Origin of the sequence: Acetobacter indonesiensis (genome assembly GCF_000963945.1) — a bacterium.
Lineage (GTDB): Bacteria > Pseudomonadota > Alphaproteobacteria > Acetobacterales > Acetobacteraceae > Acetobacter > Acetobacter indonesiensis.
Genome location: NZ_BAMW01000006.1, coordinates 230685 through 288355, shown reverse-complemented (window position 1 = coordinate 288355; position 57671 = coordinate 230685). Strand labels below are relative to the sequence as shown.

The 57671-nt window shown below is 55.4% G+C and carries 59 protein-coding genes (2 of these 59 cut by a window edge); 17 read left to right on the top strand and 42 right to left on the bottom strand.

Annotated elements, in window-relative coordinates; all coding sequences use genetic code 11:
* Window positions 1-565: the 3' end of a DUF3772 domain-containing protein gene (locus Abin_RS02560; protein ID WP_052948147.1), read on the top strand. 1883 nt of this gene lie to the left of the window's left edge; only the last 565 of its 2448 coding nucleotides appear in the window; its start codon lies beyond the left edge, outside the window; its stop codon occupies window positions 563-565.
* 135 nt (window positions 566-700) lie between these two features.
* On the top strand, window positions 701-2983 hold the full coding sequence (locus tag Abin_RS02555) for a TonB-dependent receptor (RefSeq protein ID WP_048844747.1): 2283 nt from the start codon (window positions 701-703) through the stop codon (window positions 2981-2983).
* Between the two features lie 85 nt (window positions 2984-3068).
* On the opposite strand, the gene Abin_RS02550 is transcribed toward Abin_RS02555, so the two are convergent.
* The 6 genes from Abin_RS02550 to gmk form a co-directional block, all read right to left on the bottom strand.
* The gene (locus tag Abin_RS02550) at window positions 3069-4463 is read right to left on the bottom strand and encodes a sensor histidine kinase (RefSeq protein ID WP_048844746.1); all 1395 of its coding nucleotides are present in this window, start codon (window positions 4461-4463) and stop codon (window positions 3069-3071) included.
* Complete coding sequence (locus tag Abin_RS02545; RefSeq protein ID WP_084593411.1) at window positions 4456-5250, bottom strand: response regulator transcription factor; 795 nt, start codon at window positions 5248-5250, stop codon at window positions 4456-4458. The genes Abin_RS02550 and Abin_RS02545 overlap by 8 nt, the downstream gene beginning before the upstream one ends.
* 71 nt (window positions 5251-5321) lie before the next feature.
* A complete protein-coding gene (locus Abin_RS02540) occupies window positions 5322-6836 on the bottom strand; it encodes a replicative DNA helicase (RefSeq protein ID WP_048844745.1) in 1515 nt (504 codons plus the stop codon).
* A 2-nt stretch (window positions 6837-6838) separates the two neighbouring features.
* Window positions 6839-8071 carry an AGE family epimerase/isomerase gene (locus tag Abin_RS02535; protein ID WP_084593410.1) on the bottom strand — a complete coding sequence of 411 codons (1233 nt, stop codon included), beginning with the start codon at window positions 8069-8071 and terminating at the stop codon, window positions 6839-6841.
* The gene (gene rfaE1 / locus Abin_RS02530; protein WP_048844744.1) at window positions 8071-9504 is read right to left on the bottom strand and encodes a D-glycero-beta-D-manno-heptose-7-phosphate kinase; all 1434 of its coding nucleotides are present in this window, start codon (window positions 9502-9504) and stop codon (window positions 8071-8073) included. Before rfaE1 ends, Abin_RS02535 begins: the two co-directional genes overlap by 1 nt.
* Window positions 9505-9509: 5 nt before the next feature.
* Window positions 9510-10163, bottom strand: coding sequence for a guanylate kinase (gene gmk, locus Abin_RS02525; RefSeq protein WP_048844743.1), 654 nt, complete (start codon window positions 10161-10163; stop codon window positions 9510-9512).
* Between the two features lie 130 nt (window positions 10164-10293).
* Here gmk and Abin_RS02520 point away from each other — a divergent pair, with 130 nt between their 5' ends.
* Together Abin_RS02520 and Abin_RS02515 are read left to right on the top strand one after the other, a co-directional pair.
* Entirely contained in the window at window positions 10294-11112 is an 819-nt protein-coding gene (locus Abin_RS02520) for an SDR family NAD(P)-dependent oxidoreductase (RefSeq protein WP_048844742.1), read from the top strand.
* Window positions 11113-11140: 28 nt separating this feature from the next.
* Window positions 11141-12499 (top strand): purine-cytosine permease family protein, encoded by a 1359-nt coding sequence (locus Abin_RS02515; protein ID WP_048844741.1) that lies wholly within the window; start codon window positions 11141-11143, stop codon window positions 12497-12499.
* Here Abin_RS02515 and rlmB read toward each other — a convergent pair.
* The 4 genes from rlmB to Abin_RS02495 all read right to left on the bottom strand — a co-directional run bounded on the left by rlmB (window position 12433) and on the right by Abin_RS02495 (window position 17796).
* Window positions 12433-13272 carry a 23S rRNA (guanosine(2251)-2'-O)-methyltransferase RlmB gene (gene rlmB, locus Abin_RS02510; RefSeq protein WP_048844740.1) on the bottom strand — a complete coding sequence of 280 codons (840 nt, stop codon included), beginning with the start codon at window positions 13270-13272 and terminating at the stop codon, window positions 12433-12435. The genes Abin_RS02515 and rlmB overlap by 67 nt on opposite strands.
* A gap of 107 nt (window positions 13273-13379) precedes the next feature.
* Window positions 13380-13772 carry an NUDIX hydrolase gene (locus Abin_RS02505; RefSeq protein ID WP_048844852.1) on the bottom strand — a complete coding sequence of 131 codons (393 nt, stop codon included), beginning with the start codon at window positions 13770-13772 and terminating at the stop codon, window positions 13380-13382.
* An 81-nt stretch (window positions 13773-13853) separates the two neighbouring features.
* Entirely contained in the window at window positions 13854-15308 is a 1455-nt protein-coding gene (proP, locus tag Abin_RS02500) for a glycine betaine/L-proline transporter ProP (RefSeq protein ID WP_048844851.1), read from the bottom strand.
* Window positions 15309-15591: 283 nt separating this feature from the next.
* A complete protein-coding gene (locus Abin_RS02495) occupies window positions 15592-17796 on the bottom strand; it encodes a TonB-dependent siderophore receptor (RefSeq protein WP_255319238.1) in 2205 nt (734 codons plus the stop codon).
* A gap of 230 nt (window positions 17797-18026) precedes the next feature.
* Here Abin_RS02495 and Abin_RS02490 point away from each other — a divergent pair, with 230 nt between their 5' ends.
* From Abin_RS02490 to lptB, 5 genes are read left to right on the top strand one after another with little or no spacing between them, the layout of a single operon-like run.
* The gene (locus tag Abin_RS02490; RefSeq protein WP_048844739.1) at window positions 18027-18686 is read left to right on the top strand and encodes a ribonuclease D; all 660 of its coding nucleotides are present in this window, start codon (window positions 18027-18029) and stop codon (window positions 18684-18686) included.
* Window positions 18687-18713: 27 nt separating this feature from the next.
* Window positions 18714-19745, top strand: coding sequence for a KpsF/GutQ family sugar-phosphate isomerase (locus tag Abin_RS02485; protein WP_048844738.1), 1032 nt, complete (start codon window positions 18714-18716; stop codon window positions 19743-19745).
* Window positions 19742-20476, top strand: a complete 735-nt coding sequence (gene lptC, locus Abin_RS02480) for an LPS export ABC transporter periplasmic protein LptC (RefSeq protein ID WP_048844737.1) — start codon at window positions 19742-19744, stop codon at window positions 20474-20476. Before Abin_RS02485 ends, lptC begins: the two co-directional genes overlap by 4 nt.
* A 2-nt stretch (window positions 20477-20478) precedes the next feature.
* On the top strand, window positions 20479-21570 hold the full coding sequence (locus Abin_RS02475; protein WP_048844736.1) for an LptA/OstA family protein: 1092 nt from the start codon (window positions 20479-20481) through the stop codon (window positions 21568-21570).
* A gap of 2 nt (window positions 21571-21572) precedes the next feature.
* Window positions 21573-22388 carry an LPS export ABC transporter ATP-binding protein gene (gene lptB, locus Abin_RS02470; protein ID WP_143216968.1) on the top strand — a complete coding sequence of 272 codons (816 nt, stop codon included), beginning with the start codon at window positions 21573-21575 and terminating at the stop codon, window positions 22386-22388.
* Window positions 22389-22487: 99 nt separating this feature from the next.
* Here lptB and Abin_RS02465 read toward each other — a convergent pair whose 3' ends face one another.
* Window positions 22488-22763, bottom strand: coding sequence for a hypothetical protein (locus tag Abin_RS02465; RefSeq protein WP_146867605.1), 276 nt, complete (start codon window positions 22761-22763; stop codon window positions 22488-22490).
* A 326-nt stretch (window positions 22764-23089) separates the two neighbouring features.
* On the opposite strand from Abin_RS02465, the gene hpf reads away from it, so the two are divergent.
* Window positions 23090-23710 (top strand): ribosome hibernation-promoting factor, HPF/YfiA family, encoded by a 621-nt coding sequence (gene hpf / locus Abin_RS02460; RefSeq protein ID WP_048844734.1) that lies wholly within the window; start codon window positions 23090-23092, stop codon window positions 23708-23710.
* A 95-nt stretch (window positions 23711-23805) separates the two neighbouring features.
* On the opposite strand, the gene Abin_RS02455 is transcribed toward hpf, so the two are convergent.
* On the bottom strand, window positions 23806-24399 hold the full coding sequence (locus Abin_RS02455; protein ID WP_048844733.1) for an NAD(P)H-dependent oxidoreductase: 594 nt from the start codon (window positions 24397-24399) through the stop codon (window positions 23806-23808).
* A gap of 123 nt (window positions 24400-24522) precedes the next feature.
* On the opposite strand from Abin_RS02455, the gene Abin_RS02450 reads away from it, so the two are divergent.
* Window positions 24523-25422 (top strand): LysR family transcriptional regulator, encoded by a 900-nt coding sequence (locus Abin_RS02450; RefSeq protein WP_048844732.1) that lies wholly within the window; start codon window positions 24523-24525, stop codon window positions 25420-25422.
* 72 nt (window positions 25423-25494) lie between these two features.
* Here the strand turns inward: Abin_RS02450 and Abin_RS02445 are convergent, their stop codons facing one another.
* Both Abin_RS02445 and Abin_RS02440 read right to left on the bottom strand, forming a co-directional pair.
* A complete protein-coding gene (locus Abin_RS02445; RefSeq protein WP_048844731.1) occupies window positions 25495-25761 on the bottom strand; it encodes a DUF1150 family protein in 267 nt (88 codons plus the stop codon).
* Window positions 25762-25839: 78 nt separating this feature from the next.
* Window positions 25840-26340 carry an Hsp20 family protein gene (locus Abin_RS02440; RefSeq protein WP_048844730.1) on the bottom strand — a complete coding sequence of 167 codons (501 nt, stop codon included), beginning with the start codon at window positions 26338-26340 and terminating at the stop codon, window positions 25840-25842.
* Window positions 26341-26581: 241 nt separating this feature from the next.
* Here Abin_RS02440 and def point away from each other — a divergent pair, with 241 nt between their 5' ends.
* The 5 genes from def (at window position 26582) to Abin_RS02415 (ending at window position 30241) form a co-directional block, all read left to right on the top strand.
* A complete protein-coding gene (def, locus tag Abin_RS02435; protein ID WP_084593409.1) occupies window positions 26582-27160 on the top strand; it encodes a peptide deformylase in 579 nt (192 codons plus the stop codon).
* A gap of 20 nt (window positions 27161-27180) precedes the next feature.
* Window positions 27181-28137, top strand: coding sequence for a methionyl-tRNA formyltransferase (gene fmt, locus Abin_RS02430; protein ID WP_048844729.1), 957 nt, complete (start codon window positions 27181-27183; stop codon window positions 28135-28137).
* A gap of 71 nt (window positions 28138-28208) precedes the next feature.
* Window positions 28209-29042: a tRNA pseudouridine(38-40) synthase TruA gene (gene truA, locus Abin_RS02425; protein ID WP_084593417.1), complete on the top strand. Its 834-nt coding sequence runs from the start codon at window positions 28209-28211 to the stop codon at window positions 29040-29042.
* Between the two features lie 113 nt (window positions 29043-29155).
* The gene (locus tag Abin_RS02420; protein ID WP_048844728.1) at window positions 29156-29659 is read left to right on the top strand and encodes a YaiI/YqxD family protein; all 504 of its coding nucleotides are present in this window, start codon (window positions 29156-29158) and stop codon (window positions 29657-29659) included.
* A gap of 249 nt (window positions 29660-29908) precedes the next feature.
* A complete protein-coding gene (locus tag Abin_RS02415; RefSeq protein ID WP_048844846.1) occupies window positions 29909-30241 on the top strand; it encodes an acyl-CoA thioesterase in 333 nt (110 codons plus the stop codon).
* A gap of 264 nt (window positions 30242-30505) precedes the next feature.
* Here Abin_RS02415 and Abin_RS02410 read toward each other — a convergent pair whose 3' ends face one another.
* The 8 genes from Abin_RS02410 to rpmH all read right to left on the bottom strand — a co-directional run bounded on the left by Abin_RS02410 (window position 30506) and on the right by rpmH (window position 37460).
* Window positions 30506-31129, bottom strand: a complete 624-nt coding sequence (locus Abin_RS02410; RefSeq protein WP_048844727.1) for a hypothetical protein — start codon at window positions 31127-31129, stop codon at window positions 30506-30508.
* Window positions 31126-32337 (bottom strand): succinyl-diaminopimelate desuccinylase, encoded by a 1212-nt coding sequence (gene dapE, locus Abin_RS02405; protein ID WP_084593408.1) that lies wholly within the window; start codon window positions 32335-32337, stop codon window positions 31126-31128. Before dapE ends, Abin_RS02410 begins: the two co-directional genes overlap by 4 nt.
* Window positions 32338-32356: 19 nt before the next feature.
* Window positions 32357-33205, bottom strand: coding sequence for a 2,3,4,5-tetrahydropyridine-2,6-dicarboxylate N-succinyltransferase (gene dapD, locus Abin_RS02400; RefSeq protein WP_048844726.1), 849 nt, complete (start codon window positions 33203-33205; stop codon window positions 32357-32359).
* A 174-nt stretch (window positions 33206-33379) separates the two neighbouring features.
* Entirely contained in the window at window positions 33380-34285 is a 906-nt protein-coding gene (argB, locus tag Abin_RS02395; RefSeq protein ID WP_048844725.1) for an acetylglutamate kinase, read from the bottom strand.
* A gap of 32 nt (window positions 34286-34317) precedes the next feature.
* Entirely contained in the window at window positions 34318-35001 is a 684-nt protein-coding gene (gene yihA / locus Abin_RS02390; RefSeq protein WP_048844724.1) for a ribosome biogenesis GTP-binding protein YihA/YsxC, read from the bottom strand.
* On the bottom strand, window positions 35001-36743 hold the full coding sequence (yidC, locus tag Abin_RS02385; protein ID WP_048844723.1) for a membrane protein insertase YidC: 1743 nt from the start codon (window positions 36741-36743) through the stop codon (window positions 35001-35003). The genes yihA and yidC overlap by 1 nt, the downstream gene beginning before the upstream one ends.
* Before the next feature lie 151 nt (window positions 36744-36894).
* A complete protein-coding gene (gene rnpA / locus Abin_RS02380) occupies window positions 36895-37302 on the bottom strand; it encodes a ribonuclease P protein component (protein ID WP_048844722.1) in 408 nt (135 codons plus the stop codon).
* Between the two features lie 23 nt (window positions 37303-37325).
* The gene (gene rpmH, locus Abin_RS02375) at window positions 37326-37460 is read right to left on the bottom strand and encodes a 50S ribosomal protein L34 (RefSeq protein ID WP_035378099.1); all 135 of its coding nucleotides are present in this window, start codon (window positions 37458-37460) and stop codon (window positions 37326-37328) included.
* 153 nt (window positions 37461-37613) lie between these two features.
* On the opposite strand from rpmH, the gene Abin_RS02370 reads away from it, so the two are divergent.
* Complete coding sequence (locus Abin_RS02370; RefSeq protein WP_048844721.1) at window positions 37614-38060, top strand: hypothetical protein; 447 nt, start codon at window positions 37614-37616, stop codon at window positions 38058-38060.
* A 38-nt stretch (window positions 38061-38098) separates the two neighbouring features.
* Here Abin_RS02370 and Abin_RS02365 read toward each other — a convergent pair whose 3' ends face one another.
* From Abin_RS02365 to rpoZ, 20 genes are all read right to left on the bottom strand, one after another.
* On the bottom strand, window positions 38099-39331 hold the full coding sequence (locus tag Abin_RS02365) for an MFS transporter (RefSeq protein WP_048844720.1): 1233 nt from the start codon (window positions 39329-39331) through the stop codon (window positions 38099-38101).
* A 194-nt stretch (window positions 39332-39525) separates the two neighbouring features.
* Complete coding sequence (gloA, locus tag Abin_RS02360; RefSeq protein ID WP_048844719.1) at window positions 39526-39918, bottom strand: lactoylglutathione lyase; 393 nt, start codon at window positions 39916-39918, stop codon at window positions 39526-39528.
* 56 nt (window positions 39919-39974) lie between these two features.
* Complete coding sequence (locus tag Abin_RS02355) at window positions 39975-40820, bottom strand: LpxI family protein (RefSeq protein ID WP_048844718.1); 846 nt, start codon at window positions 40818-40820, stop codon at window positions 39975-39977.
* Window positions 40817-41671 (bottom strand): acyl-ACP--UDP-N-acetylglucosamine O-acyltransferase, encoded by an 855-nt coding sequence (gene lpxA / locus Abin_RS02350; protein ID WP_048844844.1) that lies wholly within the window; start codon window positions 41669-41671, stop codon window positions 40817-40819. The genes Abin_RS02355 and lpxA overlap by 4 nt, the downstream gene beginning before the upstream one ends.
* A gap of 136 nt (window positions 41672-41807) precedes the next feature.
* Entirely contained in the window at window positions 41808-42245 is a 438-nt protein-coding gene (fabZ, locus tag Abin_RS02345) for a 3-hydroxyacyl-ACP dehydratase FabZ (protein ID WP_306297630.1), read from the bottom strand.
* A gap of 84 nt (window positions 42246-42329) precedes the next feature.
* Complete coding sequence (gene lpxD, locus Abin_RS02340) at window positions 42330-43418, bottom strand: UDP-3-O-(3-hydroxymyristoyl)glucosamine N-acyltransferase (protein ID WP_048844717.1); 1089 nt, start codon at window positions 43416-43418, stop codon at window positions 42330-42332.
* Between the two features lie 2 nt (window positions 43419-43420).
* Window positions 43421-44305, bottom strand: coding sequence for an OmpH family outer membrane protein (locus tag Abin_RS02335; protein WP_084593416.1), 885 nt, complete (start codon window positions 44303-44305; stop codon window positions 43421-43423).
* 4 nt (window positions 44306-44309) lie between these two features.
* Complete coding sequence (gene bamA / locus Abin_RS02330) at window positions 44310-46745, bottom strand: outer membrane protein assembly factor BamA (RefSeq protein ID WP_048844715.1); 2436 nt, start codon at window positions 46743-46745, stop codon at window positions 44310-44312.
* A 129-nt stretch (window positions 46746-46874) separates the two neighbouring features.
* Window positions 46875-47987 (bottom strand): RIP metalloprotease RseP, encoded by a 1113-nt coding sequence (rseP, locus tag Abin_RS02325; RefSeq protein ID WP_174766811.1) that lies wholly within the window; start codon window positions 47985-47987, stop codon window positions 46875-46877.
* A gap of 31 nt (window positions 47988-48018) precedes the next feature.
* Window positions 48019-49176, bottom strand: coding sequence for a 1-deoxy-D-xylulose-5-phosphate reductoisomerase (gene dxr, locus Abin_RS02320; protein WP_048844714.1), 1158 nt, complete (start codon window positions 49174-49176; stop codon window positions 48019-48021).
* 59 nt (window positions 49177-49235) lie between these two features.
* The gene (locus Abin_RS02315; protein WP_048844713.1) at window positions 49236-50069 is read right to left on the bottom strand and encodes a phosphatidate cytidylyltransferase; all 834 of its coding nucleotides are present in this window, start codon (window positions 50067-50069) and stop codon (window positions 49236-49238) included.
* Window positions 50066-50743: a polyprenyl diphosphate synthase gene (uppS, locus tag Abin_RS02310; RefSeq protein ID WP_244894870.1), complete on the bottom strand. Its 678-nt coding sequence runs from the start codon at window positions 50741-50743 to the stop codon at window positions 50066-50068. Before uppS ends, Abin_RS02315 begins: the two co-directional genes overlap by 4 nt.
* A 113-nt stretch (window positions 50744-50856) precedes the next feature.
* A complete protein-coding gene (frr, locus tag Abin_RS02305; protein WP_048844840.1) occupies window positions 50857-51378 on the bottom strand; it encodes a ribosome recycling factor in 522 nt (173 codons plus the stop codon).
* Window positions 51379-51493: 115 nt separating this feature from the next.
* Window positions 51494-52231, bottom strand: a complete 738-nt coding sequence (gene pyrH, locus Abin_RS02300) for a UMP kinase (RefSeq protein ID WP_048844712.1) — start codon at window positions 52229-52231, stop codon at window positions 51494-51496.
* A gap of 111 nt (window positions 52232-52342) precedes the next feature.
* Complete coding sequence (gene era, locus Abin_RS02295; RefSeq protein WP_048844711.1) at window positions 52343-53242, bottom strand: GTPase Era; 900 nt, start codon at window positions 53240-53242, stop codon at window positions 52343-52345.
* Window positions 53235-53981, bottom strand: a complete 747-nt coding sequence (rnc, locus tag Abin_RS02290) for a ribonuclease III (protein WP_237594464.1) — start codon at window positions 53979-53981, stop codon at window positions 53235-53237. The genes era and rnc overlap by 8 nt, the downstream gene beginning before the upstream one ends.
* On the bottom strand, window positions 53978-54796 hold the full coding sequence (gene lepB, locus Abin_RS02285) for a signal peptidase I (RefSeq protein ID WP_370684388.1): 819 nt from the start codon (window positions 54794-54796) through the stop codon (window positions 53978-53980). The genes rnc and lepB overlap by 4 nt, the downstream gene beginning before the upstream one ends.
* A 64-nt stretch (window positions 54797-54860) precedes the next feature.
* Window positions 54861-55268, bottom strand: coding sequence for a holo-ACP synthase (gene acpS / locus Abin_RS02280; protein ID WP_048844709.1), 408 nt, complete (start codon window positions 55266-55268; stop codon window positions 54861-54863).
* A 34-nt stretch (window positions 55269-55302) separates the two neighbouring features.
* Window positions 55303-57609 (bottom strand): RelA/SpoT family protein, encoded by a 2307-nt coding sequence (locus Abin_RS02275; RefSeq protein WP_371862204.1) that lies wholly within the window; start codon window positions 57607-57609, stop codon window positions 55303-55305.
* Window positions 57610-57663: 54 nt separating this feature from the next.
* A protein-coding gene (rpoZ, locus tag Abin_RS02270) for a DNA-directed RNA polymerase subunit omega (protein WP_048838473.1) crosses the window boundary here: on the bottom strand, window positions 57664-57671 show its final stretch. It continues 364 nt past the right edge of the window; the window shows 8 of its 372 coding nt (coding positions 365-372); its start codon lies off the right edge, out of view; it ends in the stop codon at window positions 57664-57666.

Sequence of the window (57671 nt, the reverse complement as noted above, 5' to 3'; positions counted from 1 at the left end):
GAGCATGACATGGGTGGTCAGTGCCCTGTCCGTGGGTATCGGTTTTGGTCTTCAATCCATTGTGCAGAACTTTGTTTCAGGCATTATTCTCATGGCTGAACGCCCGGTTTCGATAGGCGATGTGGTGGATATTGCCGGTGCACATGGTGAAGTGGCGCGCATTAGCGTGCGCTCAACCAACATCAAACTGGCTGATGGGTCGACCATGATTGTGCCGAACTCACAGTTCATTACCTCTGCCGTGCGCAACGCAACCCGCGCTGAAAAACCCGGTGTTTTCACTATTGTTCTGCAACTTCCTTTTACGTCTGACCTGCACAAAGCCATGGACGTTATGGTCGCCAGCATGGCAGCCACAAAAAATGTTGACCCCAAGCTGACACCCACAGTCAGCATAACGTCTGTAGCTGACGGGTCCGCCTTGTTGACCGGCACGGCCAGAGCACGCACCGGACTGGATACTGCAAGCGTACGAAGCGAAGCGCTGTATGATATGTGGCAGGCGTTTCAGGAGAACAACATTCCTATCTCTGTTCCCAACATGCTTGCCCCACCACAGGCATAACATAACGGCCGGGCTTCAATAGTCCGGCCGTTTTTAAATAAACCCCAATGTTGTTTACTTTACATTGTTCAACACAGATGGGACTGTTAATTCCCTGCAAATGATACTGACTATCATCTGCAAGGTTTGATTATTATGCTACCCCGTCTGCCGTTGCCCCATACTCTTTCTGTTCTCTTGCTCACGGGAACCAGCCTTAGCTTTGCTGGCACAGCAGTAGCAGATACAACCATTGTGCCTGCACAAAACGTGAATGCACCTGCGGCTTCAAAAAAAGCACTCTCCAAAAAGCAATCTTCAAACGCACAAAGAGAGACAACCAAAACCAATCAGGCCAGCACGTCCGAACGCTGGACCGTAACGGCGCAAGGGCGCGCCCGTCTGACGGGTATATCCCCCAACCAGAAATACACCGCGTCTCTGCTTGATACGCCCCGTACGGTTTCCGTCATTACGCAGGCACAGATGAAGCTGGTAAATGCGACATCGTTTGAAGAAGCCATGCGCACCGTGCCGGGAATCAGCTTCCGTGGCGGGGATGCCTACGCCATTCCGGGGGGCAATTACCCCATTATTCGCGGCTTTGGGTCGTATAGTAATATGTTTATTGACGGTATGCGCGATAGTGGCGTGTCGCAGCGTGAAGTCTTTGACGTTGACCAGATGGAAGTTTTGAAAGGCCCTGCTTCGGTTTATGGCGGCCGTGGGGGCTTGGGTGGACAGATCAACATCACCACAAAAAAAGCTCAACAAGGCAACATTACAGCGGCACAGATTGGTTTTGGCACGGCTGACTACAAACGCGGCACGTTTGATATTAACCGGATGATTGGGAACCATACCGCAGTGCGGCTGAATGCCATGGGGTCAGACGGTGTAACTGCGGGGCGTGCGCCAACCGGGAATCATCGTTGGGGTGTTGCACCTTCCGTTTCCTTCGGGCTGGGCACCCCTACACGCCTTACGCTTGGCTATTACCATCTCTATTCTGACGGCATGCCAGATTATTCAACTCCATACAGCAAGATTACGCACGAACCGCTGGATATTCCGCGCCACACAGTGCTTGGTCTCAAAAATCGTGATTTTGAACGTAGCACGACTGACATGGGACAAGTCATTCTTGAACGGGATTTGTGGCGCAATTTTGTGTTCCGCAACACCCTTCAGTGGACAAGCACGCAGTATGATTTTCTGGCGACCAACCCGCAGTGGAAAAACACCAATCCATTAGATGATACCATTCTTCTTGAAGCGAAATCAGGCCAGTTCCACACAGATAATTTTCAGGAACAAGCTATGATTTCCGGAAAGTTTAATACCGGATTCATCAAGCACTCTGTCAATTTCGGCATTGAGGTCTCGCGTGAGCGCTCTACCCGAAATGAACTGTATGTCAGGGATTCTGGTGGCAACAATATGCGAAATGGTGGTCCATGCAGTATCGCGTATAACTGTGTCTCTGCCAGCAATCTGGGAAGCTGGAGTTCATCAAACCCATGGACAGGATCTTATTCCGTGGGTGAGCCCGGTATTGCCCAGTTGAATACCAATGTGAATACTGGCTCCGCTTACGCTTTTGACACCATGAGCATGCTACATGATCATCTTCTTATCAATGGTGGTGTACGCTTTGATCGCTTCATGACATCGGCCGTGCAAGGCAATGTGGGGCTAAGCAACAATCAGAGTTTCATAAATTATCAGGCAGGCATAATTTACAAACCGATAAAGCCAGTCAGCCTTTATTTCTCTTATGCGACTGCATCCAACCCGATTGGGGTGGATGCCGGGGCTGATGGGCAAATTGCACTTTCCAAATCCAACCAGTCTCTGTCACCCCAAAACGGCAAGAATATTGAGGTTGGCGCGAAAGCCGACCTTTTCAAAAACCGACTATCCACAACATTTTCTCTGTTTGACGGCAAAATGACTAACGCACAGGTTTCAGACGGTTATGGCAACATGATTAACGCTGGCACCCAGCGCGTCAGGGGCGCTGAAATCAGCGTTGCGGGTAGCCTGACAAAACGCTGGGAAGTTTTTGGCGGCTGGACTTACCTTGACAGCACCGTCATCAATGGTGGCCCAACACATGCCAACGTGGGCAAACGCTTTCCATACACGCCCGGAAATTCTGTTTCATTCTGGAGCACCTATCGCATTCTCCCCAAGTTCAAAGCGGGTGGTGGCCTGACTTATATGAGCAAACGCTACACCAATGTTAATAACCAGACATGGGTGCCCGAATATGTGCGTATCGATCTTGTCGCCGATTATCAGTTCACCAACTATCTTGACCTGCAAGCCAATTTACAGAATCTGACAAACAAGCGTTATTACGATAAAATCTATACAAACTACTCCCGCATTGCGGCAGGTCGTGCTGTAACATTCCAGCTTAGTCTGAAGCTGTAACTAGAAACGCCTAACGGTATTCTGATTTTCACAGACAGAATACCGTTAGAAAGAGAAACTCTTAATTAAAATAACGAATTTCCACTTATGCTCTTACACCATTTTTTCTGAAAATTGGCAGGGAGAGTGTACATTTCAGCCCCGGAGCATTATCGGACAACACAATCGTGCCGCCATGCAGGCGCACGATCGCCTGCACCAGACTCAACCCCAGCCCATTTCCCTGCTGGTTACGGCTCTGATCAAGCCTGACGAAACGCTCAAACACACGCTTGTAATCATGCGTGGGAATACCAATGCCGTTATCGGCAACAACAACGCAAGTCTGTTGCCCAGACGGAAAAACACTCACTGTGATTATGCTGTTCTTCCCTGAATATGTAATAGCATTTTCAATAAGATTAGCAATCGCCTGCCGCAGAAGAACCCGGTGGCCTGCTATCGGTTTCACCGGAACAATAGAGACACTAAGGGTTTGCGCCTGATCTTCCACAACCGAGTAGTAAGGCTCAAGAACGCCATCAACCAGTTCAGCCATATCCAGCGTTTCAACACTGTCCTTCCATGTTCCCGATTCAAGCTGCGCCAGTTTTAAAAGTGAGGAGAAAATTTCCAGCGCGCTATCAAGATGTTCTATTGAAAGACCAATCTGTGACTTGACCTGTGGCAACGTCATGTCTTTTTCCAGTGTCTGATCAAGGATATTTCTGACCCGCGATAAAGGCCTGCGCATATCATGCGCAATATCATTTGATACCTGATGCAAGCTGTTGATCAGCGCTTCATTCTGAGCAAACAATGCGTTCAGGCTTTGAGAAAGATGATCCAATTCATCACCTGTTCCTCTTAGCGGAATACGGCGCGCCATATTACCACGCATGATACTTCTTGCTGTCAGGCTTATGCTTTCTATCCAGTGCAGAACAACATGACTCAGCAGAAGGCCGCCCGCTACGCCCAGAATACCAAACCCGACTATCCCCCATAAAACAGTCGTCCATAATGCGTGCTTCAGCCTTGCGAGGGGGGATGCGTCGATACCAACAAAATAATAGCCGCCGTCTGTCAGTTTATATCCCACCCCGTAAACACGGCTTTGGTTTTCACTCCGTGGCAATCTGTGCGCCCATGCAAGCCAACGCGGCCCGGCCACAGGGCGCAGATGCAACATATTACCTGCAACAACAGTTTGATTGCGATCTTGCAAAAGATAGAAAAAGCCCGGTTCATGCAGCACAAACCCTTGCACAACTGGCAGCAGGTGGGTCACATCCCTGCCCCCGGCAGACGCAAATGTTTCCTCGCCTTCGTTCTGCACCGTCTGCTCCAGTTGCTGCCTCAACAAACTCTGGCTATGCAACCCTGACAAGCTGGTAACAAGCATCCCTGAAAACACAAAAAAGACTGAAAACAGGGTAACAATGCGAAAAGAAGAACTGGCGACAAGACGCTTGATGCTGCGTTGCCCCGTCTTAGACATTTGGCTGAAATGCCCCTGTATCAGCCGACATAACGTAACCTTGGCCCCGTACGGTATGAATAAGGGCCGGACCATTGCGCCCCAGTTTTTCCCGCAAGCGACTTAGGTGCGTTTCAACAACATTGGTACGCACTGGAAAATCCATGTCCCACACATGCTTTAAGAGCATTTGACGGGAAAGAACCGTATCTGGGTGACGCATAAAATATTCAAGCAACCGCATTTCCTGTGGTTGCAACAGTATTTTTTCGTCACTGCGGGTAACATCGCGCGTCAATAGATTAAATGTGACATCTGCCAGATAAAGATGCGTAACCTGCCACACCGGGCTAAAGCGCTGAAACAGCACCTGTATGCGTGCTAGAAGTTCACGCACAGCGAATGGCTTGACCACATAATCATCCCCACCATGTCGCAAACCGTCAACGCGATTGAACACGCTATCCATGGCGGTCAGAAATATAACCGGGGTTGTTATCCCCTCGGACCGCATTTTTTCCAAAATGGACAACCCATCGTAACCGGGCAACATGCGGTCCAGAACAATGACGTCCCACTTTTCGGCAAAAATACGGGTAAGCCCATCTATGCCATTTTCACTAACAGACAGATCAATCTGGGCGCAGGAAAGCCCGTCACGCACGTAAGAAACCGTATCCGGGTCATCTTCTACCAGCAGCACACGCGGTGCCACCGCGCTACCGTGTGTTTTAAAGGTATCTTGGGCAGGGTGCGGGTTTAACTCTGCCTGATGCCCTTCATATCGCTGTGCCAGAACGCGTGCCATGCTTCCCTACCCCACCGCATCAGAATAACACCGCCTTACACAATACCCTGATTGCCTCTGCCCTGCCCGCGTTAATGTCGCGGGTCTTCATGCACGGTATCGAGGTCAGTAAAGCGTGTGTATTCACCTTCGAAATACAGATGCACTGTTCCGGTTGGTCCGTGTCTCTGTTTTTCCAGAATCAGTTCAGCCTTGTTATGCACAAGCCCCATTTTACGCTGCCAGTCATCAAGCGCTGCCGAGTATTTGTCCATGGAATCAAATGCTGTTTCCTTGGGCATACGCTGTTGCAGATAATATTCATCACGATACACAAACATGACGGCGTCAGCGTCCTGCTCAATCGAGCCGGATTCACGCAGATCTGACAGCATTGGGCGTTTGTCTTCGCGGCTTTCAACCTGACGCGAGAGCTGGGACAGCGCTATGACGGGCACCTCCAACTCTTTCGCAATCGCTTTCAGGCCCTGTGTGATCATGGATATTTCCAGAACGCGACTTTCAGGACGTGTACCGACTGATGGGCGCATCAACTGAAGATAATCGACTACTACAAGGCTAAGCCCTTTGGTCCGCTTCAACCGGCGGCATCGGGTGCGCATAGCAGACAGGGAAATGGCTGGCGTATCATCAATCACCAGTGGCAGACGCGCAAGTTCGCGGCTGACACGCACAAAGCGATCAAACTCTTTCTGCCCGATATCACCACGACGAATACGTTCGCTTGAGACCTCTGACTGCTCGGACAGAATACGGGCGGCAAGCTGTTCAGCCGACATTTCCAGCGAGAAAATTGCAACCGCGCCTTTGGGCTGCACACCCGGGCCTTTGTCTTCTGCATCCTGCATCAAAGCACGGGCGGCAGAAAACGCAATTTTGGTTGCCAGAGCAGTTTTGCCCATGGCAGGACGCCCAGCCAGAATCAGCAAATCGGACGGGTGCAAGCCGCCCGTTTTCTTATCAAAATCACGCAGACCCGATGTCAGACCAGAAACATGACCTTCATTTTTGAAGGCCTGCTCTGCTGTCGCAATGGCGCTGGCCAAGGCACGGTCAAACACCACAAAGCCGCCATCCTGCCCTTTTTCCGTAGCCAGACGGAACAAGGCTTCTTCCCCGGCCGCAATCTGGTCTGGGCCGGAAAGGTCAGACGTTGCACCAAAAGCGTTGTTTACAACGCCTTCCCCAATATCAATCAACTGACGGCGTATCCATGCATCATGAATGGCGCGCCCATAATCGCCCGCATTGATGATACCAACCATGGACGTCAGAAGCTTACCCAGATAGGCCATGCCGCCAACGTCTGACAAAATACCCGAATTTTCGAGTTCTGCCCGCAACGTCACGGGGTCCGCCAACTGACCGTTTTCAATGCGGCGGGCAATAGCGTCGTACAGACGGCCATTCACCTGGCTGGCAAAATGGGCCCCTGCCAGAAAGTCAGACACGCGGTCATACGCACGATTGTTGGTCAGCAATGCGCCAAGAAGGGCCTGCTCGGCTTCAATATTGGCCGGGGGCTGGCGAAGGGAAAGCGACAGAAGCGTTTCGTCTTCCTGTCGGGCGGGGTCGGTTTTGGTCATGTTCACGTCGTTGGTTCTAACAGGTCTTCATGTGGCAGGCTATTTACTGCCTTATCCAGCGCGTCATAGGCTGTGGTGATATGATACAGAGAACTTGTGGGAATTTTATCGACTTTTGGCTCTCCTGCTTCATCGAGCTGGTCTAGCCATGTTCCGGCTGGGCAACCGGCAAAATAACGGGTCAACAAATTGGTTGCCATGCGGGCCGCCAAACCATCTGTATCGCGTGGGTTTTGCGTCAGCACACCGCGCACGGCTTCCCCCTGAACCCACAGACGCGAAGATGCTTTCAGCAGCGAACCATCACGCCCTACCGCGTCATACACCAATGCAGTTTGCTGATTGACGCCGTAGCGGAGTGCAAAATCATACAGGCGGTTTGCTTGTGCCGATGTGTCCACGCCACTTAGCCGCGTGTAGTCCTTCAGAAGCCAGACCCATTCAAAATGATGGCCCGGCTCCAGCCAGTTTCCTTGATCGCCTTCTGACGGTTGCCAATTTTGCGTAAAAAATTCGCCAAGGGTCCCGGTTTGGGCGTCCTGAAACTGTGTGCTGAAAAGCTGATACAGGTCATGCGCAAGGACTAAATCAGCTTGATCCTGCGTTGTGTCATACAATGCCAACACAGCTTCAAGCAGATGCATATGGGGGTTCTGCTGCCGGGGTTCTGCCTGCTGCGGCAGCGTGTTGTAAAACCCGCCACCTGTCGCTGCCATATTGGCCTGCACCCACTGCACGGTTTCTCGTGCCAAACAGACCGCCTGACCAGATGCATCCAACCTGCCGTACCAGGCCAGTGCGAACACGACAAACGCCAGATCATACAAATCTGCTGTTGTGTCCAGCATTTTTCCATCTGGCGTCAGGCTCCGTGACCAACGCCCAGATCCTTCATGCGCCTTCAGCAGAAAAGCGTAAATTCCATCAGCGCGCGACCGCCCGGTGGGCCATCCGCGCAAGGCCGCCCAGGAAAAGACAAACAACTGTCGGGCCTGCACCCGTACCCGCTTGAATGCCGCATGGGCTGACACACCCGTTACGGTCAGACATTCCTGCGCGCCAAGAAAGGCTGGGGTCTGCGCTGTTCCATCACAGCCAGTCGTGGCCCAGAAGGGTAATGCACTATCAAACAGCCAGTCACGAAACTGGGCATGCACCACGCGTAATGGATGTGCCGATTGCGATGCGCCTGCGGATCGGGCTGTGATGGTTTCCGGTTTGTTATAGGTAGGCATCAGACGCGCCGTATCCGGCCAATAGTAGAGGTTGTGGAGTGACCCTCTGCCAGATTGGCCAGCACAAGCCTGCCGCCTGCCGCCATGACAATATCGGCCCCCACAACATTTTCCGGTTTATAATCTGCGCCTTTTATCAACACATCGGGCATCAACGTCTGAATGGTTTCAAGCGGCGTATCTTCTTCAAATGCCACCACCGCATCCACATACCGCACGGCGGCCATAACACGGGCACGTGAATCAAGCGTGTTGACGGGGCGTTCGGGGCCTTTCAGGCGGCTGATACTTGCGTCGGTATTCAAAGCGACAACCAGACGGTCACACGCGGCCCGTGCTTCTGCCAGCAGGCTGACGTGTCCGGGATGAAGAATGTCAAAACAGCCGTTGGTAAAACCAACTTTTAGCCCACGGGCCTGCCAGCGCTGTACCTGTGCGCGTGCTGCGGCCAGCGGCAGAAGATGGGGCGCTTCATCAGGGCCGGACTGTTCATCAAGTTCGTGCAGGACTTCCTGAATATCTGCGGTGGCTGTTCCCAATTTGCCCACCACCACACCTGCGGCAGCGTTGGCAACGCACATGGCCTGTTCAAATGCCAGACCCGCCCCTACAGCCAGCGCCATGGTGGCAATCACGGTATCACCCGCGCCCGATACGTCGAATACCTCACGCGCACGGGTGGGAATTGACACAACAGCCCCATCCCGCTGCACCAGCATCATACCTTTTTCTGACCGGGTTGCCAGAATGGCATCCGCTTCAGCATCGGCCATCACCTTACGGGCCGCGGCCTCCACCATGGCTTCTGTTTCAACAGGCAGGCCAGACGCTGCCGCCAGTTCTTTGGCGTTAGGGGTAATGCAGGTCGCCCCACAATACAGCCGGTAATCGGCTGATTTCGGGTCAACAAAAACAGGAATACCCTGTGCCTTTGCTGCACGGAAAACGTGGTCAAGCACTTGCGGGCTACAGACGCCCTTCCCGTAGTCTGAAACAACAACAGCCTGCACGCCGGTTATCCGGGCTTCAATTTCTGCACACAGATCTGCCGCTTCGGCTGGTTGCAGAGGCAGGCGGCTTTCTTCATCCGCCCGCACAACCTGCTGATGCACAGCAATAAAACGTGTTTTGCAGATGGTGGGCCGAACGGTGGTTTTCACGGTTGCATCAACCACGTTCTGCTGACCTGCAAGAGCACTGCGCAGCAGGCCCCCTGCTTCATCGTTCCCGACCAGCCCCACCAGAACGGCCTTCCCGCCCAACGCCGTGATGTTACTGGCCACATTCCCTGCGCCACCCGCCATTTCACGCCGCTTATCCAGCAGCAGAACAGGAACCGGCGCTTCAGGGGAAATGCGTTCCATGCTGCCGTACAGAAAACGGTCCAGCATCACATCGCCCAGGCACAGAATGGAAACGGATGAAAAATCCATAAAATTCAGGCTCCAAAAGTCCCGACAAAGTCTGCTAGGCCGGTCTGACGGCGGGTTTTCAGACGTCCGGCTGTTAAAATGGCACGCGCTTCAAAAATGGCGCGGTCCAGTTCCGTGTTGACCACAACATGATCGAATTCCTGCCAATGTGAAATCTCATCACGCGCGGCGGCCATCCGTTTTGCAATTTCGTCCGCGTGGTCAGACGCACGGGAATGAAGCCGACGTTCCAGTTCTTCCAGAGAAGGCGGCAATACAAACAGGCTGACAACATCATCCGGCAGCGCCTTGCGCACCTGCTGGTGGCCCTGCCAGTCAATATCAAAGACCATGTCATGCCCGGCAGCCAGCGCTTCTTCTACCGGTGCACGCGGCGTACCATAGCCACGCCCGAACACGATGGCCCATTCCAGAAGCTGGCCTGTTGCGGCCATTTCCTCAAACTGTTCCATCGTGCGGAAATGGTAGTGAACCCCCTCTTTCTCACCAGGACGGGGCTGGCGGGTCGTCACGGAAACCGAGTGCCGCAGCCGTGGTTCAGAGGCCCGTAAGGCGTTGGCAATGGTTGATTTTCCAGCCCCTGAGGGTGCTGAAATAACAAAACAGACTCCGCGCCGTTTCACCCCAGTTCCTGCTTCAGACGTTCTGCCCTGCACCATGCCGCAATCCAACTCCACTCTGTGACGCCTCCGCGCATGTCATGGCAAAGCACCGTTTTGGTCAATGCGCATGCCCGATCTGTCGGGAGGCATGCAGCCCTTCTAACAGTCTCGCGTTAAGAGGGCGACCATGAAACACGATACCGTTCTGATAACCGGCGCGTCCTCCGGCCTTGGGCGCTCGCTGGCTCTTACTCTGGCACGGCCCGGACGCATGCTGCATCTGGGTGGCCGCAACGAAACCCGCCTGCTGGAGACAGCCCGCGCCTGTATTTCTCGCGGGGCCGGGGTGCGGATCAGGCTGTGTGACGTTACCGACCAAAGCGGAATGGAAGAATGGATACAAACTCTCGGCCCGCTTGATCTGGTGCTGGCCTGTGCCGGGATTACCGGCGGCACCCGTAAACCAACCAAACCGGATAGCGCACCATACGAACCCGACGAGCAGATACGGCGCTTTTTCGCCACCAACCTTGATGGGGTGCTGAACACCGTCCTGCCAGCGCTTAACGTGATGCAACACCAACCGCGTGGCGCAGATGGCATGCGGGGGCGAATCTGCGCCATATCCTCGGTTGCCGGTCTTGTGTCCTACCCCGGCACCCCATCTTATGGGGCGGCCAAAGCGGCGGTTGACCGGTTTATGGTGGCAACAGGGGGTAACATGCGACAGGCGGGTATTCTGCTTTCCTCAGTTGTGTGCGGTTTTCTGAACACGCCCATGACGGCCCGCAACCGCTTTCCCATGCCCGGACTGACAGACGTTGAAAACGCCAGCCGTCGTATTCTACGGGGGCTGCGCCGGAATGAACGGCGTATTGTTTTTCCATTATGGCTTGCAGCCGGGTCCAGATTTATGGACCTTCTGCCTATCAGGCTGGCAGAAGCCTATTATATTCGTCAGCCAACCGGATCTGCGGGCAGCATGCCTGAACCAGACCTGTCATGACCCCCCAAGCCTGAGGACACCGCCCGGCATGAACCACCAGCCCGCCTCTGCCCCTCCCCCTTCCGCTGGCGGTCTGATGGAAGAACTCTCCGCCGCATCGGTGCGAGAACCCGTACCCGCGGCCCTGAAGACCATGAAAATGGACCGCGTGTTCTGGAGCCATTTTTCGCCCAACCTTGGTCCCGGTGGATGGGTAACAGGCGCATTGCTGACCAGCATGGGGCTGGATTTCAAAACCGGTGTTCTGGCGATTGTTCTGGGCAATATTATTGGGGCCCTGCCTGTGGCTCTGGCCGCCGCCATCGGGCCAGCCATGGGCTTGACGCAAATGGAAGCATCACGTCGTGCCCTGGGCCAGAAAGGGATTCGCCCGCCGGCTTTTCTAAACTGGATTTATTGCGTGGGGTGGGACGCCGTAAACAACGTCCCAGCTGCCACGGCTCTTATGGCGCTGCTGCTTCTGGGCGGCATTTCAGCTCCATTCTGGCTGGCGCTGGGCGTACTGGCAGGGGCACAGATGGTCGCATCGATTTATGGGCATCATGTTGTGCAGCTTTTGCAGAAGTATCTGGGGGCGTTGCTGCTGGTTACGTTTACCCTGATGGGCGTGACACTGGCGTTAGAAGGCACAGCCCCGATTACGGCGCATCACCCCGTCACATGGCAGACCTTTCTGCTGGCAACGGGCGTATTGGTCAGCTTTAACCTGTCTTGGGCATCTTATTCATCTGACTACACGCGGTATCTTCCGGCCTCTTCCAACCCCACAAAAGTTGTATCGCTGGCATTGGCCGGACTGCTGGGGTCTGCCATCCCGTTTCAGATTCTCGGCCTGCTGACAGCGGGCAGCGTGGCTGACCCATCACCCACTGCTGTCATAGCGTCCCTTCAACATGCCATGGGGCCGCTGGGGGCTGTGGCGCTGGGGGCGATTGCGCTGTCATCCATTACCGGCAATTCGTTTAATGATAATACGGCCAGCTACAGCCTAATTTCGGCGGGATTATACGTGCCGCGTGTGGCAGCCGCCATTCTGACAGCACTGCTGGGTTACGTTCTGGCCGTTGCCGGGGCTGGCCGCTACACTAGCCTGTATACGGACTATCTGATGGTAACCATGTACTGGATAGCCCCATGGATCGGCATTGTGCTGGCTGACTGGTATTTCGGAAACCGTAAGGTTCATGCCGTGCCACCCGGATGGACATATGGCGCTACCATTTTTGCCGTTACATCCGTGCTGACCATTCTGCTGTTTTCAAGCAGCACACTTTATACCGGCCCCATAGCCCAGTGGCTGAATGGGGCCGACATTGGCTATTACGTGGGCTTTTTTGTCGCGGCTGGCTGGTATGTGCTGGGCATGCGCACACGGGCCAATTCGTAAAGGCCCACTGCGGCCGCTACGGACACATTCAGGCTTTCCATCTCACCGGGCATGTAAAGCCCGGCAATTTCGTCGCAGCTTTCACGCGTTAAGCGGCGCAGGCCCTTGCCCTCCGCCCCCAGAACCAGTGCCACACGACGGTTTTCAAAAGATGGGCCGTCCAGAAGGCCACCACCAGCATCCAGCCCCACTGTCCAGCAGCCAGCTTTCTGCAACGCTTCAATGGCGCGTGACAGATTAACTTCGCGCACCATGGGCACAGTCTCCAACGCGCCAGAAGCCGCTTTGGCCAGAACCGCGGTTTCCTCGGGCGCATTACGGTCCTGCACCACCAGACAGGCTGCGCCAAATGCAGCGGCCGAGCGCAGAATAGCCCCGACATTGCGTGGGTCTGTAACCTGATCAAGCACCAGCACCGGGCCGGGTCTTTCAAGTGCGTCTTCCAAAGACAGGTTGGGCAGCAGTTTGACCAAGGCGGCAACGCCCTGATGCACTGCTTCATCACCCAACAGTTCGTCCAGCTTGGCGCGCTGCACGATTTCAGGCTCAACCCGAACTGTTGCACCAGCTTCGTGCGCGGCCAGTATGGCCGGATGTTCGCCCTCCGTCACCAGCAGGCGCTGGAAAACACGACGGGGATTTGTCAGCGCGGCGGCAACGGCATGTGTACCAAACAGCCAGCAGCTTCCGGCAGGCGCACCCCCACCTTCCCGACCGCCAGAGGACTGGGCACGCTGATGACGGGACGGACGCCCGGAACGGGGATTACGCATTAGAACCTTTGATCTCTCTTACTCTTTCCCCTCCCCTACCGCATGTTCCGGTCAGGCCGCCATCCCTTTATGGTGGGCAGGGCAGAATGGGCTGTGTTTGTTCGTTTTCACCGCGCCCTTAGGGCACGTAAGGCCTGAAGAGTGGCTTGGGTCAGTGGTTCGGGCAAATGATCCAGCGCAAACCATTTCACAGCAGCCAATGCATCTGGTTCCTGCACTACAGGGTCACCCTGACAATTTTCCACCAGATAAACCGGAGCAACCCAATGTTGCTTCTGCGCCCGGTCAATCTGGTCAACCACACACAGCACCTGACGGGGCGTAATAATCAGCCCCAGTTCCTCCCGGATTTCACGCGCCACAGCGGCTGGGACTGTTTCAAACGGATCGACCTTACCGCCCGGCAGGCCCCAGTGGTCTGCCTCCGGGTTACGCCTGCGTTTTACCAACACGATTTTGCCGTCGCGTATAATGGCCGCGCCACACCCGACGCGCGGCATATTGCTGTCATTCACCCGCCATCACCCTATAAAAGACAAGACTTTTTCAGAACCGATGATCAAAGACCTAAAGATCCTTTTTTAAGGGATGGGCGGCAACGCTGTGTCAACAGTAATAGGTTTGTCACCTTTCAACAGGGCTGTGACTTCAGCCTCATTTGCCACTGCGGGAGGAGAGCCTCGCAATGGCATGCGGGCTGTTTCACGCACGGTCAGCATGGTCAGAATACCGACAACAGCAGCGCCCATAAGGTAATAAGCCGGTACCATCATATCGCCGGTTGAACGCACAAGCCACGCCGTTAACAACGGTGTCGTGCCACCAAACAGGGATACCGAAATATTAAAAGCCATGGACAAAGCAGTGTAACGCACGGGGGTATAAAACAGGGCGGGCAATGTTGCTGGCATTGAACTGGTAAAACACACCAAAGACAGCCCCAGAAGCATCAGCCCCAGGAAAATAAGGCTATCATTATTACTCTGCACCAACAGAAGCGACGGAACAGACAGTAGCAAAATAGCCAGACACGCCCCGATGATCATGGGACGACGGCCCAATTTGTCGCTGAAAATACCACCAACAATATTCAGCGGCATCATGATCAGCATGACAATAATAATCAGCAACAGGCCTTTGCTTTCCGGGTACCCAAGCGTCACGCTCAGATAACTGGGCATGTAGGTCAGCACCATGTAGTAGGTGACGTTAAACACAAGCACCAGACCAATACATTTCAGTAACTGCCGCCAGTGAACACGGAATAGTTCTGACCATCCGGGCTTTTCGTTCTCGCGTTTTTCGGCTTCTTCCGCATAGGCCTGAAAAGCTGGCGTTTCTTCCAGCTTCATACGCATATACAGCCCAAGCAAACCCAGTGGGCCGGCCACCAGAAAAGGAATACGCCAGCCCCAGTTCAGCAACTGGCTGTCAGTCAGCAGAAGTTGCAGGGCCGTGACAGTCCCCGCACCCACAACGTAACCGGCAAGAGTTCCGAACTCCAGCCAGCTTCCCATCAGGCCGCGCCTGCGGTCAGTGGAGTATTCTGCAATGAAGGTCGCGGCACCCCCATATTCCCCACCCGTGGAAAAACCTTGCACCATACGGGCAACCAGCAACAAAGCCGGGGCCCACAGCCCGATGCTTTGATAAGAGGGGATCAGACCAATGGCGAACGTACCGGCCGCCATCATGACCATGGTGAAGGCCAGAACTTTCTGACGTCCGTATCTGTCACCCAATGGCCCGAACACCATGCCACCAATTGGCCGCACCAGAAACGCGACCGTAAAAGCAGCGAATGTTGCCAGAAGCTGGGCTGATGGATCATCGGACGGGAAAAACACCCGCCCCAATGTCACAGCAATATAGCCGTACACGCCAAAATCGAACCATTCCATGGCGTTGCCTAAGGCGGCAGCACCAACGGCCCGTTTCAGCATTTCGGCATCGACTACCGTAATATCATCGGGGTTCATCTGTCTGCGGCGCTTGAACCACCCAAAATGGGCATGCGCCGTTCCAGAATCCTGCATCGGGGTTTTTCCTCCAAAATGCGGCACTGTGCTGACAAGACCAGCTTTGGCAAAGAACTTGCCCAGCGCCAATGTCCCTTCTGATAGTCAGAAAGGCCGACAACTTTCCTGTTTCAAGTGTCGAAGATAACGCGCTTATGTGACAGAAGTTTATAAAAAAAGAAAGCCTTATTCTTTTTCTTAACCAACCCCCACAACATTAAAAAAATATCTTTTCGTTTACGTTTTATAATTTCATTTACTTTAAATATACACTCAAAACATAAAACATTATTAGAAAACCTTACCATTTATAGGAAAGTGTTACATACACAGACCGCCCCGGTGCCCATGCACAGGCGACGGACCGGGTACAGACCGCTACATATTTGCGATCTGTTATATTGGTGCCGTTAAACTGCACCCCCATACGTTTGTAATCAATATGAGCCTGAAGGTCGCCCACCAGTTGGCTGGGTACTAAAAACGTTGCTGGCAATGCGCCCGCTGTGTTCCCGGTGTAGCGCAAACCACCACCCAGCCCTGCCACAATAGTGCGCGTCAGGGCAAAGTCACGTTTCAGGAAAAAAGATGCCATATGCGATGGGACGGCAACAGGCCTCTGCCCAACCTGATTGGCAACGGTTGATCGGGTAATGCGCGGGTCCTGATAGGTATAGGATGCCAGAAAATCGATCTTGAACGGTAAACGCCCTACCCCTTCAAATTCGAATCCTCTGGTCCGTTGCTCCCCTGTCTGGATGTCATATGTTGAATCGGCTGGGTCTGTTGTCAGAACATTGGTTTCGACAAGATTGAAGAAATCTGCTGTCAGAAGAAAGTCTTTCCCCCACGGGGCATTCCCGACAGGTTTGTATTTCAACCCTGCTTCAATCTGCTTTCCGCGCGTGGGAACAAACGCGGTATTCAGGCGCGTTGTACCCACCTGCGGCTGGAACGAGGTCGAATATGCAACATAAGGCGAAAGTCCGATAACCGATTTGTAAAGCAGCGCCACACGACCGGTAAAAGCATTATTATTCTGGGGTGTTTTACTACGCGCCAAATTATCAACTGTCAGACTTTGGGTAAAATCACCACGGCTTGAAAGGGTAAGGTAGAAGTCATGCCAAGTGATCTGATCCTGACCATAAACACCAGTCTGGGTTTCTGTCTCATTGGTATTGGTCCGGGTGCCATAGGTTGGCCACGGAATAGCGCGGTAAACCGGATTATACAGGTCAAGCGAAGGGGCGGTACGCTGCCCACGCCGGTTGGCAAGGAAGTCGCTTCTGAAATCGACGCCTATCAAAATCTCCTGCCTGACAGATCCGGTTTTCAGCTTCAGGTCTGACCGGGTATCAAGCGTGACATTGTTATAGTTGGCCGATTGCAAAAGCGCCTGCCGTGTCAGCGTGCGTTGATCTGCCAGTAACGCCACGGCGGTAACATACCGATAATCCAGATCAAGGTGTGCGTAACGCATGTTCTGGGTAATGGTCCAGTTGGGTAAAAGCCGCTTTGTAAAGTTATAGCCTATGGCCACCTGCCGCTTTGAATAAACGTCATAATCAGCATCACTATTCAGGAAATTACGCGCAATAGACCCATAACGGGTACGATAAAGCGTGCCAGCCGCAGATAGAAACTGCGCGGTTGAGCCAGCATCCAGTTGTTCGTAACTGGCCAATACGGTGAAATCCGTTGTGTCATCTGGCCGCCACCGGAAGGATGGAGCCACGTAAATTTCATTATTTTTGATGTTCTTGGCATAGGTGTCCGATTTTCGGATTAACCCGTTAAACCGCCATAAAAGCGTTTTATCCGCGTTTAATGCACCACCAACATCTGCAGCCCCCTGCACACGGCTATAAGACCCGGTCTGAAACGTAATCTCGTTCTGCTGGTTCAGACGCGGGCGTTTGCTGACGGCATTGATAATGCCGCCCAACTGCCCGGAACCATACAGTGATGACGCAGCCCCCCGCAGCACGTCCATTTCCTCAAGCCCCCAAGGCTCGATACTGAATGATTGCGAGGCCGAGGCATCTGGCGTGCGGGTGCCATCCAGATAAATGTCGGGCGAAAAGCCGCGTATGGTGCCAAAGTAACCACGAGGGTCATCCTTGGAGCCATAATCGGACACACCCGCCGCATAGCGCACGGCTTCAGAAACACTCCGCGAATTGAGCATTGCCATCCGCTGCTGCGTAATGACCGTCAGATTCTGCGGTGTATCTTCTATCGGGGTCGATGTTTTGGTCGCGGTGGTCGATGTTGTGGCCAACAACCGATGGCGTGAGGCCGAGACTTCCACATCCTCCTGATTAGCCTTCGTCGTCCAAGACTGGCCGACCCCAGAAGAAACCGCGTGGTGGTTCAGATGGTTGCCTGCCTTAGGCTTTTTCCGTTCCTCTGCCACCGTACGGCCAAGGGCTGTCGTAGCCCCCCAGCAGGGTGCCAACATTACGACAGTAACCAGAACGGAAACACCACGCCGAACGCACATCAGTGCCGCACCATAAAAGCTGGAAAGGAACCAGCCTTGCGCTACCACTAAATGAAAATGATTATCAATTCTATTTTGTAATCACAAAATGCGGAAACACCATAAACTGCCCCTTCATGTCAGCCCCACCATCAAATCGCCCAAAAGGGCATGCTATGGGGCGGAATGGACAATCCCCTCTGCCGCCTGTATCGCTCTGGCTCCATGAACAGCAAGATATGGAGCGGGTCATGACTGCGTCCCGAACCTCATCAGACGGTGCCATCACCTTACACCGGAACGATCTACCCGATGATGTCACCTTCACCGGCTCTGTCGCGGTAGATACCGAGACGATGGGCCTGAAACCACACCGTGACCGGCTGTGCCTTGTGCAGCTTTCAGCGGGGGATGGAACGGCGCATCTGGTACAGCTCATCCCCACGGCGTTGGGTGGCACAGGGTATGACTGCCCGAACCTGAAAGCCGTGCTGGCAGACCCTGCCCTGACCAAAATCATGCATTTTGCCCGCTTTGATGTCGGTATTCTTCAACATGCGCTGGGCATTACGGTCAGCCCGGTTGTATGCACCAAAATTGCCGCGCGCCTTGTCCGCACCTTTACAGACCGGCATGGTCTGGCCGCCCTATGCCGCGACATGCTGGGCGTGGATCTGAGCAAACAGCAGCAATCGTCAGACTGGGGTGCGACCAATCTGAAACCCGAACAACTGGCCTATGCCGCGTCTGATGTCCTGTACCTGCATGCCCTGTGGGAGAAAATGGACACCCTGCTGGCACGTGAAGGACGGCGGGATCTGGCACAGGCCTGCTTCGATTTTCTGCCTGCGCGTGCCCGTCTTGATCTTCTGGGGTATGAAGACCCAGATATTTTTTCTCACCGAGCCTGACCCGCCAACTGCCGGACACCCCAGCGTATGACCGAGCTTCTCGCCACAGAGAATGTTTCCTCCGCCGTAGCCAAGGACCATGCGACGCTGACCGCTAACGCCGTAGCCGTACTACAGGCTGAACGTGCCGGGCTGGACGCGCTGGAAAACGCCCTGTTAGACCCGCATGGACTTGGCGGCGCATTTGCCCGCGCTGTTGACGTCATAAGCGCGCTGGCAGGCCGACTGGTTATTACAGGGATTGGCAAATCAGGGCACATTGCCCGCAAAATTCAGGCCACCATGGCCTCAACCGGCACACCGGCCCTGTTTGTCCACCCTGCCGAAGCCTCGCATGGCGATTTGGGCATGGTGCAGCAGGGGGATGCTGTTCTGGCCTTTTCCAATTCAGGTGAAACAACGGAACTGGGCGATATTGCAGCCCACACCCGCCGCTGCGGGCTACCCCTGTTGGCTGTGACCAGTCGTGCGGGGTCAACGCTGGCGTCCCGCGCGGATATTGCCTTGACCCTCCCCGCCATGCCGGAAGCCTGCCCGATGGGGCTGGCCCCCACCACCAGCACCACAATGCAGCTGGCCTTTGGGGACGCACTGGCCGTAGCCCTATTGCAACAACGCGGCTTTACAGCCAGCGACTTCAGCCATTTTCATCCCGGTGGCAGGCTGGGCATGCGGCTGCGCACCGTGCAGGAACTGATGCGCACGGGCGATGCCCTGCCCATCGGGCAGGAAAACACCCCCATGCGGGACGTGATTGTGGAAATGACATGCAAGGCCCTAGGCTGCATTGCCATTCTGGATCATAATGGTGCGCTTGCGGGGCTAATCACTGATGGTGACTTACGCCGCGCACTTGATCTGGATCTGACCACCACGCTGGCAAAGGACGTTATGAACCGTAACCCGCTTACAATAGGGCCAGACGTGTTTGCGGCTGATGCCCTGCGTCTGATGAATGAGCGTAAGCGGCCCATTACATCCCTGTTTGTGCTGGATGATACCGGAAAGCCTATGGGTGCGGTGCATATGCATGACCTGCTACGGGCTGGTGTGGGATGACATCCCCCCCCAATACACCCCCGCAAAGAGACGATTTTGCACGGTCCGAGGAAACCATACGTCAACAACGTGAACGTATGGCCCCATCCCAACCGCGTCGTGTTGCGCCTGATGCTGCACGCCTTGCCCGCAGACGCACGTTGTTACGCTGGGCAAAATGGGTGTTGCCGGGCACAGCCCTGCTCCTTCTCAGCTCCATTGCTGTCTGGCCCGAAGTGGACCGGCTGATTAACGCCAACAGCGCCGCCATTCGTGAGATTTCGAAGGTCAAGATTGAAAGCGGTAATCTGGTTGGCGCGACCTATCGCGGGGTGGATGAGCACGACCGCCCGTTCATGGTCACATCTGACAGCGCGCACCAGACCAACCCGGAACGTATGGACCTGACCAACCCCGCCGCAGATATTCTGACACAAGGGGGCGACTGGATTCTGGTGCGTTCGGAAAAAGGCGTCTACATGCAGCATGCAGATATTCTTGATCTGACAGGAGAAGTGACTCTGTACCGCGATGATGGCCTGATGATGCGTAGCCCGGTGGCCGATATTGATATCAAACGCGGTATTATCGCTTCTGATTCATGGGTGCGGGCGGAAGGACCATTTGGCGTGCTTGATGCAAAAGGATATCTGGTGTCTCAGCATGAAGGTGTGGCGCAATTCCGTGGCCCCGGACGGCTTATTCTGAACGATGACCGCGGCAGCCACCCCGCTGACGGAAAAGCATCCTAACCATGCGTCTTTTTTCCAAAGCCCCTCGGTCACGCAAACGCATGCTTGGGTCATGCTCTGGCGTTGCCCTGCTGACTGTTCTGATGGCGTCTGGCATGGCCATGACAGCACAGGCGCAATCTATTGATCTGTCTCATGGCGGACAGATTACAGTGACAGCCGCAGGCGGCTTCGACTGGGACCAGAACCAGAAAAAAGTCACGGCCTATGATCAGGCCAAAGCCGTGCGAGGCGATGTAACGGTAACGGCAGACAAGCTGATTGCCTATTACCGCAAGAAGACACAGCCTGACGGCTCCCCTGCGCCTGATGCTGATGGCTCGCCCCCTAAAGATGCGGCTCCCCCCGCCCCTGCTGGTGCAACGACCGACGCAAAAAGCGGAAGCGCGCCGCCTGCGGCACCGCCACCGCCAGCACAACCCAATGCCAGTGCTCCGGCCGGGGGTGACCCTGACTCTTCTGGCTCTAATGAAATCTACCGGCTGGAAGCAATCGGCCACGTTCATATCTACACCCAGACTGATCAGGCTTGGGGAGATAAGGCCGTCTATGACATGGACCAGGCTGTTCTTGTCATGAACGGCAAAGCCATGAAGCTGGTTACCCCGCAGGATCTGCTGACCGCGCGGGATTCAATGGAATATTATTCCCAGCAGCGTATCTCCATCGGGCGCGGCAACGCCACCGTTACAACCAATGACGGGCGGCAGATCAGGGCAGACGTTCTGGTGGGCTATAGCGCACCACCCGATAACAGTGCCCAACCGCAGAAAACCGCGGACGCCAGCAAACAATCTTCGGGTGACCCGTTAGCCAATGGGTCAGGCAAGCTGGAAAAGGTCAATGCGTTCGGGCATGTGTGGGTGCGGACGCAGACCGAAATTGTTACGGGTGACCGCGGCGTCTATGTGCCAGATACCGGCATAGCCCGCATTGTGGGCAATGTTCACATCACCCGTGGTGCAAACCAGATTCAAGGGGCTGCCGCTATTATCAACATGCATACAGGCCTGGCTACAATGAGCGAACACCCCGGCAGCCGGGTGAGTGGCGTTGTGGTGCCTAACAGTGGCGACGGTTCGGACAGGAAATAAGGATGACTCAGGAAATTACCTGGACATCAGAAGACGGCACTGAAGAACAGGTCGTCGGGCCAGACCCTATTTCTCGCAACCCGTTGCATCAGCCCGGACAGGGGCTGTTCGCACATGGGATTGGCAAGTCGTACAAAAAGCGCGAGGTGGTGAAGAATGTCTCCATCGAAGTGCATCGGGGCGAAGCCGTTGGCCTTCTTGGCCCGAACGGCGCTGGTAAAACCACCAGCTTCTATATGATTGTGGGCCTTGTTCAGCCTGATACCGGTTCAATCACGCTGGATGGTGCGGATATTACGCAGTTGCCCATGTATCGGCGTGCGCGATTGGGTATTGGCTACCTGCCGCAGGAAGCCAGTATTTTCCGCGGACTGAATGTTGAACAGAACATCATGGCCGCGTTGGAAGTGGTGGAACAAGATCCGGACAAGCGCGAAATGCTGCTGGATGGTCTTTTGGGTGAATTTGGCATTTCGCACCTGCGTCGTTCTCCATCACTCGCTTTGTCTGGTGGTGAACGCCGCCGCCTTGAAATTGCCCGTGCTCTGGCAAGCCAGCCCAATTACATTCTGCTGGATGAACCTCTGGCAGGGATTGACCCCATTGCTGTGGGAGAAATCCGTGATCTGGTGTCACACCTGAAAGACCGTGGCATTGGCGTGCTGATTACGGATCACAACGTCCGTGAAACGCTGGAAGTCATTGACCGCGCCTATATCATGCATAGTGGGCAGGTTCTGATGCAGGGTATTCCGGAAGAAATCGTCGCCAATGAAGACGTGCGCCGGGTGTATCTGGGCGAAAGTTTCTCGCTGTAAAACTTCATCCCGGCACGAAGCTGCCGGAGAAGTGGATAGTTTGACGCAGATCAAGAAACGGCGACTGGCAGGTGCCATCGCCCCTTCTGCGCTTTATCCTTAGCGTTTGATAACCGGTGCCGGAATCTCAACCTGTGGCGGCTGAATGAGCGGAATGGGCGGTGCTGGTGGCCCTTTGGGTTCAGCCTCCTCCTTTTTCTTGACGACTTCGACGGGAATAAGCACCCGTTGCATGATGACAGGCGGCTTACTATGCATCATGTGCCACATGAAAGCCCCGTAGCCAGCGGCCAGCACACCCAGAATAATCAGCTTGACCCGCCAGCTACGGCGCATTTTGGGCATATTGGATGGCGGGCTTGAACGTAGAAGCATGATATCCTGTTTGTCTGGCCGGTCGTTCTCTCTGTATGCAGCACGCGCAGCAGACAGCAACCCCGAACGCATCTTTTTTCCGGTTTCATTTCAGCAGTTTAAAAAACAGGAGGGAACCCCTCCGCACTGTGGTGCATTAAATCTGTAACAAAAGCATGGACAGACGCCCCTGAACCATGCCCAAATGTTTTTCAGATAAGGCAGACTCCGTGGTCTGTTTTATTGAAGGTTAAAGCCGCCAGCGCCTGATACGGGCCGCAACGGGTATGGCTCATTTTATTCAGGCGCGACGGTCCTGCTTGTAACTGGCAAGAAAGGACATCCGAATGCATATTCATGTTTCCGGCAAACAGATTGATCTGTCCGATGCGCTGAAGCACCGGGTTAATGCTCATCTGGGTAATCTTGCAGACCGCTATTTTGACAAGGCAATGGAAGCCAAAGTCACGTTCAGCAAGGCGCGTTCCTTTTTCACATGTGATATCAATGTTCACGCTGGCCGCGGCCTCACCCTCCGTGGGGAAGGCGAAGCGGCCGATGCCAACAGCGCCTTTGACGACGCAGCCGAGCATATTGCCAAACGCCTGCGGCGCTACCACAAGCGCGTAACGTCTCATGCGCGTGCACCCAAAAGCGATGCTGTGGGGGAAACCGGGCGGTCTTATGTGCTGCAACAGAATGGTGTAGCCAAAAAAGGCAAAAACCACGGTCAGGCCTACGTGTCTCAAGCCGCGGCTGATGAGGCGGAAGAACAGGAAACCTACGCAGCCATTATTGCTGAACACACCACGGATATTCCGCAGCTGAGTGTCAGTGAAGCTGTGATGCGATTAGACCTTGCTGCATCAAGTATTCTGCTATTCAGAAACCGGAAAAACCAGCAGATTAACCTCGTCTTCCGACGTGATGATGGAAATATTGGCTGGGTTGATACGGGACCATCCTGAAGAACGTCTGTGGTTGTGCGCTAACAAAGGTTAAACCCGATGCTTTCGGCAACATGCCGACAGCATCGGGAAACTTCTTTTCACAATTTCATTTTTTAGAGTTTCGTTCTCGCGACAACCTTAAGAATATGGTCACGATACGCTGCTAGCGTATTATCCACATGCGGGTTTTTCATAACGTCTGTTGCCAGAAAAGTTGGCAGGCCGGTCATACCCAGAAACTGGTTGGCTTTATGCACAGGCAGCAACACGCCATCTATCCCCACCCCACCAAAAAACTGCTCTGGGTCTGTAAAAGACTCCTCTGGTGCGTTCCATGTGGTCGATACCATATAAAACTTACCGTGTACCAAACCGCCTGATCCATATTTGCGGTTTGGGTCCGACCGGGTGCGACCATCATTGCTGTAGAGACGGCCATGACCTTGGGTAAAAACCTCGTCCATATATTTCTTCACAACCCAAGGCAGCCCTATCCACCAACCAGGAAATTGGTAAACAATCAGGTCTGCCCACAGATATTTTTCAATTTCTGCTTCTGTCTCATACCCATCATCAATTTTTGTTTGTTGAACAGCACAGCCAACCGAACCAAAGGTTTCCACCGCCACATCGTGCAAGCTGTCATTCAGGCGACCGTGAGAATGAGCAAAGACTTTGCCCCCATTCAGCAGCAGAACATTTTTCATAAAAACACCTTTCTGTTTTCAAAGAAACAACCAACGGGTGACCTAAAATGCGCCCCTGAAATGTCTTTGAAAACTGTGCCGTTTGCCATAAAACCTGTGAAACATCTTCACAAATAGGCCGCAATGGATAACCGTATTGGTGAAATGGAACTGTTTCTGCGCGTCGTTGAAAGCGGTAGCTTTTCAAAAGCCGCCCAACTGACCAGAACCACACCCTCCACAGTCAGTAAGTTAATCAGCCGGATTGAGGCCCGACTAGGCGTGCGTCTGATTGAACGCTCCACGCGCCAGTTGGCGGTTACGCCCGAAGGCCAGCAATTTTACGACAGAGCCCAGACCCTTCTGAATGACCTGTACGATATGGAACGCTCCCTCCGCACAGGTACAGCCCAGCTGCAGGGTGTGGTTCGTATCAACGCTTCTGTGGCTTTTGGCACGCTGGCACTTGAACCATTGCTCCCCGCGTTCTGGCAGGCTTATCCAGATATTCAGATTGATTTGTCCTTGTCCGATGCCATGACCGACCTTTACCTTGAGCGCACAGATATTGCTTTCCGGGTAGGGAAATTACAGGATTCCAGCCTGACAGCCCGTTTCATTGGGGCCGCCCAACGCCATATTGTTGCCTCCCCCACCTATCTGGCCCAGCACGGCATGCCCGCTACGCTAGAAGATCTGGATCACCATGCGTGCCTTGGGTTCAACTTTCGGCGCAACACCCCAGTCTGGCCATTGAAAAACAATGGGCGCGTTATTGAACGCAGTATTCGGGGGCCGCTTCTGGCAAATAATGGAGAAAGCGTGCGCCGTATGGCTCTGGCTGGCATGGGGTTGGCTCATCTGGCAGATTTTCACATCCGTTCTGATTTACAGGCCAACCGTCTTGTGGAAGTGCTGCCCGACATTGGGCGTGACAGTGAAGATATACACGCGATTTTTCCCGGCAGCAGAAATGTGCCGCAACGCGTAAGGGTTTTTCTTGATTTCACACTTCCGCGCCTGAAATGCTTTTTGAAAAACTGATACAAAAAAGCCCGAACCGGCAGGCCTGCACGGTTCGGGCTTTCCCTCTATTATCTGAAAAATACCGGATAATTACTGAAGACTGGCTGGCACCATGTCATGGTGCAGAATAATGCCCCATGCTGTTTCCCAATCTTCCACCACCGCCAGGGGTGAACCATCGGCTGCGTGAATGGCGCAGCCTTCATCCCCTTCCTCGGTCAGGGCCGGGCGAATATAGGCAACATTCGCCAACCCAAGAGACCGGAATTCATTTTCAGAAAGTTTATGAACATCAATCGGTATTTCCGTTTGATCTGGCACAAGAACCACACGTCCGTTCTGGGTCGTGACTCTCATGATGTGCCCTCCTTTCCTTACGCCGGTTATGCACCTTCTGCGTGTTGGCCTTCCTATTGATAAAGAACCAGCCCGCAGTTAGTTGCCTTCTCTGTCCTCCACCGTGTGCAGCATACGGGCTGTCCGCGGTTTCAGGGCTGCTGCACTTGTGACTGTCTGCCCTTTCTGGCCCGGCTGCATGATTTCAATACGCTTCACGCGCACTTCAGGCTGGGGGCGAAACAGATCAATATGCAAAAGTCCGTTATCAAGCCATGCACCCCCAATTTCGATCCCTTCCGCCAACACGAAAGCCTTCTGAAACTGACGGGATGCAATGCCACGGTGCAGAAAAACCCGTTCTTCCGCATCTTCAATCTGGCGTCCGCGAATAACAAGCTGGTTGTCTTCCTGCGTTATTTGCAGGTCATCCATCCTGAACCCGGCAACGGCCAGAGTAATGCGCAGCTTGTTACTGGCCATCTGTTCAATGTTGTAGGGCGGGTACCCATCACTGGCTCCCTTACTGGCGCGTTCAAGCATCTGTTCAAGATGGTCAAACCCCAGAAACATGGGCGAGCCGAAAACTCTGCCTGACATAGAGCCTCCTCCTTTCTGAGCGAGACAGAACCGAACCCTCATGGCATCCGGTTTCCTCACGATATGGGAGAGACCAGACAAAACGCAAGACTGCATGGCCCAAACCGCATGGCCATTTGCCTGAATGCAGACCGCCCGAAGCATGTTCTGCGCCACAGTGCGGCATATTTCACACGGTTTCTGGTGGCTTTAGACTTCTTACCTCTGGCATCCTGTCGCAGAGGGCGCTAAATCGGCTTTTATGACGAACGCAGCCCAGAGCCTCATCACTCAGACCGACGCAGCCATTGCCGCTGCCGCGGTAGATGCCGCCCCCATGCCCATTCTTATTGCCCCGCATGCGGTGCTGCGGCGCAAAACGCGTGAGGTCAGGCCGGAAGATATGGCAGAAATCCGCCGTATTCTGCCCAGCATGTTTTCAGCCATGTATGAGGCTCCGGGCATTGGGCTGGCGGCCCCACAGGTGGGTCTTGGCCTGCGGTTTGCACTGGTTGATCTGGGTGAAAAAGAAGCGCGTGAACCCATTATCATGATCAATCCGGAGGTTATTGCGGAATCTGAAACCCTTGCAGCCCGTGAAGAAGGCTGCCTGTCTCTGCCAAACCAGTATGCTGAAGTCACCCGCCCCGAAAAAGTCCGGGTGCAATGGCGCAGCGTTGATGGCGAACTGATTGAGCGTGAGGTGGATGATCTGATGGCCACCTGCATGCAGCATGAAATTGACCATCTGGAAGGCGTTCTGTTTGTTGACCATCTGTCCACCCTGCGCCGCAACATGATCCTGCGTCGTCTGGCCAAGGAACAGAAGCAGAAACGCTAACAGCCCGGAGGCTACAGCGCATGCGCCTTATCTTCATGGGCACGCCCGATTTTTCGGTTCCGGCTCTGCACGCCCTGCATGAAGCAGGGCATGAGATTGTGGCTGTCTATACCCAGCCTCCCCGTCCGGCTGGGCGAGGCAAGGCGCTCCGTGCTTCCCCGGTTCATCAAGCGGCGGAAGCCTTGGGCATTGCCGTCCGACACCCTGTATCCTTGCGTAAAAACACGGATGAATGGGCTGTCTTTGCCGCGTTTAATGCCGATGCCGCTATTGTCGCAGCCTATGGGCTGATTTTGCCGCAAGTCATGCTGGATGCCCCTCGTCTGGGCTGCCTGAACATTCATGCCAGCCTGTTGCCACGCTGGCGGGGGGCTTCCCCCATTCAAAGCGCCATTTTGGCTGGGGACGCCGAAAGTGGCGTCACCATCATGCAGATGGAAGCGGGACTGGATACCGGCCCCATGCTGTTACGCGGCGCTGTCCCCATTACTGCGGAAACTACGGCCACGTCCCTGCATGATGCACTTAGCGCCTTAGGCGGAAAACTGGTTGTGCAGGCTCTGGCAGAACATCCTGCCGCTGTCCCGCAACCCGCGAACGGCGTCACATATGCCGAAAAACTGACGCGCGAGGACGGACGCATTAACTGGCAAGAAAGCGCCAGCGCCATTGACCGGCGTATCCGGGCACTAACCCCGTGGCCGGGAACCTTTACCGTGCTGGAAGATGGCATGGTGCTGAAAATTGGCGGTGCCGTGCCATTGCCAGACTATAAACACACGGCCAGACCCGGTACCGTGCTGGATGATGCCCTGACCGTGGCCTGTGGTACAGGGGCCGTTCGCCTGACCAAGTTACAAAAACCGGGACGCGGCATGATGGAGGCGGATGCTTTTCTGCGCGGGCATCCGCTACCCGCTAGCACGTATCTCCCGAGCCAACAGGCCGAGGCACCCGACACGTCTCCCGCCCCATGACAGCCAACAACTCTGTGCCTGAGGGTTTGCTGCCTGTGTTGGGTTCTGTTGCGCAGGAACAGCCACATGAAATGTTCCTGCCTGAAAAACGCTTTGAAGGCCCGGTGCATTTTGAAGATGGTGTAGATCCCGCTTCGATTCAGCGCTGGGCCGTCAAAATTGAATATGACGGCACGGGTCTGGTTGGTTGGCAGAAGCAGAGTGTTGGCCTTTCCGTGCAGGCCCTGTTGGAAAAAGCCGCCACGCGCATGGCAGACGGACGGCGTGTCACCAGTATCACGGCTGGTCGCACCGATTCTGGCGTGCATGCGACTGGTCAGGTGGCGCATCTTGATTTTCCGGCAGATATGTCACTTGCCCCCCACCGTGTGCGGGATGGTTTGGGCTATCACCTGAAACCCCATGCCATATCCGTGCTGGAAGCCGCCCGTGTAGGACCTGAATGGAGCGCCCGTTTCTCGGCCACATGGCGGTCTTACCGCTACCGTATTCTAAACCGCCCTGCGCGCCCTGCGCTGGGGGCTTCGCATATGTGGCATATTCGCGGCACATTGGATGTTGAGCGCATGCAGCAGGCGGCCGATTATCTGATCGGTGCTCATGACTTCACCTCGTTCCGCGCCACCGCCTGTCAGGCCAGAAGTCCCTTCCGATCTCTCGACGTACTCCGCATCGAACGCCACGGTGAGGAAGTCTGGGTTATCGCCAAGGCGCGCTCTTTCCTGCACCATCAGGTGCGCAATATGGTCGGCACGCTTAGCCTTGTCGGGCTCCACCGCTGGTCGCCCGAGCGTGTAGCGACGGCGCTTGCTGCCTGCGACCGCAGTGCAGCAGGCCCTACAGCCCCCCCGGAAGGCCTGTATCTGACAGGCGTTGGCTATGATCCAGACCCATTTATTGAGTAAAATCTGGCTCTGAAAAGCGTGCTCTTTGTTTGCGGCAGCTTCCCCGTAAGGCGGGAAACGCTGTTTCTGCATTTTCTTTTCCGATGTTGCGCTTGATCGTGACATAATGCGGCATGATCCGAATTTTTATTGATGCCGATGCCTGCCCAGTCAAAGACGAAACTTACCGCGTCGCTCAACGCTACGGCGTTCAGACCTTTGTTGTATCCAATCAGATGATTGCCATTCCGTCATCCCCTCTCGTTGAGCGAGTAGTCGTAGAACAGGGCATGGACGTGGCGGACAACTGGATTGCAGACCACGTTGCGGCCCATGACATTGTTATTTCTGGTGACATTCCGTTGGCTGCGCGCTGTGTCGCAAAGGGAGCCTGCGTCCTGAATCAGCGTGGCCGTATTCTGGATGAAGACGCCATCGGAATGGCACTGGCCATGCGCAACCTGATGGAAGATTTGCGCAATGCTGGCACCATTACCCAAGGGGGCCGAAGCTTTAGCAAAGGCGACCGATCAAATTTTCTGTCTGCACTCGATACGGCTGTGGTGCGGGCCAGAAAGACCAAGACCGCAGCAACCATGAGCCAGCGGCTAAGAGCAGGCGCTGGCAACACACCCTGATGCCTATCAGCAAGCAGAGGCGTGCCATAAGCGGTTGGTATGAGCCGCTGCGCTAAGAGCCAGTCAGCTATCAACCCTGTGTGAGTTTGTCTGATTCCACCAGCACGAATGGGCTTGCTTGCTTTTCCGCTCTTCCCCAAAGACCCGCACCGGGTAAAGTGAGGGAAAAAATGGGAGCCTGAGTCAGTGGAAGATTCGGAAAAAAGTTTTTGGGTTCATGATGACAACCTGACAATCCGGGTCATTGCCATGCGGAGCGATACCAACGCTGCCGGAGACGTCTTTGGCGGCTGGGTGGCATCGCATATGGATTTGGCCGCCAGCACCACCGCAGAAGACCGCGCAGGCTGCAAATGTGCGACTGTGGCCATTGATGGGCTGGTGTTTCATCGCCCCATGGCTGTGGGCGATGAACTGAACGTCTATACCCGTATTCTCAAGGTAGGGCGTACGTCCATGACCATTGAAGTCGAAGCAATCCGCCGTATTCGGCGCACATCCATCCGGCAGAAAGTGACCCATGGAAAATTCACCTTCGTAGCCGTGGGTGAAGACGGGAAACCCTGTCAGGTCGACCGCTGACGCTTTATCGGGGGGCAGATAGCGCGGGGAATGTTTCGGCTGCTGCTCCTCTACAGTTGGGCCTTACATGGGGCGGTGGAATAACCGGCTGAAGCAAGCGCGTGCTTTAACCGCACTTATAGCTGTTTGGCAGACCATAAATCTTCTGCCGATGCTGCCATAAAAAATGGCCCTCACTAAATGCGGGCCATTTCCAAAATACTCACACCTAAACAATAAAATCCTGAAAAATTCGGCTTTCCAACAAGCTTTTTTTTCAGAACCCTATCCCTTTTTCACATTGATCATCGGCTGAAGCAGATCTTTCAGCACAATATAATGCGGGGGCAAAAGAGCAGCCAGACCATACAGGGCCAATGTTGCCGCCAGAATAGAAACATACAGCACTAATGCCTTCGGGCGGGTCAGCCCCAAGCCAATGCGGGCCACATACCATTGCAGCCACATTTCATAAACAGCCACACTCAAGACCAGCGCGCCCATGAAACCGGGCTGCGTCAGAATGGCAGGAAACAGCAACCCAGCCAGAACAGTCGCCGCAAGTGAGATGAGAAGTACAACCCAGTTGCACCACGTAGCCGCGGTAATGTAGCGCAGCCACAAAGCCTGACGCCCCCAACGCTGCGCATAAAATTGCGACACAACAGCAGGCAACAAGACAACGCACAGGGACAGCAGCACTTTGGTCAGGCCCAGCATTTTGTCTGGCACCATGAAAACCTGTAACGCCCCCACAATCAGCATGGCCAACTGTGGAGCTATCGCTGCGCCAAAGGAATCAGGCGTGCCCTCAAAGCAGGAAATACCTTCCCGCCGCCCACTGGCCAGCAGCAGCATACCCTGTAGTATTCTGCGTCCTGTTCCCATTTTGCCGGAATTAGAAATCACGCCATGACCCCTTCCAGAAAGGTCTCATAAATACGGGTAAGGGTTTCCAGATCAGCCACGGTCGTGTGCTCATCCACTTTATGAATGCTGGCCCCAACCAGTCCAAATTCGGAAACCGGGCAATAATTCGCAATAAAACGCGCGTCAGACGTGCCGCCCCCGGTATCCAGCTTCGGGGTGCGGCATGTGACCTGCTCAATCGCCCGCACCAGAGCATCCGTTTCCCGGCCCGGTGCGGTAAGAAACGATTCCCCGCTGATACGCACGGTTACCTGTGCAGACGGCGCATGTTGGCGGCATACGGTTTGTATCCAGCCCGTTAATCCTGCACCCGTATGCAAATCATTGAAACGGATATTCAGTTTTGCTTCGGCGCGGGCAGGAATAATGTTGGTAGACGGGTTTCCCACATCAACGCTTGTGACCTGAAGGCTTGAGGGTTCAAACCAGTCAGACCCGTTATCCAGCGGTTGAGATTGCAGAGCCGACAGAATAGTCAGCAGCCGGTGAACCGGGTTGTCCGCTCGGTGCGGATACGCCACATGCCCCTGCACGCCCTCAACACTAATATGAGCATTCAGACTGCCACGGCGGCCAATTTTGACCATATCCCCCATAATGGCGGGGTTTGTCGGTTCGCCCACCACACAGTAATCGGGAATTTGGCCTTCCTGCGCCATCCATTCCAGAACTTTGACGGTGCCGTATGTTGCCGGGCCTTCTTCATCGCCGGTAATCAGAAAGCTGAGTGAGCCTGCATCACGCCCCTTAGCCACATGCCGCGCGGTGGCGGCCACAAAAGCTGCAACGCCGCCCTTCATGTCGCACGCGCCACGGCCATACAGCACGCCATCAGCAATATCGGCAGCATACGGCGCATGGCTCCAGGCTGCTTCATTGCCGGGGGGCACAACATCCGTATGCCCCGCAAAACAGATGTGCGGCCCAGCCTGCCCCAAACGCGCAAAGAAGTTTGGTGTCCGTTCCGCACCCTCACCATACGGAAGGTGCCAGACTTGAAACCCCAGTTCAGTGAGCATATCGGCCAGCATCTGCTGAGCTGGGCCGGGGTCTGGACAAACTGAGGGATGGCGGATCAACGCCTGCGCAACGGCTACCGGGTCAGACAAAACAGGAAGCCCCTGTTTTGCTGCCTGCCCGGCTTGGGCATCTATGCCCGCGTGATGGTCGAGGTGTGATCCGCTCATACTGTCTCTATCCGGCTGCTTAGTCGCGCAGCAGATCGTTGATGGAGGTTTTGGAGCGTGTGCGTTCGTCAACACGCTTTACAATCACGGCACAGGCCAACTGTGGGTTGGGTTTGCCATCCGCCCCAATGGGGTTTGAAGACGGCAGCGTACCCGGCACCACCACAGAATAGGCCGGAACACGCCCCATGAAAATTTCCCCCGTCGCACGATCCACAATTTTGGTCGATGCGCCAAGGAACACACCCATGGACAGAACGGAGCCACGTTCAACAATCACGCCTTCCGCCACTTCAGACCGTGCGCCAATGAAGCAGTTATCTTCAATAATAACAGGAGCTGCCTGCAGGGGCTCAAGCACACCGCCAATCCCGGCACCGCCGCTGATGTGGCAGTTGCTGCCAATCTGCGCACAGCTTCCAACCGTCGCCCATGTGTCAATCATGGTGCCGCTGCCAACATTGGCCCCAACATTCACAAAGCTGGGCATCAGCACCGCACCGGGTGCGATGTGGGCGGAGTAGCGAACAACCGCACCCGGCACTACGCGGAATCCAGCTTTTTCAAAACGGGCCTGATCCCACCCCTGAAATTTGACGGGCACCTTGTCATAAGCAGGCGCACCTGCTGCGGCACCCGGCACAATCACACTGTCATTCAGGCGGAAAGACAGCAGAACTGCTTTCTTCAGCCATTCATGCACCACCCAACCATCTTCACTTGGGGCAGCAACCCGCAGGCGGCCAGAATCAAGGGCTTCAAGCGCAGTTTCAATAGCCTTGCGGTCTTCGCCGACGGTGGCTGAAGAAACACGGTCACGTGCTTCCCACAGAGTTTCGATATGAGCGCGGAGAGTAGCTTCAGTCATAAGACACCGTCAGACATGAGGAGACCAATCGGGGCATGCCGACCCGATACGAAAAAATACGGAAAGGACCATGCGGACAGGCCATAGACCTGTCAACGCATCATGAAGCACGGGCTGGTATCCGGCACGTCTGCACACGTGCTGACACGGTTAAGGACGCCCGTACCGGGCGGGTCATTCTCCGCGGATCAATGTGCCAGAGCCCGAGGCCGTAAACAGTTCAAGCAGGCAGGCATGCGGAATGCGACCATTGATAATGACAGCAGCCCGCGCCCCGGCCTGCACAGCCTGAATACAGGTTTCCACCTTGGGGATCATGCCGCCGGTAATCACGCCATCCGCTATGGCCTGACGCGCCTGTTCGGCCGTCAGTTCCGGTATCAGTTTGCCATTGGCATCCAGCACGCCGGGAACATCCGTCAGCATCAGCAGACGTGTGGCATGCACGGCACCGGCAACGGCACCGGCTGCGGTATCGGCATTGATATTATAGGTTGCGCCATCTTCACCCAGACCAACCGGTGCAATAACCGGAATCAGGCCAGACCCGGACAGCGCATAAATAACGCGCGGATCAACTTTAACTGGCTCCCCCACAAACCCGAGGTCGAGCACCCGTTCAATCTGGCTATCCGTATCACGTACGGTGCGCTGCAATTTGCGGGCCGTAATCAGTTTGCCATCTTTACCGGAAATACCAACCGCCAGCGCCCCTGCCTGACTGATCAGTTCCGCCACTTCTTTGTTGACGGAGCCAGCCAGCACCATTTCAATCACGTCAACCATGTTGGCGTCTGTGACACGCAGGCCATCAATAAAGGTGGATTTGATATCCAGCCGTTTCAGCATGTCATTAATCTGTGGGCCACCGCCATGCACCACAACCGGATTAATGCCAACCAGCTTGAGCAGCGCAATATCGCGCCCAAAGGTCTGGGCCAGTTCCGGGTCACCCATAGCGTGTCCGCCATATTTCACCACAATGGTGTCTCCGGCATAGCGGCGCAGATACGGCAATGCACCGGCCAGAATGGCCGCTTCCTGATGCGGCTCCATAACGGGGGGCTTGGCGATGGTCATGGTAAGATTTCCTGCTCTTGAACCTGCGGAAATTAGGACGAGTGGGCCGGAAGGGCGAACTGGGCCAATTCGGCTCTCAACTGTTCAATGCCCAAGCCTGATTCGCTGCTGGTCGCGCTAAGAAACGGACAGGCGGCAGCGTGACGGCGCGCCAGCGCGAGCATGGCTTCTTCCTTGCGTGCCAAAGTTGTCGGCTTCACAGCGTCACATTTGGTCAGCACAATCTGAAAACTGACAGCCGCCCGGTCGAGCAGCTTCATGACTTCTTCATCATGCGGTTTGAGTTCAATCCGGGCATCCAGCAGCAACATGACCCGCTTCAATCCGGGCCGACCGCGCAGATAGTCGAACATCATTTCCTGCCAGTCTTCCTTGACCGACTTGGCGGCCTTCGCAAAACCGTAACCCGGCATATCCACCAGCATCAGCCGGTCTGCCAGATTGAAGAAGTTCAACTGCTTGGTGCGTCCCGGTTCGGAAGATGCCCGCGCCAGTGTCTTACGCCCGGTCAGAGCATTAACCAGACTGGACTTTCCCACGTTTGAACGCCCGGCAAATGCGATTTCCGGCAGGGTCTGGGGGGGAAGCTGCCCCAGCTTCTGTGCGCCGAAAATAAATTCGCACGAGCCAGCAAAAAGCAGCCGCCCTTCTTCAAGGGCGGCGTCAATCTGCTTCTGGCTATCCAGTTCCCGAAACGGTGTCTTCTGATCTGACATCAACTTTTGCTCGGCAATGCTTTTTTATCAGCCGCTTTGAAACGACCCAGAATAAGCACCTGCTGCAACGCTGTCAGCAGGTTGCTCCAGCAATAGTAGATAACCAGACCAACCGGCTGATGCGCCATGAAGAAGGTGAACAGCAGCGGAATAAACGCCATGACCTTCTGTTGCGCCGGGTCCATATTGGTTGAGCTGGCACTGATTTTCTGCATCAGGAACATGGTTGCTCCATACAGAATGGGCCATGCCCCCAGCGCCAGCAACGGCAGCACATGGGCCGGGTTAAACGGAATCAGGCCGAACAGGTTGAAAATGTTTGTGGGGTCAGGGGCAGACAGATCCTTGATCCAGCCAAAGAACGGCGCGTGACGCATTTCGATGGTGACATACAGATCCTTATACAGACACCAGAACACCGGCGCCTGAATAAACAGTGGCAGGAAGCCACCAAACAGATTGACCTTTTCTTCGCGATACAACGCCATGATATGCTGCTGCATCGCCATGGGGTCTTCTTTGTAGCGGGCGCGGATCTGGTCAACCTTGGGCTTCAGGCGGCTGGTTTTCCATGTCATGCGCATCTGCTTGATTGTCAGCGGTAGGAAGGCCACCTTCACAATGACAGTAAAGGTCAGCAGCGCCAGACCGAAATTGCCCATCATGGAATAAAGCCAGTCAAGCACGAAGAAGACCGGACGCGTCAGGAAAGACAGCCACCCGAAATCAACCGCTTTCCAGAACATGGGCACATGCAGATCATGCTCATATTGGTCGAGCAACCGCACTTCTTTGGCACCGGCAAACACATGCGCTTCGTTTGTGGCCGTCTGACCAGCCGCAATCTGCACAGGAGCAGAGGCGGTAAAGCCAACCTGATACATGCCGCGCTGCGGCAGATAGGTGTAAGCACCCGCAACCTGCGCGTTCTGGTCAGGCAGCACAGCCATCAGCCAGTATTTGTCAGTAATACCAGCCCAACCGCCAGTGCCCTGATGGCTCCATGACACATTGTCAGGCGGCACACCGTCATTCCGCATGGCCTTGTAAGACCCTTCGTTCAGACGACCATCAATGACAGAAATCGGCCCTTCGTGAACCAGCATACCGCCATTGGTTTCCGGTGTGTAGCCACGGTTCACACGGTAGAACGGATAGAGGGCAACAGCCTGACCACTGTTGTTGTGCACCCGCTGCGTCACGGTGAACATGAAGTTCTTGTCAACAGACAGAGCGATATCAAATACCAGTCCCTGCCCGTTATCCCATGTCAGGGTAACAGGGTGTGTGGCATCCAGCCGGGTTGCATCTGCTTTCCATACCGTGTTGGCATCAGGCAGATGCACAGAGGCATCAGAGGACGCACGCCAACCGAAATCGACATAGTCGGGCTTGCTTTCGGTTGCGTGGCTTAGCACACGAACGTCCGGGCTATTGGCATCCGTTGTTTCACGGTACGCCTTCAGCACCAGATCATCCAACCGTGCACCACGCAGGCTCAGGCTACCCTGAACAGCGGGGGCATCAATCGCCACGCGCATATCCGGGCCATCGGGCTGTGCAGGTGCTTCAGCTGCTGCGGGCTGAGCCGCAGGAGCAGACGCGCCAGAAGCCGGGCCGGAAACTGTTTGTTGGGATGAGGTAGAAACAGGGGCCTTAGGCGCCTGCGGGTAAAAATAGTCAAACCCGATGAGAACGACAGCTGACAGCAGCGTTGCCAGTATCAGACGTTTTGTATCCATTGGCTGGCCCGCTGGCCCCCCTGCACGAAACCGAATATGAAATCACACCGCAAAACACGGAGTCTTAACGGCACTCTGGTTCCAGCGCAGGATGAGCAGGAATGCAAGCCGGGAAAACACAACCACACGCGCCCCTGTTCAGAAGGGAGGCTTATTTTTTGTGGGGGTGAGCCTTCCGGTCAGCTTCGGCAAGGCAGAGTTTCAGGGCCTTGCGGAAATCTGCCACCAGGTCCGTAAAAAGACGTTGCCCCGTAGCGGCACGACCTATCAAAACAAGATCAAGCCCGTTGAGTGGTGTATCAGCCTCAACCAACCGCACCACTTCCCGCAACCGGCGACGTGCCCTGTTGCGTACGACGGCATTCCCGACCTTCTTGGTAACAGTGAACCCGACGCGTGCGGCGTCCGAATCCTGACGCCGAAAAAGCTGAAGGACAAGACCAGACACAGGTGCTTTACGCCCACGTGCCGCCAGAAAGAGAAACTCTTTCCGATTCTTCAGGCGCTGGGAACGTATAAACCCCGTTCCCGCTCCATCCTGACCTTCATTCCGGTCCATATTACCGGACTGCCGGTAAAGGCTTAAGCGGAAAGACGCTTACGGCCTTTTGCACGGCGGTTGCCGATAACGCGACGGCCACCAACAGTTGCCATACGGGCACGGAAACCATGGCGGCGCTTGCGGACCAGCCGGGACGGTTGATAAGTGCGCTTCATTGCTGCACTCCCTTCATTAAAATGTCATACAGGCAGCACAGAACTACCTGCCCAGATCAGGGGCGGCTTATACTGTTCAGATGTGTGCCCGTCAATCATAACCACAGAGTCTCTTGCCCGGTTTTACGCCACTAACGCAAAGGTTGATCCGCAGTGAACCAGTTTCATCCCTCTGTTACCCCACTGATCGCCCTGTTCTGTCTGCCGGTGCTGGGTGCGCTTGTGGCCGGGGTTATGGGTTTATCCTTCCCTCTGGCACTGGTGCCGGTCGGTTTGGCAGCCGCCATCGGGGCGTGGCTGGGCTGTAAGCTGCACGGCCGTGACTGGCAGAATGCGTCAACTTCTGTGCCTGCGACCACCACTGTTCAAGACGACGCCCAATTAGCACCTGTTACCAGCAGCGCCCTCTCGCCCCCTGCCCCGGTAGCAGATCAAGACCCAAAGCTGCGGCATGACATTCGGGGCATTCTCTCGCCCGCCATGCTGGCTGCTGAACAGCTTGATGAAAATCCTGATCCATTGGTGCAGAAAGCGGCTCAAACCATCAACGAATCCCTTGATCGCCTTCTGATCCGCCTAAAGCAACGGCCGCCTGTCTGAAAATATAGCGGCCCGCATGCTCTATAGATTTTGCTCCTTTATCGGCTTGCCTGCGCTGGTCTGACTGATCGCCGTTCTGTCAGACAGATCAGAAAAGCTAGAAGTGGGAAAAAGACACCAATTTCAGAAGCCAGCATCCAGCCGCCCATTGCATAGGCCCAACTGCCAATCGCTGACCCGGCTGCGCCACCCATAAAGAAAATAGCCATATAGAGCCCATTCAGGCGGGCTCTATGCTCAGGAGCCAGAGCAAAAAGGGCGCGTTGCCCCAGAACCAGATTGGCAGTGACGCCGAAATCGATAACAACGCCGCTCAACCCCAGCACAATGACAAACAGCCGCTCGCCAGCAAACCAAGTCCATGTAAAAGCGAAAGCCGTTAGGGCCAAAGCTGCGAGTGTGGCTGGCCAGGTCCATCCCCTATCAGCAATTCGCCCTGCAATAGGGGCAGCAATGGCACCCGAAACACCCACAAAAGCAAAAAATGCTATTTCACCTTGTGAAAAATGGAAGGGTGCGCCAGCCAGCAGCAACGGCGTTACTGTCCAGAACAGGCTGAAAACCCCGAATTGACAGGCGTGATAGAAGGCTCGCCGCTGCAAGACTGGGGTGCCGGTCAGCAAATGCACCATGGACAGCAGCAAGCTGGGGTAGCTTTGCTTGGCCGCTGGTACGCGTAGCGGCAGTTTTGCGCGCAAAATGCCCGTCAGCACCAACATAACCAAAGCAGACACTATAAAAATGGCCCGCCAAGACAAAAACTGCGCCACAAGGCTGGCAACAGGTCGTGCCAGCATGATGCCAAGCATCAGGCCGCTCATCACGTTCCCGACCACCTGCCCTCGGCGCGATAACGGGGCAAGATGGGCGGCAAAGGGCACCAGAATTTGCACCGCGACAGATAACACACCAACAAGCCCAATCGCGCCCAGAAACTCAAATGGCGTCCATGCAAAAGACACCACGGCAAGTGCCACCGCCACCAACGCGGTCATGCTGACAATAAGACGTCTGTTTTCCAGCAGATCAGCCAACGGCACAATCAACAGAAGGCCGAGGCAGTATCCGATCTGCGTAACCGTTACGATCAACCCTGACAGACTTTGCGGCATGGCCAGTGCCGCACTGATGGGACCAGCCAGCGGTTGAGCATAGTAAAGATTAGCGACAATCAAACCGCAGGCAGCCGCCATAATCCGCACAAGCTGTGGCGAAATGCCTGCATGCTCGGCATTCCGAGCAACGATGTTTTCTGGCTGGATGTTAGTCATGAATGCACATCTGGTGTGGCATCGCTGGTGTCCATATTGTGTGAAGAGAGGCCTTTGAGGCGTCAGGGTCGGTTAGTTTACCATCCACCGTGCTTCAGCCATTAAAAAGAAACGTGACCATTCCATTAAAAAATGCTGCCAACGTCTGCTGGCAGCATTTTTTCTGATCACAAACCCACTGAGTGGTCAGGCCATTAATCTGCGCGTTGAATCAGTTCAATTTTATAGCCGTCCGGGTCTTCCACAAAGGCAATCACACTGGTGCCAAACTTCACTGGCCCTGCTTCACGCGTCACCTTCCCACCACCAGCGCGCACTTTTTCAACTGCTGCGGCCACGTCTGGCACCCCAACAGCAAAATGGCCAAAGCCCGTGCCAACGTCGTATCCGTCGTCCTGCCCCCAGTTATAGGTGAGTTCAATCTCGGCCTGACCGGACGCATTATCCGCATAACCAATGAACACAAGCGTGTATTTGCCTTCCGGCACCTCACGTCGCCGTAGTTCGTGCATCCCCAACAGTTGGTAGAATGCAATGCTGTCGTCCAGATTTTTAACCCGAACCATTGTGTGCAGGTAGCTTGCCACTATGCCATCTTCCTTCTGTTACGCCTCTGCTTTTAAAGGCAACAGGCCAACAAGGTTCACCCGGAAAAAGAGGCCGGATCAACAGCCATCAGAAACAGACCTGCCTGATTTGCTGCGGCAATGCAGGCATCACGGTCTGTCATCAAGGTATTGCCTGCTTCAAAAGCAATGCCTTTTAACCCGGCTTTGTGAGCATTTTCTACTGTCGCAGGGCCAATGGTTGGCATGTCGGCCCGCTTTTCCTGACCCGGTTTAAGCAGTTTGACCAACACGCCGCCTTCTCCGGGCTGTCGGCATTCGCCTGCCCGCGCAAGCATGCGGTCCGTGCCTTCCATAGCTTCAACGGCCAATACCAGACCGTTCTGCACCACGCATCCCTGCCCAATATCCATCCGACCAAGCGTCTGAACCACATTTATGCCACGCGCAATATCTGACCGTGCAAGGGTATCTGGCTCAACACGCCCCAACACACCGGGGCGAGCAACGGCATGAGACAGAAATTCATGCGCCCCGCGTACTGTAAAACCTTCCTCGCCGAGTATACGCACCAGCGCAGCCAACAGGCCGTCATCGCCAGCAAAAAGTGCGCGCCCTAAACGCGCAAGAATACGTGCCCCTTCTGCGTCAGGATACAAACTGCGTAAGGACGGACGGCGGATAGGTCCGATCAAAACCAAATCCGTGCATCCATGGGCACGCAATAGGGACAACATCTGCCCCGCAGCGCCCAGGCGCACGGTTTCATGCGGCCACGGTGCTATGACATCCGGCTCAGCAAAGCCTTCAAATCCGAGGATAAAAACCGGACGACCGGCAGCGGCAGCAGCCTCCGCCACACGGGCAGGAAGCGGCCCGCCCCCTGCCAGAATACCAACTGCGCCGTGCGCTGCCGCGTTCACGCGCCCTCGGTTTCTGCCGTGCTGAAGTCACCCCGTGCCACGCGCACTAACCCGCGGCGGCTGGGAGCATCTATAAAATCAAGAATTTCACGGATACGAGGCGTATCACCAAACTCACGGCGCATGACTTCCAGCCGCGTTGCAAAAGTGCCTTCTTCATCAGCTTTTGGATAAAGCGTCAGAAATGCCTTACGCATGCGGTGAATTTCGGCGGGTTGCACACCGTTCCGCCGCAGCCAGATCCAGTGCAGACCAACCAGACGAGCACGGTTACCCAGTACACTGCCATAAGGGATAACGTCTGCCTCAACCCCGGCAACACCCCCGACCAGAGCCGCATGCCCAATGCGCACAAACTGGTGGATGGCAGCAGACCCCATGACGCGGGCATCATTTTCGATGGTAACGTGCCCACCCATGACCACATTGTTGACAATGATAACCCGATCACCCAGCCAGCAATCATGAGCGACATGCGCGTTGGCCATAATCAGCACATCGTCACCCACATGGGTTACACCTGTGCCGGTGGCAGTCCCCCTGTGGATAGTAACATGCTCACGCACAACAGTGCGGGCACCCACATCACACCGGGTTGGTTCACCCTTATATTTCAGATCCTGCGGGGCCATGCCCACGGTGCAGAATGGAAAATAACGTGAGCCCTGCCCCAGACGGGTATGGCCATCTATTACAACGTGAGAAATCAGCTCAACATCGTCTTCAATCACAACGTCCGGACCAACCGAGCACCACGGCCCAATAACAACCCCACGTCCAAGCCGGGCCCCCGGTGCAACAATGGCAGTCGGATGAATAACCGCTACCCTGTCTTCTCCTACAGCGTGCACCACCTCAGCTCCTCTCCTGCTTGCGCCACACCGGTATCTTGTCAGACACCATGCGTGGGCAGCCTTGCCTCAGAAAGCGGGCGTTTTCCGGGCAAAAATCGTCGTTCTTAAAAAAAGGCGTAAAATTACGTCTCATTCAACCCATGATCATGGCGCTGAATGTCGCTTCAGCCACCACGGCATCATCAACTTTCGCCACGCCACGGAATTTCCATACATTGGAACGGTGACGTTCTTTCTTGACGTGAATACGCAACTGGTCGCCCGGCTCAACCGGTCGGCGGAACTTCGCGCCTTCAATGGTCATGAAATAAACCAGCTTGCCTTCAAAGGCTTCACCCAGTGTCAGAACAACCAGCGTCGCCGCAGTCTGGGCCATGGCTTCAATAATCAGAACGCCCGGCATAACAGGCCGTTCAGGGAAGTGGCCCTGAAAAAACGGCTCATTGACGGAAACATTCTTGATGCCAGTTGCCTCTTCCCCCAGGACGATATCGACCATCCGGTCAATCAGAAGGAAAGGATATCTGTGCGGAATCGCCTGCATGATACGGTTGACGTCAATCTTGTCGATCGTCTGAACGTCCTGCTGCGATTCTTGTTTCGTCTCCACGTCCCCTAGACCACCCTGCTCGGCCGGACAAAGCCCGGCATGTGTTCACTCTTTACCCGAACCGCCATCAGCCGATCCGGATGCTTTCTTCGCCAGCTTGCGCAAAACCGCCACATTCCGGAAAAACTCCCGGAACGGCATGGCGGGGCTGCCAATAACATCTGCGCCGCTTTCAACATCAGACATCACACCGCACTGTGCCCCAATACGGGCCTTGGCACCAATGCGGATATGCCCGATCAAACCGGCCTGCGCCGCGACTGTAACGAAGTCTTCCAATACGGTTGATCCGGAAATCCCCGCTTGGGACACAACAATACAGCACCGACCCAGCCGGGCGTTGTGGCCGATCTGAACCAGATTGTCGAGACGTGAGCCTGCGCCAATAACCGTATCGTTCACAGAACCCCGGTCAATTGTGGTGTTAGCACCTATCTCCACATCATGTTCAAGCACGACGCGGCCAAGCTGTGGTACCGTTTCAAAGCCTTTTGGCCCTACGGCAAACCCGAAACCATCCTGCCCGATACGCGCCCCTGGCAGAATAATGACCCGTTCACCTACAACAGCATGGGAAAGCGTGACGTGATTTCCGATACGGCATCCTGCTCCTAACTGAACACCCTGCCCCACAACCACGTGTGAACCAATAACGCAATCAGGTCCAACTTCCGCACCAGCTTCGATAACAACAAACGCCCCGATTTCGCAGTTCGGGTCAACTTGTGCTGTCGGCGCGATGTAAGCAGATGGGTGGATACCAGCCTTGGCCGGAGTTTTAGGATGGAAAAGCCGCGCAACACGCGACCATGCCAGATAAGGAGCCGTTGAAACCAGCGCAGCACAATGCGCTGGCACTTTATCTGCAAAAGCGGGCGCAACAATAACTAGGCCTGCTTTTGTATTTTCAAGCAGAGAAGCATAGCGCCGATTATCCAGAAAACTGACATCCTGTGGACCAGCAATCTGAAGTGGCGCTATCCCCACATACCCTTCTGTAGGCATGTTCCCCTCACGCGGGGAAACAAGGGTAGCCTCGGCAGCATCGGCCAGAACCTGCGCCTCAAACGGCCCGGAACGGGTGAAGAAGCGCGGGTCTGCCGGACCAGATGATACGTTTTGCTGCCCTGTCATTCTTATTTAGACGGCGCTGCTGCTGGGCCTGCAACGGGTGCCGGGCCAGTTGCCGGACCCTGCTGATCTGCATCTGCCGTGGTGGGCATTTTGCCAGACTTTGCAAGTTCTTCCGGGTCAACATTTGCTTCCGGAATAAAGACGGCTGGCAGAATGGTATTCAACTGCTTTGCCACTTCATTCGTGATGTCCTGCCCATCAACGTGCAGAGCAACCTGTTCGTTGTGCAGAACCAGATTCATGCCATGTGCGGCAGCAACTTTCTGGATAACTTGCACCAGTTCACGTTCAATCTGCCCCAGAGAAACCTGTGCAGCTTCCTGAATGATCCGGTTACGGTTACGGAAATCGCGCTGTGCTTTCATAACACGCGCCTGCAGGCTGCGTTCACGAGACTGGATCTGGTCAGACGTCATGGTCTTGGCCTGAGCCTGCAGCTTCTGCTGCTCATCACGCCAGCCAGCCTGTTCCTTCTGAAGATCCTGCGCCAGTGCATCACGACGGCCACCCAGAATCCGCTCCACCTGCATGGCGGCTGAAGACTGGTGCATGACGCCAGAAACACTGATCACGCCAATGACTGTCGGCGGCGGTGCTACACCCTTAGGCAGATCAGGCGCTGATGGAATAGGTGGCAGCGGCAGAACGGGGGGAGCCTGATCGGCCTCCCCACTATCAGACGGAGGAGCCGGAAGCTGAACAGGAGCCGGAGCAGCGCGGTGTGCAGCTGCATGCGGAGCAGAAGGCGCTGTCGGCTGCTGTGTTGTTTTCGGCACAAACCAGCCACCGCCGCCGGCGTTCTGCGCCATTGCCATAGGAGCCAGCGCAACAGAAAATGACAGGATAGCCGCACCAAAAGCGGCTGTTCTGCGGAAGTTCGGCATCATTACCTCAGAATTGCTGGCCGAAGCCAAAGCGAAGAAGCTGCGTGCGGTCATTATGGCTGCGCATGACAGGAACACCCAGATCGATGTTCAGCAAGCCAAACGGACTCTTCCAGGAGAACCCGGCACCGGCACTCACACGCGGCCGCAGTGTGTCACCACTTACCCGTGTGTAATAGGGTTGGTCTGTAACCGGGTTGGTCAGATTACGCCTGACGCGCAACCCGGCCACACTACCAGAATCCACGAAGGCACGTCCCTTCACGCCCATGTCGGACAACATGGGAATGGGGAAGTTCAACTGCGCGGACGCTGTATACATGAAGCGGCCACCCAGAAGATCTTCAGACGAATGGCCTGCGTAACCCACACTTCGCGGCCCTGCACCACCATCAAGGAAGCCGCGCAGGTTGTTACCACCAAGATAGAAGTTATCGATGATATCGTGGCGACCACCGCCCCAGTCACTCATATAGCCCATGCCCGCACGGAACGCGGCGGTCCATTCATGACTGTTGGTCAGATCATCCAGCGGGATGTAGTACGCACCGTTCACTTTACCACGGACGTAGCGTTCATTCCCACCCAAACCGGCAAAGTCACCACCGACGGAGACCATATAACCGCTATGCGGGTTCATGTGGTTGTCACGCGTGTCATACACCAGATTGGTGCTGAGCTGGGACAGAACGGATTTACCGGCCTGATCGAGAATATACCAGGACGATTCGCTCCAGGTATCGCCAACGCTTCGGCGGATCAGGCTGTAGTTCCAAGACTGAGACAGATAGCGGTTATAGGCATACCCCATACGCAGGGTGATACCATAGCGGCTTTCAGAGTAGTTCTGGTAGGTCTGATACTTATTCTGGATACCAAAGATATCCACACCAGCCACTAGGTTTCGATCCAGGAACGCAGGATTGGTCAGCGAGAAGTCAGCCTGTTTCTGCCACAGTGACATAGTGCCAGACAGACCAGCATCAACCCCAGTGCCCAGCAGGTTATGCTGCTTAAGCCCGATATTCCCGATCACGCCCACGTCGGTTGAGTAACCGCCACCAAGCGAGAACTCACCGGTCGGTTTTTCCACAACACTGACCGCCACGTTAGCACGATCCTGTGCTGAACCGGGCGTTTCATCAATAGAGACGCTTTTGAAGAAGCCCAGATCCTGCAAGGCAGCCTTGGCATACTTCTTGTAACTTGGGGTATAGGGATCGCTTTCCGCAAACGGCAACTGACGACGGATAACTTTATCTTCCGTCACAGTGTTCCCATTGACGTCAATTCGTTCAATGTAGCGGCGCGGACCTTCGCTTACGTCAAACAGAAGATTGACCACACCCTTTTCCGGGTTACGGGCAATTTCAGGACGCACCATCGCAAATGGATGACCCTGCGCCTGAAGGGTTTCTTCCATATCCGTTGCGTTATCCTGCACGGCCTTGCCATCGTACCACTGGTGGGCAAACAGCTCGACATATTTACGCAGGGATTTAGCCGGAACATGACGAAGGCTGGACCGAATATCGACCTTACCCAGACGATAGCGCGGTCCTTCATCCATCGTGAAGGTCACATAAAATGACTTCCTGTCAGGGGACAACTCGCCGGTCGCGTTCTTCAACTGGAAATCAACATACCCGTTTGCCAGATAGAAACGACGCAGCAGTTCTGCGTCATATTTCAGGCGTTCCGGGTTGTATTCGTCAGATGAGGAAAAGAAGCGGAACCACGCATTTTCCTTGGAAGACACCACGCCAGCCAGACGCGCTTCACCAAAGGCCTTATTCCCCACAAACGCAATTTTGCGAATAAGGGTCTGCGGGCCTTCGTTAATCTGGAACACCACATCAACGCGGTTATGGGCCAGACGAATAACCTGTGGCGTCACAACGGCGGCGTAGCGCGCTTTCTGGGCATAGACTTCCAGAATTTTCTGGCGGTCATCTGCTGTGTTTTCGGCTGAGAACACGGCACGCGGACGCAGGGAGATAACCTTACGCAGGTCTTCATCTTTGGCAGCGTGATTCCCCTCAAACACAATGCGGTTCACAATGGGGTTTTCAACCAGCCGCACGTTCAGCGTGTTGCCTTCACGACGCAGCGAAACATCCTTGAACAGACCTGTGGCATACAGTGTCTTCAAAGACCGATCGAGGTCATCCTGACTGAACGAATCACCGGGGCGCACCACCATGTAAGACAGAACAGTGTTGGTCTCGATCCGGGTGTTGCCGGAGACGTTGATATCTTCAATCACCCCACCCGAACGGGCTGGGGTGGAAGTGGACGTTGACAATCTGGCATGCCGCGCCGCTGAAACAGCGGCGGGTGCCTGTGCTGAAGACGCCGTTGCGGCCTCTGCACTATTTCCACCCTGCATCAGGAAAGGAAATACGCAGACAGAAACAAACAGGGCTGAACGCTTACCCGTCAAGATCTGCCACCCTCCATCCGGGTTGTTGCATAGTCAGGAGCCCATCTCCCGCTGTTGTGCCGCCCGCAGGGGGACGTATCCGATATAACCTGTGTCACGCAAGTTCTTCCGTTCCAACCCTGCTGTACATCAGCCGACAAGAGACGCAACCCACTTGAACAACCCGAAGCTGGACAAATCATTAAAGGTCGAAAACAGAAACAGCCCAGCAAGAACAGCAAACCCTGCCTGAAAACTGATTTCCTGGATCCGCTTCGAAACCGGACGTCCCCTGATTGCTTCTATGGCATAAAAAACCAGTCTGCCACCATCAAGAAGCGGCACAGGGAATAAATTTATTAGACCGAGGTTTACAGAAAGCAAAGCCATGAAGGACAGCAGGCTGGCAAAACCATACTGGGCCACCTGCCCGGAAAGCTGCGCAATCTTAAGCGGGCCGCCCAGATCCTTGGCTGTATGCTGTCCTGTCAGAATTTGCCACACACCCTGAAGGGTCTGAACAGAAACCGTCCACGTCTCCTTAACGCCCGCCACAACTGCGTTGGGAAAAGACAATGGCTTCCCGGCTTCGGTCGCGAACATGACGCCAAGCTGCCCATGGGGGGCTGCATTTGCCGAATCCGTAACCTTGCCAATGGTAATGGGCAGTTCAACATCCTGCCCCTGACGCAGCACGGTCAGTGTGGTCTGCGCGCCGGGTTCAGCCATGACAGTGCCCTGCACATCTTCCACACCTGTAACCTGATGCGTGCCGATTCTCCGGATTTCATCACCGGGCTGCACACCGGCGGCTGCGGCGGCTCCGTTCGCGACAACAGAGGCAACTTCGTTCCGCACTTTAGGCTGTCCGGCCGTTGAAAACAGCAGGGTGAACAGCACGATGGCCAGAAGGAAGTTAAATACTGGCCCGGCCAAAATAACGATAGCGCGGGACGCTACGGATTTATCGTGAAAGGTACGCTCTGGAATCCAGGCTGCTTTTTGCTCGGGTGTTGCATCTTCGGGGTCTTCAAACCCGTGCGGGCGCACGTATCCCCCCAGTGGAATGGGGCAGATGCGCCATTCCGTGCCTGACCGGTCATGCCACCGAAACAGCGCAGGCCCGAAGCCAAGCGAGAATACTTCGACATGTACCCCCCGCCAGCGGGCTGCCAGATAGTGCCCCAGTTCGTGAATGGTCACGAGGACACCCAGAACAAAAGCGAAGGAAACAAGCGTACGAAGATATTCGTGTATCATGATAATCCGAATATTGGCTTAAACTGGCGCAAGCTCAAGCCGCATGTGCAGGTGTCAGGGCCAGCGCTTCGCGTCGGGCCTCTGCATCCCAATGCAGAACGGCGTCGAGCGTATCAGCAGACGGTGCGCCCAGTTTGGTCATGACGCGTTCCACCACACGCGCAATGTCCAGAAAGCCAATCTGCTTGTTCAGGAACGCTTCCACAGCCACTTCGTTTGCCGCGGAGAGAATGGCGGAAGCTGCACCACCAGCGCGCAAGGCTTCCCGTGCCAGACGGAGTGCGGGAAAACGCTGTTCATCCGGGGCTGCAAATTCAAGCGTTGCAAAGGCTGCCAGATCAAGCCGTGGGGAGGTTGTTGCCATCCGCTTTGGCCATGCCAGCGTGTGCGCAATGGGGATACGCATGTCAGCCGAACCCATTTGAGCAATCAGGCTGCCATCTGTGTATTGCACCATTCCATGCACAACGGACTGCGGATGCACAAGTACATCAATGCGGTCTTCCGTCAGACCAAAAATGCGGGCGGCCTCAATAACTTCAAGCCCTTTGTTGAACATGGTTGCGGAATCGATGCTGATTTTCGCACCCATTGTCCATGTTGGATGCTTAAGGGCCTGCGCAGGCGTTGCCGCTTCCATTTCAGCCACACTTGCCTTTCGGAAGGGCCCACCTGACGCTGTCAGGATGATTTTTTCAACCTGATCCATCTGCCGGTCTGCCATTGCCTGAAAGACAGCGTTATGCTCGGAATCAACAGGCAGCAGCGTGGCACCGGCAGCATCAACAGCGCGCAGCATGACGTCACCGGCACAAACCAGCGCTTCCTTATTCGCCAGAGCGACAGCGTTACCATTTTTTACAGATGCCAACGTTGGCTCAAGCCCGGCAGCGCCCGTAATTGCCGCCATCGTCCAGTCTGCTGGCAGTCCCGCTGCATCGATCACGGCCTGACGACCACACGCGACCTTCGTCTTTGTGCCCGACAGGAGTGAACGGAGTTCTTCAACCGCACTTTCATCAGCCAGGACTGCCAGTTCAGCATTCAGGCTTTTGGCTTGCTCGGCCAGACGGGCCGCATTCTTGCCGCCAACCAGGGCGCGCACCTGATACCGGTCCCGGGCCTGTTCAAGCAGATCAACTGTAGAGCAGCCAATGCTGCCTGTGCTTCCCAGAACGGTTACGGTTCTCATTGCGCTTTACTTCCAACCCTCGTCACAGCAGCACAGACCGGCATCGGTGTTACTGCCAATCACTTACCAGGCAGCCTGCTTACCAGAGCCACCAAAACATCGTGCACCCCTGCCGTCCAGAACGGCGCGGATGACATAACACATAAAGAAACCACAGCCGCCACAGGCGCCGCCGCTACAAGACCATCAAACCGGTCAAGCAGACCGCCATGCCCCGGCAACAGGGTTCCGGAATCTTTCACGCCGAGTGCGCGCTTCATGCCGCTTTCGGCCAGATCACCCGCTTGCGCTACCACGCCCAGCACAGCCGCCCATACCGCTGCTGTGCCAACGCCGCCCTGCCCAGCGGCAAGGGCAATACCACCCCCAAACAGAACAGCGCCAACCAGCCCACCGCATGAACCAGACCACGTTTTTCCCGGTGAAATACGCGGGGCCAGCTTTGGGCCGCCTATCAGACGGCCTGTTAGATAAGCACAACTGTCACTTGCAACAACAACGCACACAACAAACAGAACAGGCCACGCACTTTCAATCCGCAACCACAGCAACGCGTTCCCCGACAGCACAATGACACACATGATGGCGCAGAGCGGAGCGCCAAACACCAATGATGTCAGACAGAACGCTGGGAAGGCATCCCATCGGCCAGTCGCTGCTGCCAAACCTGCGCCCAGTGCCCAAAACACGTATAAAGCGCCACGCCACGATTTAACCGAAAGACCGAAGAGGATAGCCGCCTCAGCCGCCATTCCTCCCATAACGCCCAGAATAAGGCATTTATACAGCAAGCCACCCATACCAATGGACACACTCGCCACGGCAATCAACACACAGGCAGAAAGAAGTCTGACACGGAGATCACGCCACGCCGTGGTGGAGGAAGCACTCATGCTTTTGGCCGCGCACCAAAACGGCGTTCACGCCGTGCGTACGTATCCAGCACGGTTGCAAAATGCCCTTCATTGAAGTCCGGCCAGAAGACATCCAGAAAAACAAGTTCGGCATAGGCACTTTGCCACAGCAGAAAGTTGGAAAGACGAAACTCCCCACTGGTACGGACAACCACATCTGGGTCCGGGATACCTGCTGTCCAGAGTTTATCGGCAAACAAAGTTTCCGTGATCTGGTCTGGCTTCAAATCCCCACTCGCGACCGCCTGTGCCAAACGGTGTGCCGCCTGCACAATATCGCCACGCCCGCCGTAAGACAGCGCCAAAAGCAGTGTGATCCGGGTATTGTCGCGTGTCAGCGCTTCTGCGCGCGCCAGTTCTTCACGCAAGGAGGCATCAAAGCGCGCCAGATCACCAATAAAGCGGATGCGCACGCCTTCTTTGTGCAGTTCAGCCACTTTATGGCGAAGATAATAACGCAGAAGACTGGTCAGGTCGGCTACTTCCGTAGGCTCACGCGACCAGTTTTCAGACGAAAACGCATAGAGCGTCAGGTATTTTACGCCGCGATTGATGGCCGCGCGCAAGCAGCGAGAGACAGCTTCGGCCCCGGCCTTATGGCCAGCCAGCCTGGGCAACCCGCGCTCAAACGCCCAGCGTCCGTTGCCGTCCATAATGACGGCAACATGCGCTGGCACAACAGCTTTGGTGTCTATTTTACCGGCAGACTTGGTCGGCACTGATCCACCACCACGGGCAAGAGAAAGAAAACCTGACGCCACTAATGTCAGACCTGCTTAATCTCGCGGTCCTTATCAGCCAGCATATCGTCAATTTTCTTAACGTACTGGTCTGTCAGTTTCTGAATGGCATCAGACCAGACCTTCACATCGTCCTGGCTGATTTCGCTTTTCTTTTCCAGATTTTTGGTGGTGTCCATGCCGTCACGACGCACACCACGCACCGCAATCTTTGCCCCTTCCGCATAACGGGCGGCGGCGCGTGCCAGTTCATGGCGGCGTTCTTCCGTCAACTGCGGAATGGGTACACGAACAGTCTGACCATCTGCTGCCGGGTTCAGGCCCAGCCCGGAATCACGGATCGCACGCTCAACAGCACTAACCAGCCCACGGTCCCACACCTGCACCGTCAGCATACGGGCTTCTGGCACCGCGATTGACCCAACCTGTGTCAGTGGCACTTCCCCGCCATAGGCTTCCACCCGCACGGGCTCCAGCAGAGCCGGGCTGGCACGGCCAGAGCGCAGACCAGCAAAGTCACGACGCAGGCTTTCCAGCGCGCCATCCATACGGCGCGTCAGGTCTTCAGTAAGAGCATTCAGGTCAGACACGGTTTTGTTCTCCCGTTTCCTGGACGGTATTTCTCCGCCCCATCATAAGCTGTAACAGATGCAGCCGGTTGATTCAGGCTGCTTCAATAATTGTGGTAAATGCCCCTTCACCACGCATGACGCGCGCAAAGGAACCAGTTTCACCAATGTTGAAAACAATAATTGGCAGTTTGTTTTCACGTGCAAGACTGATGGCCGCAGCATCCATCACGTTAAGCTGGTTTGCCAGAACATCCATATAGGTCAGTTGTTCATAGCGCACTGCACTCGCATCACGCTTGGGGTCTGCTGAATAAACACCGTCAACCTGCGTGCCTTTCAGCAGCACGTCACATTCCATTTCGGCCGCACGCAAAGCCGCAGCCGTATCGGTTGTGAAGAACGGGTTGCCAGTGCCAGCCGCGAAGATAACCACACGGCCTTTTTCCATATGACGCACAGCCCGACGGCGAATATAGGGTTCGGCAATGGAAGACATATGGATGGCTGACATTACGCGGGTCGGAATCTGCTCACGCTCAAGCGCGTTCTGCAACAGCAGCGCGTTAATGACCGTGGCCAGCATCCCGGCATAGTCACCCTGCGCACGGTCCATCCCCTTGGCGGCAGCGGCCAGACCCCGGAAAATGTTGCCACCACCCACAACCAGACAGACTTCAATGCCGTCACGCACAACATTGGCAACGTCATTGGCAATACGCTCAACGGTTTTCTGGTCTACCCCAAAGGCACCATCACCCATCAGAGCTTCACCAGAAACCTTGAGCAACACGCGTTTGCGGCTTGGCGTTTCGCCAGTGGATGCAGTCATTGGCCCTCGATCACGCATTCAGTCTGAAATAGGCCCTGCCCAACAAGGGGCAAGGCAAGTTGCCCCTCTCTTATCCTTCATAAGCCAAGGCCACAAGCGGGCAGAGCCGCCTTATGGCACATCATCCAGGCCAATGGCGCGCAGCCGGGCGCGTTCTTCATCCCAGCCCGAACGTTCTTTCACGTTCAGAAACAGGTGGCACTCGCGTTCCAGAAGTGCGGAAAGCTGCTTGCGGGCGCGCTCCCCAATCTGGCGGATCTTCTGACCACGCTCCCCTATCAGAATGGCTTTATGGCCTGCACGGGAAACATAAATGGTCGCATCAATCCGCACGGAACCGTCCGGCCGTTCCTTGTAGCTTTCCGTCTCGACAGTGGCACCGTAAGGCACTTCCTCATGCGTCTGCATGAAAATCTGCTCACGCACCAGTTCGGCAGCCAGCAAGCGGTCTGGCAGATCGGTCAGGTCGTCTTCAGGGTACAGATAGGGGCCTTCCGGCAGGTTTTCGGCCAGTTTGTCCAACAGGTCATCCACACCACTGCCCGAACGCGCACTGACCATGAACACATGCTCAACCGACAGTTTTTCGGTTACAGCAGCTGTCAGCGGCAGCAAGGCTTCCCGGTGTACCAGATCCGTCTTGTTGAGCACCAGCCAGACTTTACGACCCGCTTTCGCCAGCCGGTCCATAATTTCCTCAACCGCTTCCGTCAGGCCTGATTTTGCATCAATCAGCAGCAAGGTAATGTCTGCATCATCTGACCCAGTCCACGCGGCAGCCACCATGGCGCGATCAAGCTTGCGGCGTGGGCGGAAAATACCGGGAGTATCAACCAGCAAAATCTGGGTCTTTTCCCGCATAAGAATACCCAGCACGCGAAACCGCGTGGTCTGGGCTTTGGGGCTGACAATAGACAGCTTTGCCCCTGTCATGCGGTTGAGCAGAGTCGATTTGCCGGCGTTTGGGGCGCCCACCAATGCTGCAAACCCGCAGCGTGTTGTTTCAGCCATGTTGTGAGCCCTCTAATTTTTCCAGCAAACTTGCAGCAGCAGCACTTTCAGCCGCGCGCTTGCTACCCGCACGGCCTTCCCCACTTTTGCCACCCGCCCGAACCTCAACCACAAACAGTGGCGCGTGAGAGGGGCCATCCGCCCCTATTGTTTCATAAACCGGCAAAACCTGCCCGCGTGCCAAAACCCATTCCTGCAAGGCAGTTTTAGGGTCTTTGGGCGGCTTGGCCTGCGCATCAAGCATTGGTTTCCAGGCGTGCCGGACAATTTTTCTGGCCGGGTCAAGGCCACCATCCAGAAACACTGCCCCCAGAACAGCTTCCAGTGCGTCCGCCACAACGCTCGCCGTTCCTTGCACGCCGACACGGGCTTCATGCGCTGCAACCGTCAGATATTTTGCCAGATCAAACCGATCCGCAATTTCTGCCAACGTCGTGCGGGAAACCAGATGCGCCAGACGGGAGCCCAGAGCCCCCTCCTGCTCATCCGGATAACGCTCGAGCAACCATTCCGCCATCAGCAGGCCAAGCACACGGTCACCAACAAACTCTAACCGTTCGTTAGACCCTGCCCCCTTAGCTTTCTGGGAGCGACGCCTGCCCCCTGCATTCTGATACGCGGCCGAACGATGGGTCAGCGCTTCATGCAGCAGGGCAGGTTTGGTGAATTTATACCCCAGTAACCGTTGCAGCGCTTCCCCTGCGGGTTGCAGAACGCTGTCTGTCCGTTGGGTGGTCACGCCACACTCCGCAGGATACGGCCCCAGCGGATTTCAACCGGCCAATACCAGAACTGCCAGAGAGGATGCGCGGAATCGACCGAGAAAAACACCCGTTGCGCCTGACCAACCAGATTTTCCATTGGCACGAAGCCAAGGTCTTTCGGCCCATCGCCCATGAAGCGGCTATCTGCGCTATCGTCGCGGTTATCGCCCATGGCGAAGAAATACCCCGGCGGCACGACGTAATCGGGCGTGTTATTCTGTGCACCATCATCCATCAGCTTCAGCACCTGATGCGCCACAACACCACGGCCAGCACTCCCCGGAAGCTGCTCTTCACAAGCTTCCCCTTCCATCGACACCTGCGATTCATCAATGGCTGTGTAAGGATGCGGGTTGAGGCACGGTACAGGCTGATCATTCAGATACAGATGGCCCGCAGTGACCCGAATGTGGTCCCCCGGCAGCCCGATAATCCGCTTGATATAATCAACTGACGTATCTTTGGTGAATCGGAAGACGGCCACATCGCCACGATGGGGTGTTCCTGCCCAGATGCGCCCCTCAAACAGATTGGGCGAAAACGGCAGCGAGTATTTTGAATAGCCGTAACTATATTTGGAGACCCATAGATAGTCACCTACCTGCAAGGTAGGGATCATGGACCCCGACGGAATAACGAACGATTCAAACAGAAATGTCCGCACCAGAGTGACGGCCAGCGCAACGGTGATGATGGTCCGCACATAGTCCAGAAAAACCCGGCCCGGTGATGCGGGACGATCCACGCCTGCTTCTGAGGGAGGATAATCCGATTTGGTCATGTCCTGCATCGCCTGCTTTGCATCAGTTCAAAAAGAAAAATCGTGCGGATGAAGCCGTGCGCCCCCAAGGATGTCAACCCGAACGCGCCGAGATAATAACCTCGGCAAAGGCGTAAGGCGGCTCGTCCGTCATACTTAGCACCACATGGGGCACACACCCGGCGGGCATCAACGCCTGCAACCGTGCCTGTGCAGCGCCTTTCAAAACAAGGGTGGGCTGTCCGGTCTCAAGGTTTTCCACCCCAATCAGACTGTGCGCCACACCTTGCGCAAAACCTGTGCCCAATGCTTTTGCGCACGCTTCTTTCGCAGCCCACCGTTTGGCATAGGCCCCAATACGGGCCTGCCCGCTGCGCCGTTCCGCCCGTTTCCGTTCGGTCGGGGTGAAAACGCGCATCAGAAAGCGGTCGCCAAAACGGTCGATGGCCTGCTCTATCCGGCGCATGTCACACAGATCAACCCCTGCGGCAATCACGCTCATTCCGACCTCTGACGCCCAAGGGGAAAGTTTTGCGTCATGATCGCGCCCTGTCTGCCTGCGCGATGCCCTGCGCAGCCCTTAACCCAGCAATAACCGAGGAAAGATGCCGCAGGTCGCGCACTTCCACGTCCACCAGTATTTCCATGAAATCGAGCTGACGATGCACAATCTTCAAATTGACAATCGACGCATCCCCCTTGGAAACAGCATTGGTAATCGTCGCCAGCACAGACGGTTCATTTTCAGCCACGATGGAAATACGGCCGACCCGCAATTCGCCACTGCCTGCGCGGGCCATGGCGTCATAATCCCAATCGACATCCAAAAAGCGTTCAGGGGTCGCAGCAAAACTCTCAAGCGTCTGGCAGTTCCGGGTATGGACGGTAATGCCCTTGCCCGTTGCCACCACACCCACAATCCGGTCACCCGGCAACGGATGACAGCAGGCTGCAAAATGGGTCGCCACCCCCGGCCCAAGCCCCACCAAAGGAATAGAGCCACCAGAGCGCCGGTCTCCCCCGCCACCAGATACGTTCCGTGGGCGAGGCCCCGCAGTCCCCAGCACGCCGGGAAGCCCCGGAACCATGCGCGGCGCACGCGCTGCCCGCCGAAGTTCCGGATACGCCGCAGAGACAACATCCCTTGCGCTGAGGTTATTGTTGCCGACAGCGACATACAGATCCTGAAGGGAGCTTTGTTTAAGCCCCTTCAGGGTTGTTTCAATAACCTTTTCAGACCCATCAACACCTTCCTGCCGGAAGGCCTTGGCTAGGGCCGCACGTCCGTTATCCAGATAAGTCTGACGCTGTTGGGCCGCCACATAACGGCGGATACGCGCACGCGCCTTACCCGTGACAACAAACCGCTCCCACGATGGCGACGGTGCGCCACCCCGAGCAGTCATGATTTCGACCTGATCGCCGTTCTGCAATTCGTGCCGCAGGGGCATCAGGCGGCCATTGATCTTGGCCCCCACACAGGAATCGCCAATCTGGCTATGAACGGCATAGGCGAAATCGACAGGCGTTGCGCCACGCGGCAGCGAAATAAGCTGCCCCTTTGGCGAGAAGCAGAACACTTGGTCCTGATAAAGTTCCAGCTTGGTGTTCTCAAGAAACTCATCAGGAGCCGAGGAAGCTTCCAGAATTTCCAGCAGATCCTGCACCCAGCGCGGACGCCTAAAGCTGGCGGGGCCGCTTTCATCCTCCGCCGTACCTTCTTTATAGGCCCAGTGAGCCGCAACCCCGTTTTCAGCCACATCATGCATGGCCGAGGTTCTGATCTGAACTTCAATTTTCTGGTTACGCGGAGACCGAAGCGTCACCCCCGTATGAAGGCTCTGGTATCCGTTAGCCTTGGGGGTAGAGATGTAATCCTTGAAGCGTCCGGCAATAACCGGATAGGCGGCATGCACCGCCCCAAGCGCCATATAACAATCTTCGCGTGCTTCAACCAAAACGCGAAACGCCATGATATCTGAAAGCTGTTCAAACGCCACATTCCGGCGCTGCATTTTCTCCCAGATGGAATAAGGCGACTTCTCACGCCCCGACACATGAACATTTTTCAGCCCGGCCTCATGACACAGGCGAAGCAGTTCGCGGCGGACTTCTTCAATAACATCAGCCCCCTGCCCCCGCAGATAGTTGAGGCGGGCGCGAATGGTCGCATCTGCTTCGGGCTCAAGCTGCGCAAAAGACAGGTTTTGCAACTCTGTCTTGACCCGGTCCATACCGATACGCTCGGCAAGGGGGGCATAAATATCCAGCGTTTCACGGGCAATCCGTTGCCGCCGGTCTACACGCTCCACAAAATGGAGGGTCCGCATATTGTGGAGGCGATCCGCCAGCTTCACCAGCAGAACCCGAATGTCTTTCGACATCGCGAGCACAAGCTTACGGAAGTTTTCCGCCTGCTTGGTCCGGTCGGACTGAAGTTCCAGCCGGGTAAGCTTTGTCACCCCATCGACCAGATCAGCCACAACCGGACCAAACTGGGTGCGCAGTTCATCCTGCGTGACGCCCGTATCTTCAACAGTGTCATGCAGAAGCGCTGTCAGCAGAGACGGCACATCCAACCTGAATCCAGCCAGAATCATGGCTACAGCCAGTGGGTGCGTTATGTAGGGGTCACCATTGTCACGAAGTTGGCCTTCATGGGCCTTTTTCGCCACATCAAATGCGCGACGAATAAGATCAGCATCAGCGGCAGGAGCATAGTCCTGCACAACACTGATCAGCCGCTCACAATTTATATCCCCACGGCCTTTATCGGGCGGGGTTAGAGCGGCTTCGGGTGTTTCCACCACGGCAGGGGACGTGTTAGCGCCAACAGGCTCCAGCGTGGGAGCAAGAGCATCAGTCGGGTTTTCGTTCCCTGCCTGCGTCACTCGCGCTTACCGAC

Bases quoted from the DNA above. Each gene is read 5' to 3' on its own strand.
- proP (WP_048844851.1), bottom strand. From the start codon at position 15,308: ATGCAGGATTCTGGAACGGCGCATGCCCATTTTGGGTGGTTCAAGCGC.
- Abin_RS02490 (WP_048844739.1), top strand. From the start codon at position 18,027: ATGACTGCGTCCCGAACCTCATCAGACGGTGCCATCACCTTACACCGG.
- yihA (WP_048844724.1), bottom strand. From the start codon at position 35,001: ATGTCAGATCAGAAGACACCGTTTCGGGAACTGGATAGCCAGAAGCAG.
- frr (WP_048844840.1), bottom strand. From the start codon at position 51,378: ATGGATGGCGCGCTGGAAAGCCTGCGTCGTGACTTTGCTGGTCTGCGC.
- Abin_RS02550 (WP_048844746.1), bottom strand. From the start codon at position 4,463: ATGTCTAAGACGGGGCAACGCAGCATCAAGCGTCTTGTCGCCAGTTCT.
- truA (WP_084593417.1), top strand. From the start codon at position 28,209: ATGTTCCTGCCTGAAAAACGCTTTGAAGGCCCGGTGCATTTTGAAGAT.
- rfaE1 (WP_048844744.1), bottom strand. From the start codon at position 9,504: ATGGATTTTTCATCCGTTTCCATTCTGTGCCTGGGCGATGTGATGCTG.
- Abin_RS02485 (WP_048844738.1), top strand. From the start codon at position 18,714: ATGACCGAGCTTCTCGCCACAGAGAATGTTTCCTCCGCCGTAGCCAAG.
- Abin_RS02415 (WP_048844846.1), top strand. From the start codon at position 29,909: ATGCGGAGCGATACCAACGCTGCCGGAGACGTCTTTGGCGGCTGGGTG.
- Abin_RS02445 (WP_048844731.1), bottom strand. From the start codon at position 25,761: ATGAGAGTCACGACCCAGAACGGACGTGTGGTTCTTGTGCCAGATCAA.
- argB (WP_048844725.1), bottom strand. From the start codon at position 34,285: ATGACCATCGCCAAGCCCCCCGTTATGGAGCCGCATCAGGAAGCGGCC.
- dapD (WP_048844726.1), bottom strand. From the start codon at position 33,205: ATGACTGAAGCTACTCTCCGCGCTCATATCGAAACTCTGTGGGAAGCA.
- Abin_RS02535 (WP_084593410.1), bottom strand. From the start codon at position 8,071: ATGCCTACCTATAACAAACCGGAAACCATCACAGCCCGATCCGCAGGC.
- rnpA (WP_048844722.1), bottom strand. From the start codon at position 37,302: ATGGACCGGAATGAAGGTCAGGATGGAGCGGGAACGGGGTTTATACGT.
- pyrH (WP_048844712.1), bottom strand. From the start codon at position 52,231: ATGACTGCATCCACTGGCGAAACGCCAAGCCGCAAACGCGTGTTGCTC.
- Abin_RS02520 (WP_048844742.1), top strand. From the start codon at position 10,294: ATGAAACACGATACCGTTCTGATAACCGGCGCGTCCTCCGGCCTTGGG.
- yidC (WP_048844723.1), bottom strand. From the start codon at position 36,743: ATGGATACAAAACGTCTGATACTGGCAACGCTGCTGTCAGCTGTCGTT.
- Abin_RS02420 (WP_048844728.1), top strand. From the start codon at position 29,156: ATGATCCGAATTTTTATTGATGCCGATGCCTGCCCAGTCAAAGACGAA.
- Abin_RS02365 (WP_048844720.1), bottom strand. From the start codon at position 39,331: ATGACTAACATCCAGCCAGAAAACATCGTTGCTCGGAATGCCGAGCAT.
- def (WP_084593409.1), top strand. From the start codon at position 26,582: ATGACGAACGCAGCCCAGAGCCTCATCACTCAGACCGACGCAGCCATT.
- rlmB (WP_048844740.1), bottom strand. From the start codon at position 13,272: ATGCGTAATCCCCGTTCCGGGCGTCCGTCCCGTCATCAGCGTGCCCAG.
- dxr (WP_048844714.1), bottom strand. From the start codon at position 49,176: ATGAGAACCGTAACCGTTCTGGGAAGCACAGGCAGCATTGGCTGCTCT.
- Abin_RS02515 (WP_048844741.1), top strand. From the start codon at position 11,141: ATGAACCACCAGCCCGCCTCTGCCCCTCCCCCTTCCGCTGGCGGTCTG.
- era (WP_048844711.1), bottom strand. From the start codon at position 53,242: ATGGCTGAAACAACACGCTGCGGGTTTGCAGCATTGGTGGGCGCCCCA.
- Abin_RS02540 (WP_048844745.1), bottom strand. From the start codon at position 6,836: ATGACCAAAACCGACCCCGCCCGACAGGAAGACGAAACGCTTCTGTCG.
- lptB (WP_143216968.1), top strand. From the start codon at position 21,573: ATGACTCAGGAAATTACCTGGACATCAGAAGACGGCACTGAAGAACAG.
- acpS (WP_048844709.1), bottom strand. From the start codon at position 55,268: ATGAGCGTGATTGCCGCAGGGGTTGATCTGTGTGACATGCGCCGGATA.
- Abin_RS02440 (WP_048844730.1), bottom strand. From the start codon at position 26,340: ATGTCAGGCAGAGTTTTCGGCTCGCCCATGTTTCTGGGGTTTGACCAT.
- dapE (WP_084593408.1), bottom strand. From the start codon at position 32,337: ATGAGCGGATCACACCTCGACCATCACGCGGGCATAGATGCCCAAGCC.
- uppS (WP_244894870.1), bottom strand. From the start codon at position 50,743: ATGGACGGCAACGGACGCTGGGCGTTTGAGCGCGGGTTGCCCAGGCTG.
- fmt (WP_048844729.1), top strand. From the start codon at position 27,181: ATGCGCCTTATCTTCATGGGCACGCCCGATTTTTCGGTTCCGGCTCTG.
- Abin_RS02335 (WP_084593416.1), bottom strand. From the start codon at position 44,305: ATGATGCCGAACTTCCGCAGAACAGCCGCTTTTGGTGCGGCTATCCTG.
- gmk (WP_048844743.1), bottom strand. From the start codon at position 10,163: ATGGTGCAGGGCAGAACGTCTGAAGCAGGAACTGGGGTGAAACGGCGC.
- Abin_RS02555 (WP_048844747.1), top strand. From the start codon at position 701: ATGCTACCCCGTCTGCCGTTGCCCCATACTCTTTCTGTTCTCTTGCTC.
- Abin_RS02465 (WP_146867605.1), bottom strand. From the start codon at position 22,763: ATGCTTCTACGTTCAAGCCCGCCATCCAATATGCCCAAAATGCGCCGT.
- Abin_RS02545 (WP_084593411.1), bottom strand. From the start codon at position 5,250: ATGGCACGCGTTCTGGCACAGCGATATGAAGGGCATCAGGCAGAGTTA.
- Abin_RS02495 (WP_255319238.1), bottom strand. From the start codon at position 17,796: ATGTGCGTTCGGCGTGGTGTTTCCGTTCTGGTTACTGTCGTAATGTTG.
- lptC (WP_048844737.1), top strand. From the start codon at position 19,742: ATGACATCCCCCCCCAATACACCCCCGCAAAGAGACGATTTTGCACGG.
- Abin_RS02475 (WP_048844736.1), top strand. From the start codon at position 20,479: ATGCGTCTTTTTTCCAAAGCCCCTCGGTCACGCAAACGCATGCTTGGG.
- lpxD (WP_048844717.1), bottom strand. From the start codon at position 43,418: ATGACAGGGCAGCAAAACGTATCATCTGGTCCGGCAGACCCGCGCTTC.
- Abin_RS02455 (WP_048844733.1), bottom strand. From the start codon at position 24,399: ATGAAAAATGTTCTGCTGCTGAATGGGGGCAAAGTCTTTGCTCATTCT.
- Abin_RS02505 (WP_048844852.1), bottom strand. From the start codon at position 13,772: ATGCCGCGCGTCGGGTGTGGCGCGGCCATTATACGCGACGGCAAAATC.
- Abin_RS02315 (WP_048844713.1), bottom strand. From the start codon at position 50,069: ATGAGTGCTTCCTCCACCACGGCGTGGCGTGATCTCCGTGTCAGACTT.
- rpmH (WP_035378099.1), bottom strand. From the start codon at position 37,460: ATGAAGCGCACTTATCAACCGTCCCGGCTGGTCCGCAAGCGCCGCCAT.
- hpf (WP_048844734.1), top strand. From the start codon at position 23,090: ATGCATATTCATGTTTCCGGCAAACAGATTGATCTGTCCGATGCGCTG.
- Abin_RS02450 (WP_048844732.1), top strand. From the start codon at position 24,523: ATGGATAACCGTATTGGTGAAATGGAACTGTTTCTGCGCGTCGTTGAA.
- lepB (WP_370684388.1), bottom strand. From the start codon at position 54,796: ATGCAGGACATGACCAAATCGGATTATCCTCCCTCAGAAGCAGGCGTG.